At 40.5% G+C, this 57,671-nt stretch carries 54 protein-coding genes, 2 tRNA genes and 1 pseudogene (1 of these 57 only partly in view); 16 read left to right on the top strand and 41 right to left on the bottom strand.

The window, feature by feature from the left end:
- The 16 genes from fliJ to flgK form a co-directional block, all read right to left on the bottom strand.
- Nucleotides 1-87: the 5' end (the start) of a flagellar export protein FliJ gene (gene fliJ, locus SKA34_RS17175; protein WP_006646781.1), read on the bottom strand. 354 nt of this gene lie to the left of the window's left edge; 87 of the gene's 441 nt are visible here — the first part of the coding sequence; the start codon lies at nucleotides 85-87; its stop codon lies off the left edge, out of view.
- 31 nt (nucleotides 88-118) lie between these two features.
- Nucleotides 119-1,441 carry a flagellar protein export ATPase FliI gene (fliI, locus tag SKA34_RS17170; protein WP_006646780.1) on the bottom strand — a complete coding sequence of 441 codons (1,323 nt, stop codon included), beginning with the start codon at nucleotides 1,439-1,441 and terminating at the stop codon, nucleotides 119-121.
- Entirely contained in the window at nucleotides 1,438-2,241 is an 804-nt protein-coding gene (gene fliH, locus SKA34_RS17165) for a flagellar assembly protein FliH (protein ID WP_006646779.1), read from the bottom strand. The genes fliI and fliH overlap by 4 nt, the downstream gene beginning before the upstream one ends.
- Nucleotides 2,242-2,276: 35 nt before the next feature.
- A complete protein-coding gene (gene fliG / locus SKA34_RS17160) occupies nucleotides 2,277-3,320 on the bottom strand; it encodes a flagellar motor switch protein FliG (protein ID WP_006646778.1) in 1,044 nt (347 codons plus the stop codon).
- On the bottom strand, nucleotides 3,313-5,061 hold the full coding sequence (fliF, locus tag SKA34_RS17155; RefSeq protein ID WP_006646777.1) for a flagellar basal-body MS-ring/collar protein FliF: 1,749 nt from the start codon (nucleotides 5,059-5,061) through the stop codon (nucleotides 3,313-3,315). The genes fliG and fliF overlap by 8 nt, the downstream gene beginning before the upstream one ends.
- Nucleotides 5,062-5,122: 61 nt before the next feature.
- Nucleotides 5,123-5,434 carry a flagellar hook-basal body complex protein FliE gene (fliE, locus tag SKA34_RS17150; RefSeq protein WP_006646776.1) on the bottom strand — a complete coding sequence of 104 codons (312 nt, stop codon included), beginning with the start codon at nucleotides 5,432-5,434 and terminating at the stop codon, nucleotides 5,123-5,125.
- A gap of 41 nt (nucleotides 5,435-5,475) precedes the next feature.
- On the bottom strand, nucleotides 5,476-6,855 hold the full coding sequence (locus tag SKA34_RS17145; protein WP_006646775.1) for a sigma-54 dependent transcriptional regulator: 1,380 nt from the start codon (nucleotides 6,853-6,855) through the stop codon (nucleotides 5,476-5,478).
- Between the two features lie 37 nt (nucleotides 6,856-6,892).
- Nucleotides 6,893-7,936, bottom strand: a complete 1,044-nt coding sequence (locus SKA34_RS17140; RefSeq protein WP_006646774.1) for a PAS domain-containing sensor histidine kinase — start codon at nucleotides 7,934-7,936, stop codon at nucleotides 6,893-6,895.
- A gap of 341 nt (nucleotides 7,937-8,277) precedes the next feature.
- Nucleotides 8,278-9,723 (bottom strand): sigma-54 dependent transcriptional regulator, encoded by a 1,446-nt coding sequence (locus tag SKA34_RS17135; RefSeq protein ID WP_006646773.1) that lies wholly within the window; start codon nucleotides 9,721-9,723, stop codon nucleotides 8,278-8,280.
- A 272-nt stretch (nucleotides 9,724-9,995) separates the two neighbouring features.
- On the bottom strand, nucleotides 9,996-10,397 hold the full coding sequence (gene fliS, locus SKA34_RS17130) for a flagellar export chaperone FliS (RefSeq protein ID WP_006646772.1): 402 nt from the start codon (nucleotides 10,395-10,397) through the stop codon (nucleotides 9,996-9,998).
- A 52-nt stretch (nucleotides 10,398-10,449) separates the two neighbouring features.
- Entirely contained in the window at nucleotides 10,450-10,749 is a 300-nt protein-coding gene (locus SKA34_RS17125; protein ID WP_006646771.1) for a hypothetical protein, read from the bottom strand.
- Nucleotides 10,750-10,757: 8 nt separating this feature from the next.
- On the bottom strand, nucleotides 10,758-12,200 hold the full coding sequence (fliD, locus tag SKA34_RS17120; RefSeq protein WP_006646770.1) for a flagellar filament capping protein FliD: 1,443 nt from the start codon (nucleotides 12,198-12,200) through the stop codon (nucleotides 10,758-10,760).
- Between the two features lie 12 nt (nucleotides 12,201-12,212).
- On the bottom strand, nucleotides 12,213-12,644 hold the full coding sequence (locus tag SKA34_RS17115; protein WP_006646769.1) for a flagellar protein FlaG: 432 nt from the start codon (nucleotides 12,642-12,644) through the stop codon (nucleotides 12,213-12,215).
- Between the two features lie 75 nt (nucleotides 12,645-12,719).
- Nucleotides 12,720-14,270, bottom strand: coding sequence for a flagellin (locus SKA34_RS17110; RefSeq protein WP_006646768.1), 1,551 nt, complete (start codon nucleotides 14,268-14,270; stop codon nucleotides 12,720-12,722).
- A 276-nt stretch (nucleotides 14,271-14,546) separates the two neighbouring features.
- A complete protein-coding gene (flgL, locus tag SKA34_RS17105; RefSeq protein ID WP_006646767.1) occupies nucleotides 14,547-15,782 on the bottom strand; it encodes a flagellar hook-associated protein FlgL in 1,236 nt (411 codons plus the stop codon).
- A gap of 13 nt (nucleotides 15,783-15,795) precedes the next feature.
- The gene (gene flgK, locus SKA34_RS17100; protein WP_006646766.1) at nucleotides 15,796-18,132 is read right to left on the bottom strand and encodes a flagellar hook-associated protein FlgK; all 2,337 of its coding nucleotides are present in this window, start codon (nucleotides 18,130-18,132) and stop codon (nucleotides 15,796-15,798) included.
- 234 nt (nucleotides 18,133-18,366) lie between these two features.
- Here flgK and SKA34_RS17095 point away from each other — a divergent pair, with 234 nt between their 5' ends.
- Nucleotides 18,367-18,555 (top strand): hypothetical protein, encoded by a 189-nt coding sequence (locus SKA34_RS17095; RefSeq protein WP_006646765.1) that lies wholly within the window; start codon nucleotides 18,367-18,369, stop codon nucleotides 18,553-18,555.
- A gap of 96 nt (nucleotides 18,556-18,651) precedes the next feature.
- Here the strand turns inward: SKA34_RS17095 and flgJ are convergent, their stop codons facing one another.
- From flgJ to SKA34_RS17040, 11 genes are all read right to left on the bottom strand, one after another.
- Nucleotides 18,652-19,638, bottom strand: a complete 987-nt coding sequence (gene flgJ, locus SKA34_RS17090) for a flagellar assembly peptidoglycan hydrolase FlgJ (RefSeq protein ID WP_006646764.1) — start codon at nucleotides 19,636-19,638, stop codon at nucleotides 18,652-18,654.
- Between the two features lie 42 nt (nucleotides 19,639-19,680).
- On the bottom strand, nucleotides 19,681-20,772 hold the full coding sequence (locus tag SKA34_RS17085; RefSeq protein ID WP_006646763.1) for a flagellar basal body P-ring protein FlgI: 1,092 nt from the start codon (nucleotides 20,770-20,772) through the stop codon (nucleotides 19,681-19,683).
- A gap of 46 nt (nucleotides 20,773-20,818) precedes the next feature.
- Nucleotides 20,819-21,589 (bottom strand): flagellar basal body L-ring protein FlgH, encoded by a 771-nt coding sequence (gene flgH, locus SKA34_RS17080; protein WP_039860872.1) that lies wholly within the window; start codon nucleotides 21,587-21,589, stop codon nucleotides 20,819-20,821.
- A gap of 55 nt (nucleotides 21,590-21,644) precedes the next feature.
- The gene (gene flgG / locus SKA34_RS17075; RefSeq protein WP_006646761.1) at nucleotides 21,645-22,433 is read right to left on the bottom strand and encodes a flagellar basal-body rod protein FlgG; all 789 of its coding nucleotides are present in this window, start codon (nucleotides 22,431-22,433) and stop codon (nucleotides 21,645-21,647) included.
- Between the two features lie 16 nt (nucleotides 22,434-22,449).
- On the bottom strand, nucleotides 22,450-23,199 hold the full coding sequence (gene flgF / locus SKA34_RS17070; RefSeq protein ID WP_006646760.1) for a flagellar basal-body rod protein FlgF: 750 nt from the start codon (nucleotides 23,197-23,199) through the stop codon (nucleotides 22,450-22,452).
- Between the two features lie 175 nt (nucleotides 23,200-23,374).
- Nucleotides 23,375-24,778, bottom strand: a complete 1,404-nt coding sequence (gene flgE / locus SKA34_RS17065) for a flagellar hook protein FlgE (protein ID WP_006646759.1) — start codon at nucleotides 24,776-24,778, stop codon at nucleotides 23,375-23,377.
- Nucleotides 24,779-24,784: 6 nt separating this feature from the next.
- Nucleotides 24,785-25,510 carry a flagellar hook assembly protein FlgD gene (gene flgD / locus SKA34_RS17060; RefSeq protein WP_006646758.1) on the bottom strand — a complete coding sequence of 242 codons (726 nt, stop codon included), beginning with the start codon at nucleotides 25,508-25,510 and terminating at the stop codon, nucleotides 24,785-24,787.
- A 17-nt stretch (nucleotides 25,511-25,527) separates the two neighbouring features.
- The gene (gene flgC / locus SKA34_RS17055) at nucleotides 25,528-25,944 is read right to left on the bottom strand and encodes a flagellar basal body rod protein FlgC (protein WP_006646757.1); all 417 of its coding nucleotides are present in this window, start codon (nucleotides 25,942-25,944) and stop codon (nucleotides 25,528-25,530) included.
- Between the two features lie 2 nt (nucleotides 25,945-25,946).
- Nucleotides 25,947-26,342: a flagellar basal body rod protein FlgB gene (gene flgB / locus SKA34_RS17050; RefSeq protein WP_006646756.1), complete on the bottom strand. Its 396-nt coding sequence runs from the start codon at nucleotides 26,340-26,342 to the stop codon at nucleotides 25,947-25,949.
- Nucleotides 26,343-26,494: 152 nt separating this feature from the next.
- Complete coding sequence (locus tag SKA34_RS17045; protein WP_006646755.1) at nucleotides 26,495-27,322, bottom strand: protein-glutamate O-methyltransferase CheR; 828 nt, start codon at nucleotides 27,320-27,322, stop codon at nucleotides 26,495-26,497.
- Between the two features lie 65 nt (nucleotides 27,323-27,387).
- Nucleotides 27,388-28,323 carry a chemotaxis protein CheV gene (locus SKA34_RS17040; RefSeq protein ID WP_006646754.1) on the bottom strand — a complete coding sequence of 312 codons (936 nt, stop codon included), beginning with the start codon at nucleotides 28,321-28,323 and terminating at the stop codon, nucleotides 27,388-27,390.
- 150 nt (nucleotides 28,324-28,473) lie between these two features.
- On the opposite strand from SKA34_RS17040, the gene flgA reads away from it, so the two are divergent.
- From flgA to SKA34_RS17025, 3 genes are all read left to right on the top strand, one after another.
- On the top strand, nucleotides 28,474-29,181 hold the full coding sequence (gene flgA / locus SKA34_RS17035; protein WP_006646753.1) for a flagellar basal body P-ring formation chaperone FlgA: 708 nt from the start codon (nucleotides 28,474-28,476) through the stop codon (nucleotides 29,179-29,181).
- A gap of 119 nt (nucleotides 29,182-29,300) precedes the next feature.
- The gene (gene flgM, locus SKA34_RS17030) at nucleotides 29,301-29,612 is read left to right on the top strand and encodes a flagellar biosynthesis anti-sigma factor FlgM (RefSeq protein ID WP_006646752.1); all 312 of its coding nucleotides are present in this window, start codon (nucleotides 29,301-29,303) and stop codon (nucleotides 29,610-29,612) included.
- 35 nt (nucleotides 29,613-29,647) lie between these two features.
- On the top strand, nucleotides 29,648-30,076 hold the full coding sequence (locus SKA34_RS17025; RefSeq protein ID WP_006646751.1) for a flagella synthesis protein FlgN: 429 nt from the start codon (nucleotides 29,648-29,650) through the stop codon (nucleotides 30,074-30,076).
- 3 nt (nucleotides 30,077-30,079) lie between these two features.
- On the opposite strand, the gene SKA34_RS17020 is transcribed toward SKA34_RS17025, so the two are convergent.
- Nucleotides 30,080-30,541 (bottom strand): LPP20 family lipoprotein, encoded by a 462-nt coding sequence (locus SKA34_RS17020; RefSeq protein ID WP_006646750.1) that lies wholly within the window; start codon nucleotides 30,539-30,541, stop codon nucleotides 30,080-30,082.
- A gap of 10 nt (nucleotides 30,542-30,551) precedes the next feature.
- Complete coding sequence (locus SKA34_RS17015; protein ID WP_005370226.1) at nucleotides 30,552-31,187, bottom strand: FlgO family outer membrane protein; 636 nt, start codon at nucleotides 31,185-31,187, stop codon at nucleotides 30,552-30,554.
- A gap of 144 nt (nucleotides 31,188-31,331) precedes the next feature.
- Between SKA34_RS17015 and SKA34_RS17010 the strand changes: the two genes are divergently transcribed.
- Complete coding sequence (locus tag SKA34_RS17010) at nucleotides 31,332-32,468, top strand: flagellar assembly protein FlgT (RefSeq protein WP_006646749.1); 1,137 nt, start codon at nucleotides 31,332-31,334, stop codon at nucleotides 32,466-32,468.
- 81 nt (nucleotides 32,469-32,549) lie between these two features.
- Here the strand turns inward: SKA34_RS17010 and SKA34_RS17005 are convergent.
- From SKA34_RS17005 to SKA34_RS16975, 6 genes are all read right to left on the bottom strand, one after another.
- Nucleotides 32,550-33,727 (bottom strand): IS3 family transposase gene (locus tag SKA34_RS17005; RefSeq protein WP_086004105.1). Its coding sequence is split into 2 segments (ribosomal slippage): nucleotides 32,550-33,469 and nucleotides 33,469-33,727, totalling 1,179 coding nucleotides; the frame shifts between segments, so codons are not numbered across the junction.
- Nucleotides 33,728-34,094: 367 nt separating this feature from the next.
- A complete protein-coding gene (locus tag SKA34_RS16995) occupies nucleotides 34,095-35,054 on the bottom strand; it encodes a LacI family DNA-binding transcriptional regulator (RefSeq protein ID WP_006646748.1) in 960 nt (319 codons plus the stop codon).
- Between the two features lie 239 nt (nucleotides 35,055-35,293).
- Complete coding sequence (chbA, locus tag SKA34_RS16990) at nucleotides 35,294-35,620, bottom strand: PTS N,N'-diacetylchitobiose transporter subunit IIA (RefSeq protein WP_006646747.1); 327 nt, start codon at nucleotides 35,618-35,620, stop codon at nucleotides 35,294-35,296.
- An 84-nt stretch (nucleotides 35,621-35,704) separates the two neighbouring features.
- Nucleotides 35,705-37,084 carry a glycoside hydrolase family 1 protein gene (locus tag SKA34_RS16985; protein WP_006646746.1) on the bottom strand — a complete coding sequence of 460 codons (1,380 nt, stop codon included), beginning with the start codon at nucleotides 37,082-37,084 and terminating at the stop codon, nucleotides 35,705-35,707.
- Nucleotides 37,085-37,151: 67 nt separating this feature from the next.
- Nucleotides 37,152-38,480 carry a PTS sugar transporter subunit IIC gene (locus SKA34_RS16980; protein ID WP_006646745.1) on the bottom strand — a complete coding sequence of 443 codons (1,329 nt, stop codon included), beginning with the start codon at nucleotides 38,478-38,480 and terminating at the stop codon, nucleotides 37,152-37,154.
- Nucleotides 38,481-38,603: 123 nt separating this feature from the next.
- A complete protein-coding gene (locus tag SKA34_RS16975; RefSeq protein ID WP_006646744.1) occupies nucleotides 38,604-38,909 on the bottom strand; it encodes a PTS sugar transporter subunit IIB in 306 nt (101 codons plus the stop codon).
- Between the two features lie 363 nt (nucleotides 38,910-39,272).
- Here SKA34_RS16975 and SKA34_RS16970 point away from each other — a divergent pair, with 363 nt between their 5' ends.
- From SKA34_RS16970 to SKA34_RS16945, 6 genes and pseudogenes are all read left to right on the top strand, one after another.
- Complete coding sequence (locus tag SKA34_RS16970) at nucleotides 39,273-40,598, top strand: PTS sugar transporter subunit IIC (RefSeq protein ID WP_039860776.1); 1,326 nt, start codon at nucleotides 39,273-39,275, stop codon at nucleotides 40,596-40,598.
- A gap of 638 nt (nucleotides 40,599-41,236) precedes the next feature.
- Nucleotides 41,237-41,312, top strand: a tRNA-Arg gene (locus SKA34_RS16965).
- A 333-nt stretch (nucleotides 41,313-41,645) separates the two neighbouring features.
- Nucleotides 41,646-41,966 (top strand): hypothetical protein, encoded by a 321-nt coding sequence (locus SKA34_RS16960; protein WP_004998436.1) that lies wholly within the window; start codon nucleotides 41,646-41,648, stop codon nucleotides 41,964-41,966.
- Nucleotides 41,963-42,316 carry an IS66 family insertion sequence element accessory protein TnpB gene (tnpB, locus tag SKA34_RS16955; protein WP_006643801.1) on the top strand — a complete coding sequence of 118 codons (354 nt, stop codon included), beginning with the start codon at nucleotides 41,963-41,965 and terminating at the stop codon, nucleotides 42,314-42,316. Before SKA34_RS16960 ends, tnpB begins: the two co-directional genes overlap by 4 nt.
- Before the next feature lie 59 nt (nucleotides 42,317-42,375).
- Nucleotides 42,376-43,921, top strand: a pseudogene (locus SKA34_RS16950) (IS66 family transposase).
- A 336-nt stretch (nucleotides 43,922-44,257) separates the two neighbouring features.
- Complete coding sequence (locus SKA34_RS16945; RefSeq protein ID WP_006646740.1) at nucleotides 44,258-44,797, top strand: hypothetical protein; 540 nt, start codon at nucleotides 44,258-44,260, stop codon at nucleotides 44,795-44,797.
- A 103-nt stretch (nucleotides 44,798-44,900) separates the two neighbouring features.
- On the opposite strand, the gene SKA34_RS16940 is transcribed toward SKA34_RS16945, so the two are convergent.
- Both SKA34_RS16940 and SKA34_RS16935 read right to left on the bottom strand, forming a co-directional pair.
- Nucleotides 44,901-44,976, bottom strand: a tRNA-Ala gene (locus SKA34_RS16940).
- A 326-nt stretch (nucleotides 44,977-45,302) separates the two neighbouring features.
- A protein-coding gene (locus tag SKA34_RS16935) for an IS3 family transposase (protein ID WP_086004126.1) occupies nucleotides 45,303-46,480 on the bottom strand; the annotation gives its coding sequence in 2 pieces (ribosomal slippage) (nucleotides 45,303-46,222 and nucleotides 46,222-46,480; 1,179 coding nt in all).
- Nucleotides 46,481-46,600: 120 nt separating this feature from the next.
- On the opposite strand from SKA34_RS16935, the gene SKA34_RS16925 reads away from it, so the two are divergent.
- Nucleotides 46,601-46,978 (top strand): LA_2272 family surface repeat-containing protein, encoded by a 378-nt coding sequence (locus SKA34_RS16925; RefSeq protein ID WP_006646738.1) that lies wholly within the window; start codon nucleotides 46,601-46,603, stop codon nucleotides 46,976-46,978.
- 322 nt (nucleotides 46,979-47,300) lie between these two features.
- On the opposite strand, the gene gltX is transcribed toward SKA34_RS16925, so the two are convergent.
- The gene (gene gltX / locus SKA34_RS16920) at nucleotides 47,301-48,725 is read right to left on the bottom strand and encodes a glutamate--tRNA ligase (RefSeq protein WP_006646736.1); all 1,425 of its coding nucleotides are present in this window, start codon (nucleotides 48,723-48,725) and stop codon (nucleotides 47,301-47,303) included.
- A gap of 221 nt (nucleotides 48,726-48,946) precedes the next feature.
- On the opposite strand from gltX, the gene SKA34_RS16915 reads away from it, so the two are divergent.
- Together SKA34_RS16915 and SKA34_RS16910 are read left to right on the top strand one after the other, a co-directional pair.
- On the top strand, nucleotides 48,947-49,132 hold the full coding sequence (locus SKA34_RS16915; RefSeq protein WP_039860773.1) for a hypothetical protein: 186 nt from the start codon (nucleotides 48,947-48,949) through the stop codon (nucleotides 49,130-49,132).
- A 192-nt stretch (nucleotides 49,133-49,324) separates the two neighbouring features.
- Nucleotides 49,325-50,008, top strand: coding sequence for a DUF2057 domain-containing protein (locus SKA34_RS16910; protein WP_006646735.1), 684 nt, complete (start codon nucleotides 49,325-49,327; stop codon nucleotides 50,006-50,008).
- Nucleotides 50,009-50,626: 618 nt separating this feature from the next.
- Here SKA34_RS16910 and SKA34_RS16905 read toward each other — a convergent pair.
- From SKA34_RS16905 to zipA, 3 genes are all read right to left on the bottom strand, one after another.
- Nucleotides 50,627-51,700, bottom strand: coding sequence for a porin (locus SKA34_RS16905; RefSeq protein ID WP_006646734.1), 1,074 nt, complete (start codon nucleotides 51,698-51,700; stop codon nucleotides 50,627-50,629).
- Between the two features lie 528 nt (nucleotides 51,701-52,228).
- The gene (ligA, locus tag SKA34_RS16900; protein WP_006646733.1) at nucleotides 52,229-54,241 is read right to left on the bottom strand and encodes an NAD-dependent DNA ligase LigA; all 2,013 of its coding nucleotides are present in this window, start codon (nucleotides 54,239-54,241) and stop codon (nucleotides 52,229-52,231) included.
- 142 nt (nucleotides 54,242-54,383) lie between these two features.
- Entirely contained in the window at nucleotides 54,384-55,649 is a 1,266-nt protein-coding gene (gene zipA / locus SKA34_RS16895; protein ID WP_006646732.1) for a cell division protein ZipA, read from the bottom strand.
- 356 nt (nucleotides 55,650-56,005) lie between these two features.
- On the opposite strand from zipA, the gene cysZ reads away from it, so the two are divergent.
- Entirely contained in the window at nucleotides 56,006-56,767 is a 762-nt protein-coding gene (cysZ, locus tag SKA34_RS16890) for a sulfate transporter CysZ (protein ID WP_006646731.1), read from the top strand.
- 263 nt (nucleotides 56,768-57,030) lie between these two features.
- The coding region (locus SKA34_RS16885; protein WP_006646730.1) for a pyridoxal-phosphate dependent enzyme at nucleotides 57,031-57,671 on the top strand (641 nt) is incomplete at its 3' end.

Here is a 57,671-nt window from a genome sequence, read left to right as displayed (position 1 = left end):
CTCAATGCGGGCTTGGTTTAACGCTAAACTTGCTTGATGCTCTTGCTCTTTCGCTTGATCGATGATTAAACCTAGCGCGTTAGACATACTTAATTTCCTTATCCATGATCACCTGCAATTAACCACCTAATGTTGAGCGCAACATATTGACGCACATCTCATAGGGCACAGACTCTTTCATTTCTTGTTGCAGATAAGCGTCTAATTTCGGTTTAAAACTAAAAGCTTGATCAATCGTGTTATCCGTTCCGGGCTTATAAGCACCAATGGAGACTAAATCTTGATTTTTACGGCATATAGAAAGAATTTGACGTACCGCTTTTGACATCAACATGTGCTCTTCGCTCACAATCGCAGGCATGACACGGCTCACCGAGCGTTCAACATCAATCGCAGGATAATGTCCCGCGTCTGCCATCTCACGAGATAACACAATATGACCGTCTAAAATCGCACGAGAGGCATCTGCAATAGGATCTTGCAAGTCATCACCTTCACTAAGAACGGTAAAAAAGGCCGTTATAGAGCCTTGATTTTCATTGCCATTACCTGCGCGTTCCACCAGCGCAGGTAACTTTGCAAATACCGAAGGTGGATAACCTTTGGTAGCTGGCGGCTCACCAACCGACAGTGCGATTTCACGTTGTGCCTGTGCAAAACGGGTCAGTGAATCCATCAAGAGTAATACATCAAAACCCTGATCGCGGAAATACTCAGCAATCGTCAATGATGTTTGACAACCTTTTAAACGCATTAATGGTGAAGCATCGGCAGGTGCAGCAACCACCACCGATCGCGCACGACCTTCAGGACCTAAGCTTTCTTCAATAAACTCTTTGACTTCACGACCACGCTCACCAATAAGGCCAACCACAACAATCTGGGCATTGGTGCCACGAGTCATCATGCCTAGTGTCACAGACTTACCAACACCAGAACCTGCAAATAAACCAATACGCTGGCCTTTACCTACCGTCAAACAGCCATTGATCGCTTTAATACCCACATCAAGCGGCTCTTTGATTGGTTTACGGGCGAGAGGATTGATAGGAGTGGCATTAAATGAAGCCCGATGCTCGGTAAAAATAGGCCCTAAGCCATCGAGCGGATTACCAACCCCATCAATAACCCGACCTAATAGTTCTGGACCAACAGGTAGGCCGCTATTGTGCAAAATAGGCGTGACTTTAGCGCCAGGCATCACCCCAAGTAACTGCTCACTCGGCATGAGAAACAAGGTTTCACCTGAAAAGCCAACTACTTCAGCTTCTAGTTCACCATTTAACGTTTCGACTTTGCACAAACTTCCAACAGGGGCGCGACAACCTATAGCTTCAAGTGTTAAACCAACCACACGTACTAAACGTCCAGATGCAACAGGCTTACACCCTGTCCCTTCCGTTTTATATTGGCTTAACCGTTCGGCTAGTGAGGCTGTCATTTAGATTGATCTCGAACGCTACTATTAACCGCTTCAAAGCAGCTTAAAGAGTGACGAATGCGATCATCAATAAAATAGTCAACCGAAGTATCATGGCTACTCAGTTGCAGATCACCACGATTTAAACTTGGTTCAGCAATAAGTTTCCATTTACGTTCTAACAAATCATCATCACTAAAGTTTTGTTTTACTATGGCCACATCTTCAGGATGCAGATTCATCGTAATATCACGATTGGCAACTGGTAACGTCGCCACCACTTCACGAATTGTATTTAAAATCACTTGTGGGTTCGTTTTTACTTCCACCCGGATCAACTCTTTCGCTAAACCTAAAGCCAGTTGCATCACCTGATCTTCAACATCACGATCAACTTGTGCAATTGGCGCTAATAACTTTTCAGCCACTGACGCCAAGTAGTTCACTTGTTCCGTTATTTGTTGTTGGGCTAACTCTAGACCTTGTTGTAACCCTTGTTCTTTGCCGTCAACAAGACCGGATTCAAGCCCTTCTGCATGACCGGTTTTAAACCCTTCACTGCGTCCTGCTTGTCGTCCTTGCTCTATTCCTTCGTCATACGCCGATTGCTGCATCGCTTCTAGATCAGCAGCCGTTAATGGCGGAGGCCCCGCTTCTTCTTCAGGGGCGAATTCTTCAATAACAGGACGAGGCTGGTAATTAAAAGCATTGTCACTGTGATCTTGATGCTCTTCTGAATAATCAGGGTATGCCCAACGTTCTAATTCTTGCGCTTGGTGGTCAGAAACTCGAAAAAAGCCACGACGACGTTCATCACTCATGACGACCACCTGCTAGTTCAACAATTGGGATAATTTTATAGGTATTCATCTGCACCGCCACCGCTGCCACCAAGCATAATTTCACCTGTATCAGAAAGACGACGAGCAATAGTTAGAATTTCTTTTTGCGCCGCTTCTACATCAGCAACACGAATCGGCCCCATCGCTTCTAACTCTTCACGTAGCATTTCAGAAGCACGCTTGGACATATTGGCGAAGAACTTATCACGCAGCATATCATCAGCACCTTTTAGTGCTTTTTGTAAGAGATCTTGTGGCACATCACGGAGCAAGGTTTGAATACCGCGATCATCGACTTCTGTTAAGTTATCAAATACAAACATTAAGTCTTGGATCTGAGTCGCCGTATCTTCATCCGTTTCACGGATCTGATCCATCAACAAGCCTTCAACATTATTATCGAGGTAGTTCATGATCTCAGCCGCTGCTTTCAAGCCGCCAATTTTAGCTGCTTGCGCACCAGCTTGACCGGCAAACTGTTTCTCCATGATATCGTTTAACTCATGTAATGCTGCTGGTTGTACTTCTTCTAAGTTCGCAATACGCATCATCAAATCTAAACGTACACGCTCAGGAAATTGCGCCAATATTTCCGCTGATTGTTCCGGTTCTAAGTATGATAAAACGATGGTTTGGATCTGCGGGTGCTCATTGAGAATAATGCTCGCTACTTGACGAGGATCCATCCATTTCAGCGAATCTAAGCCGCGAGAGCCACTGCCCATCAGGATTTGATCAACAAGGTTATTCGCTTTGTCTTCACCTAATGCAGCAACTAATGTGTTACGCACGAAATCTTCGCTGCCCATGCCAATGCTGGTGTATTTTTGAATATCTTCGAGAAACAATCGGTGTACACCGGAAACTTTCTCTTGGCTAAGATCTGTCATACTTGCCATCGCACCACCCACACGCTGCACCTGTTTAGGTTCAAGGTGACGAATAATACTGGCGGCATCTTGCTCACTAAGACTAAGCAGTAAAATTGCGGCTTTTTCTGTCCCGCTTAGTGTACTTGGATCAAATTTATTTTCACTTATAGCAATATCATTAGCCATCTTCATTCACCCAACTTTTAACCACTTGTGCTGCGAGATCAGGTTCATTATCCACCAATGCTCGGACGGCTTTCAGTAAGTCTTCATCTTTATGTAAATTTGGTAAATCTAAGCTACTAGAGCTTAATTCAAATCCTTCACCACCATCCAATTCTGCGCCAATGAGCCCAACAGAATCTGCTGAGTTTGCCATAACAGGCATACCATTTTCGTCTAATGGCGTACCGTCTGGTGCTTGGTTTGGATACAACAGCTTACGCATTGCTGGGCGTACTAATACCATGATCACCACAATAATAACGAGCGCCGCTGCAATCCAACGTACCCAGCTACTAAAGTTCGGATTTTCCCAGATAGGAAGATCGGCTGCTAATTGAGATTCTGGCAACGCAAAAGGAACGGAAAGCACTTCAAGTAAATCCCCTCGCGCTTCTAAAAAACCAATACCGCCCATTAGTAAACGACGAATTTTAGCAATTTCCGCTTCTGAAACAGGTACTCGAGTTACATCGCCCGTTTTAGGATCAGTGATGGTCTTATAATCCACCGCAACAGATACCGTTTGACGGTCAATAACCCCCGTTTGTGCTCGCTTATGACTAATCGTGGTATCTAATTCATAGTTACGGGTAGATTCTCTATGTACGGAACCATCACTACCGTTCGTACCCGACTGCATATCTTTCACATTTTGAGGAATAGCCGACTCAACAGGCGGCTGATTACTTAATGCACCAGGAATGCCCGCAACTTGGTTACCACCATTAATATCTTCAAGCGTAAATTCGCTGCGCGTTGCCGCTGTTGATGGATCATAGCGCTTACGCGTTTCTTCTAACGCCGAGAAATCCATTGCAACATCAACTTGCGAAGTATAATTACCCAGCCCTAAAACAGGCATTAAGATAGCATCAATTTTTTCGCGTAATGCTTGTTCCTGTTTACGCTCTAATTCGTATTCTTTTCGTTTCGCTGTTGTACTAGGATCTTCAGTACCAGAGCTCAATAATCGACCATGTTGATCGGTTACCGTCACTCGTGTTGGACGAAGCCCAGGCACCGCTGTTGCAACCATATCAACAATGGAGTCAACTTCTTGTTGTCCTAATGAACCACCAGAAGATAAGGTTAAAAATACTGTTGCCGTCGCTTCTTGGTTATGACGAACAAATACACTTTGTTTTGGTGTCGCCAGTAAAACCTGCGCTTTACGTACTTGGCTAATTTGTTCAATGGCACGGGCTAATTGACGTTCACGACTGAGCTTTAAACGCTCACTTTCCATTCGTTGTGATACACCAAAACCCATGTCTTGTAATAAAATATCGTCGCCTTCTACCGTCTGAGCATTTAATCCAGTACGCGTTAAATCTAACTTAATCGCGCTGTATTCATCAGCCGGAACACGAATCGTATTGCCATCTAATTGATATGCAATTTTCTTTTGATCAAAGTGATCGAGGATTGGAATTAATTCTTCGGTTTCATAAGAGCCTAACGGGCGCATCTCAGGCTCTTTGATCCACATTGTTACCAACACTATTAGCGCGACACAAATTGCCACCGATAGCACTAGAATAACTTGACGTAATAAATCCAAGTTCCCCAAAATACTATCAGTTGAAGAGGCTTTCTTCTCTGAAATATCAACGCCTTGATCAGCCCCCATATCATCATGTAATACAGGAGCCGAGCCATTGCCCGATACCGCTAATGGTTGATTAATGTTTTCTTCTGCCACGACTTTTACCCATAAACTGCAAGAATAACGGTGTTACTTTCCATACTTTAAAAAGTCAGGCTTATACCGGCATATTCATTAATTCTTTGTACGCTTGTACCATTTTATTACGCACTTGTACGGTTGCTTCAAACGCCACACTAGACTTATTTCTTGCAATCATGACATCCGCTAATGAAACGCTACGATCGCCTTGATCGAAACGCGTTGCTAACTCACTTGATTGCCCTTGTAGCTGGTTTACTGATTGCAATGCATCATTCAAAAGATTGCCAAAATCAGAGCTCACTTGTTGGGCTGTTGCTGGGGAAGTGGTATTTTGAGCATCCAGTCTCATTGCTTGCATTTCTGCTTGTAATCCGTTTACTTTCATTCCGTGATTCTCTCTATCAATGTATTTATTTTAATGGCTCACTACGCAGGAATTTCAATACCTGCATCACGCATTTTCGCCAATTTATAACGCAAAGTTCGAGGGCTGATCCCTAACTGCTCTGCCACATCTTTACGGCTGCCTTCACAGGCGATTAAAGTATCTAAAATAATGCTAAATTCTTGTTCACGTAACTCACTACCCAGCCCTTCCCCCGTAGCCGTCGGTTTAGGACGAACTGCCACTACGCAAGGTTCGGGCTCTGGCACACTTTGAGGTATTTCAGTATCCAGCCAATCAAAATGTTCTAATAAAATATCGTGCTGCTGAATGTGATTGTTATCGCAAAGAATTAACGCGCGTTGAATAACATTATCTAATTCTCGTACATTCCCAGGCCACGGATAGTGCACTAATTTATCTTGTGCAGTCTGACTTATACTTGGTACCACATTTCCTTGCTTGATACTGTGTCGCTCTGCAAATAATGTCGCTAATGGCAGAATATCTCCCTGTCGTTCAGCTAAAGCAGGCCAAGCAATTGGGAAAACATTAAGTCGGTAGTACAAATCTTCACGAAAATGCCCTTCAGCCACATAAGTTTTAAGTTCACGGTTACTGGTCGCAAGAATACGTACATCTAACTTAATGCTTTTACGACCACCTAAACGTTCAACTTCACGCTCTTGCAATACACGCAACAATTTTGCCTGTAGGCCTAAATCCATTTCACTGATTTCATCAAGCAACAAGGTGCCACCTTGCGCTTGCTCAAATTTACCTGGACAGGCTTGAATCGCCCCCGTGAATGCGCCTTTTTCATAGCCAAATAAGGTTGCTTCAAGCATATTTTCAGGAATAGCAGCGCAGTTAATAGCAATAAAGGGCCCACCTTTACGCTCGGAGTTATCGTGGATATAGCGAGACAGTACTTCTTTTCCTGAGCCACTCGGCCCTAGCACCATCACATTAGCCTCGGTTTTTGCTACTTTATCAGCAAGTGCTAACAACTTAATACTTTTCGGATCAGCAACAACGGTTTTACTGCTTTGTTTTTTGATCGGAGCATAACGCCCAACCATATTTAACAATACTTCGGGCGCAAAAGGCTTTGCCATATAATCAATCGCACCTTCACGCATCGCCGCGACTGCATCTTCAATATTGGCGTAAGCCGTCATTAATAGCACTGGGATTTTAGGCCAATTTAATTTAATACTGCGAAGTAATGCTAATCCATCCATCCCTGCCATTTGTACATCAGAAACAACGATATCAACCGTTTCCGACTTCATGATCACTAGAGCATGTTCAGCACTTTCCGCTTCAATCCATTGATACCCAGCCAACGCTAGCGTATCAACCAATGCTTCGCGTAATCCTTCATCATCTTCGACTACTAGGACTCTCGTTTGATTCATCTCTTCTCTCCATGAGTATGATCTGGCACTTTAATGCTCACGATGCGGCTAACTGCGGTTGCATATTCTGCTGTGAGGAGGCAGTAGGAAGGGTTAAGGTAAAGCATGTCCCTTTACCTAACTCTGATGTTAAAGACAACTTGCCACGATGCGCGAGTGCCACCATGTGAACAACAGCTAATCCCAACCCTGTACCTTGTTTTCGAGTGGTAAAGAAAGGCTCTAAGACTTTGCTTTGGAGCTCTGTCGCAATACCGGGGCCATTATCAGTTACTGATAACAAAATATCGTTACCTACGGCATAGCAAGACACAGCAACAGTACAGCCTTTACCTGACATTTGGATAGCGTTGGTAATTAGGTTACTGATAGCGCTCGCCAGTGCATTTTCATTACCTAAGATAGCCAGTGATTCATCATCGCAGTCAATACTAAAATCAACATTTTGGCTCATCACCAGCGTTTCAACCATGTTTTCCATGCTATTAAGTAAACTTTCTAATGAAAAACAATTCACCACTTTATTATCACCACCTTTGGCAAACAGCAGCATATCATTAACTTGTTTTTCAAGATCTTGTAGGCGATCAACAAGCTTACCTTGGAAACGTTCACGGGTTGTTGCTGGCAAGTTAGGCGCCGATAAATTGGCGGCGTATAGCATCGCACTCGATAATGGCGTTCTGACTTGATGCGCCAAGGATGCAACCATTTTTCCTAAGGATGACAGTCGCTGCATTTCACTTAATCGTGATTGCAATTGGCGCGTTTCTGTCATGTCTGTAATTACAATTAACTGTCCAGCAGAAGATGCTGAAATAGCTAATTTCACCTTAGCTCCAGAGCGGAGTGAAATTTCATGTCCATCATCCTCCTGAGGCTGAAAACAACGCTGGATAACATCTACCCAACGTTCGCCTTCAAGGGGCTCACCCAACAAACGTAATGCTTCATTATTGGTTTCACAAATAATGCCTTTAGGATCGAGTAAAATGACACCAACAGGCATCACTTCCAGCACTTGTTGATAACGTTCAACTTGTTGTTCTAATGCCCCAATCACTATTGCTTTATCATCCATGCATGAAACCTAATAACAAAAAATTTAATGTAATTTATAAAAAAGCAATTTACATGCCATATATTATTCTTTTAAATCATGAGATTACAAATTAATTATGACAAAAAAACAATGTCAAAAAAATGACACTGCATTAGAGTTTTATGGAATTGATTAAAAAAATACAGATTAGTAGCAGTTTTTTGAGAGGTTGTTGCTAAAAATAAATTAAAAGTAATTTAGTATTAGGCACTTCTGTTGAAAATGATGAATTAACAACTCGCTATTTAGATTGCTGTGAGAAATAAAAAAGCCGACGTCAAATTAATGGCATCGGCTTTCTATTAATTCATGGCGCTCTATTAGCCTTCTTTATTCAGACCATATTTGCGCATTTTTTCTACTAACGTGGTTCGTCGCATACCGAGCATATCAGCAGCCCTTGCAACAACACCTGACTGAGCATCTAACGCTTGCTTAATCATGTCGACTTCAAGATCTGCCAGCATTTCTTTTAGATTCAGACCTTCAGGAGGAAGTTCACTATTTACACCTGCTTGCTCATCGTCATACGACGAAAACATACTTGCTAACGCTTCTTGCTCTAACTCCTCAACACTTAACTGAGAATTTTCTGGCGTAAAGTCAGGAAGTTGGCTGTAGCGATACTTAATTGGTAGATGATTAGTATCCACCATTTCTCCTGGATACAAGATACATAAACGCTCAACAAGGTTTGCAAGCTCACGTACGTTACCAGGCCAGCTATGCTCCATTAATGAGTTAATCGCACGCGGTGTAAAGTGAATGCGTTTCGCACCTTCAGCTTCCATTCGAGTTAGTAACTCTTGAAGTAATAAAGGCAAATCTTCGATACGTTCACGCAATGCGGGCATATCAATAGGAAAAACATTAAGGCGATAGTACAAGTCTTCACGGAATAAATTCTCATGAATCATTTTATCTAAATCGCGGTGGGTTGCCGCAACGATGCGTACATTAGTTTTAATGGTTTGACTACCGCCAACACGTTCAAAGCTTCGTTCTTGCAAAACGCGTAGTAGCTTAACTTGCATCGACATCGGCATATCACCGATTTCATCAAGAAATAACGTACCACCTTCTGCTAATTCAAAACGGCCTTTACGTGCAGAAATCGCCCCTGTAAATGCCCCTTTTTCATGACCAAACAATTCACTTTCGAGTAAATCTGGCGGAATAGCACCACAGTTGACTGGAACAAACGGACCTTTACCACGCGAAGAGTGATAATGAACATTACGCGCGACAACTTCTTTACCTGTACCTGACTCACCTAATATCAGCACACTCGCATCACAAGCAGCTACTTGCTCCATAAGATGACGGATCTGACTAATTGCAGCACTACTACCAACCATGCTACGGAATAACGTATTTTTACGTCCTAGCTGAGGAACTTGGTAAGCGCGTTTACCCATGTATTCTTGGCAATGACGGAAAGCATCAACGAGTTGGTTATAATGCAAAGGTAATTCTAGATCGCCAACATAATTCGCTAAACCAGAAAGATGAGCACGGTGATTTCCAAGCGATACAACAGGAATATGGGCATGAATTTTTAATGTATCTACGATATGAGATAAACTTTTATTTATTTCAATATTACCCAGTAAACATGCACCCCATGACTGCTGCCATAATGAAGTATCAATATCTTGTGACGAGATAATTTCACACTGCTCACCGACAAATCCCAGAATTACACTTAGATTATGACGTTGGTGTTGATCGTCTTCAATAACGAGTGTCTTTGCTAAACCTTGCATAGAATGGATATAGCCTGCCTTCATAAAGTGATGTAATTATTGGCTTATTTGATGGAAATGCGAACCACTACCAATATTATTGTTATCTATTGTAATTAAACCATAGGAGAAGGCAATATTTGATAGAGGAAAGGTGTGATACCAATACAAGGATATAAAACAATAGGACGAATATTGCTCATTTACAGCTATTCATCCTATATTCGAAGAATTATTACCATTTTTTATAGTGTTATCCTGCCTATATGCATTTTAACACTTAAGATTACTCATTAACTCGCTTCACTTAGATGATGATACTCAGTTGGGATTTGATCCCACGCTGATTTAATTTCACGTAGCATACCAATCACATCATCAATTGGCTTAGTTTGGTTTTCGGCATTCGCTCGGCTAATTTCACTCGCCATAAACTCATATAACGCATCAAGGTTCTTAGCAATATCGCCACCTTCTTCCATTGATAAGCAGTCACGCAGGCTTAATACGATATCTAATGCTTTGCTTAAACGCTCACATTTAACCGCAATATTGCCTTGATCCATTGCCGCTTTTCCTTGGATTAAACGCTCAATCGCCCCTGCATATAGCATTTGAATAACACGGTGAGGAGAAGCACTGGCTAATTGTGCATTTACTGAAACTTTTTTATATGCCTGAAGAGAGCCACGCATGATGTAATCCCTTATTTAATAAGTGAAATCAAAATCAACAAAACCAAGAAGACTATGAACCGTTTTGTTGAATATTGCTGTACAGTGATAACGATTGTTTGCTCTTTTTAGAACGGACTAATCGATCACCAATAATATCTTTGTGTTTCTGAATTAAGCTTTTTAATGCTTGAGTTCGTGCAACCACATCATCAAACACTACGCGCGTTAAATCAGGTTGCCCCAAAACACGCTCTACTTCTTGATGACGTAATGACACTAAGTTTTCTAACTGCTGCGGAAAGTCATCGTTATATTCATCTGCAGTTAGTAATTGCTCTATTTGCAGCTCTAGATGCGTTAACTGTTCCATATTTATCCTTAATCAAATGAAAGCATTAGGCTCATCATACTGTTGAGCTGATTGTTCATTTGGCCGATAGCTTCATCCATCGCTAAAAACTGTTTGTAAGTGCGATCTTCATAAGCTTTCATGCGTTTATCGAGTTGCGCCATATCATCATCTAATGATTTCTGACGCTCTTTTAATGTGTCTTCTTTTACTGATAAAGCACCGTCGGTTTTATCAGTAAAACTATCTAACAATTTATCAGCTTTAGCTAAAAATCCCGTGTCTTCCTGTCCGAAAAACTGCCCAATAACATTAAAATTTTCACTAATGATGTCATCAAGTTTATCGCTATCATCTTCCAGTTCTAACGTGCCATCACGTTGTACGGAAATACCAAAATCTGACAACTGATACAATTTGCCGTTAACTTCAATCGGCTCATTCATCAAGCCACGCATTTGGCTGAGTACTGAACGGGTTAAGCTATCGCCGTTAAGTGCGCCTGCACGGTTTGGATCATCCGGCTTTTTATCTGGATCAAAACCTGTTAGCTTATCTGTTGTAGTAATTAAACCGTTATAAGCATCAACAAAAGATTTTAGTGAATCTTTGGTACTCTTTTCATTATTTTCGATGGTAATTTTTACAGATTTAACATCAACATCATCAGTTTCAACGTTACCTGAACCTGAAGTTCCCGTCAGCTTTTTCAGATCTAAAGTCACACCTTCAATAACATCTTCAAAGGTATTATTACTGCTGGTCACGGTAGTAAAGTTATCTATCTTAATGCGTGCATCTTGCGCTTCTTGCATTTGATCAACTTTACTGTCTGTCATCCCTTCTTTATAAGCCAGTGATGCCAATTGCCCAGTCATACCAGAAGTATCAATTTCAATTTTATTTTCAACACCGGTATCTTTAGATGAGAAAACGATTCTAGAGCCGCCCTCTTCACCAGTGTTGATCACCGTCGCCGTTAAACCTGGGTTACCTTCTGCGTTGTTAATCGCATCGACAATCGACGATAAATCATCGTTGTCTTCAGTAATATTTAAGGTCATCGACTTATCGCCAACCTTAATGACCATTTCACCACTACCGAGTGAGGCTTCCGGATCGCCGCTAAATAACTCTTGTCCCATTAATTTATGAGACTGCGCCATTTGCTCTACGTTAATGGTATAAGTACCGTTTTTCGCTTTCGCATCCGCTTTAACCGATACGTAATCACTATTATCAGAGGTTGCTTTTTGACTAGAGAAAGCATCGTCTTTAGCAAACTTTTCTAGCATGGTTTGAATACTGCTCATAGACGATTTAACTTGCCCATAAGCACTAAGCGAGACATCAACCTTTTTTTGTTGGTCAGTAATACGATCCGCTTTAGGCTTTCGTTCCGCCGCTACTAATTGTTGCGTCATACCTGCGACATCTAAACCCGATGCCATACCCGCAGCACTTAACCCCATCGTAAATACCTCTTAAACTATTTTGCTCAGCGAGCTCAGGGCATGCTTGGCTAAATTTTTGTTTAACTCTAGCAATTCTTGTGCCGGAACTTGACGAATAACTTCACCACTGGCTTTATCAACAATAGTGGCTATTTGCTCACCGGTTTCTTCATCTTGATAGAAACGTAAGCTGCGGTTAAATTGTTGTAAAACCATCTCGATCTGCTTAATTCTCTCTTGATCGGAACGGCTATTTTGCAAAGATGAATTAAGGGGATCGTCAACGTCTGTTCGGTTTACAGCATTTACTTGTTCTGTGGGCGGCAAATCATTGCCTAGCGATGTTTGAGACTCTGAAGCGGCGTTTGACGTGGTTGCTTGAGTAGTCGACTTTCCACTGTTCTCTTTTACTAATGAATGAGAAAGTGTGTTGTGAGGTATTGAAGTAGGATTGATCGCCATGGTCATTTTCCTTTAGCGATATAGCCAAAATACAATAATGCCCCGCTAAAACTAACGGGGCATCAATAAGACAGATTAACCTAGTAGGCTAAGTGCAGCCTGTGGGATCTGCTTAGCTTGAGCAAGAATTGATGTACCTGCTTGCTGTAGGATCTGACCTTTAGTCATATTAATGGTTTCAGAGGCGAAATCTACATCTTTAATACGGCTGTTAGACGCATTTACGTTTTCGTTGATGTTAGCTAAGTTGCTCATAGTGTGGTTCATACGGTTTTGGAATGCACCAATTTCCGCACGCTTCTCATCCACTTGCTCCATTGCTGAATCTAATACATCAATCGCGTTTTGTGCGCCTTCTGCCGTTGATAGATCAAGGCTTGCTACAGATTCTGTTGTAACTGTGCCAGTATTAACCGCTTCATCACCAGCACCATTTAGATCATAAGTTTCGATACCTACATCAAATTTAGCCTTTGATAAATCGATATCAAATGTACCAGCAACTTCAGCGATAGCAGCAGCACCATTTGTCGTAACTTCCTGACCAGTAATTGCACCTGCCGCACCAACGACTGCTGTACTACCAATAGTAATTGTATCGCCTACAGAAGCAGCAGCAAAATCAGCAGTAATATCTAATTGTGTGCCATCATCTTTACCCGTAACAAGAACGTTGCCATCTTTATCAAGTTCAGCTTTCATTCCTGTTGTAGAACCTGCTGTTGCTGCTTCTGTTGTAGCAATTTCTGCGTTAATAGCATCAGCAATATCTTGGTTTGTAGCATTTTGCGCTACTGTCACTGCGGTATCTAAGCCAGCAATCGTTAAATCCATACCTTTTGTTGCTGTACTAATACCAGATAAGGTTTGCGTCGCTTGAACAGCAGCTTCAGCAGCTTTACCTTCAACATCACCATTTGTTACTTTGATATTACTAATACCATCGATATTGTTCAGTTTATTCTGTAGATCTTCTGCGGTCATATCTTTAGTGACTTCAATCTTATGCTCAGTATCACCAAGCTTAAGGCTAAAGGTTTTATCACCTGTTGATGTACCAGCTTCAAACTCATCTGCAAGCGCTTTTGTTACATCCGCAACACCTGAATATGAACGACCAAGAGAGTGAGAAGACACGTCCATCAACTCTAAACTTTGCGTTTCATTTGAGTTAGCACCAATCTGGAATGACTTCTCACCAAATGAACCATCAAGCAGGTTCTGACCACCGAAGCTTGTGGTATCAGCAATACGGTTCATTTCGCTTTGTAGCTGACCCATTTCTTTCTGCATTGCTTCACGGTCTTTATCTGAGTTTGAACCGTTCGCAGACTGTAGCGCAAGCTCACGCATACGCTCCATGATTGTGGTTGACTCTTGCATTGCACCTTCAGCAGTCTGTGCCATTGAAACACCGTCGTTGGCGTTACGCATTGCAACGTTTAAACCGTTAGTTTGGTTTGTTAGACGGTTAGAGATTTGAAGACCTGCTGCATCATCTTTCGCAGAGTTAATACGAAGACCTGATGATAGTTTTTGCATGCTGTCGGCAACGCTACTGCTAGCACTGTTTAGGTTACGCTGGGCAGTCATTGCTGTTACGTTGGTATTAATTGTAATAGCCATAAGGTGACACTCCTTGGTATGATCTTTCCCAGACGTGTTGCCGGGTTAAAAGAGGTTTTCTAACTTGTGCTAAGGTTAACGGCACGTTTTTTCGAAGCTTTAGAATTTTTTTAAAAAAACTTCAATTAAAAGCAAAAAAAACACAAAATCATTAATTATCAATAAATTAAAAACACTCAACATTAATAACCCATCTCTTTAACCACGTTATTTAGATCACAAAAAAAACGGCAAATAATTGCCGTTTTCAATATCACGCATGTTATTAGCAATCATTTATAAGTAGTTAAATAACGATAATTGCTTAGTTTTGCTGAACGCAGATTGTGATGCTTGCAATGCCATCATTTGTTGGTTCATTTCCATTATCGCTTTACTGTAATCCAAATCTTCTAAACCACTTTGTGCGCTATTTAAGGTCAGTTCAAAATCGAGATGCTGTTCTTGCTGTCTTTCCACTTGCTGCATAATCGTGCCCACTTCTGAACGGCGCTGACTAACGTGCAAGAAACTACCATCAATATCATCAATTACCCGCTGTAACGTCGCTTCTGCCGCCGCTGACGAGGTTGGTTTTTCAGCGTTATCTATCGCATCTTGTAATGAATCAAAAATATTGATTTTCTGCGCAGGGTTAAGGGTTAATTTATCGCCGACTTCAACATCATCAAGGGTAATCGACACGCTACTACCATTCGCTGCCGTGTACTGGATCCCTTTTTCTGGATCGTAATCCTGATCTGCAACCACTTCTTTTCCATCAAGGCTTAATTTGTATTGCATGACTGTTTTTTCACTGCCATCAGGCTGCGTGACTAACGCCTCACTAAAAGCAATGTCAATCGGTTGAGCTTTAGTAAAATCAGAGGTTGTTGCACTGAGTACATGTAATTTTGACCCACTACTTAAATCGCTAAAGTCGGGGCGAAAGTCGCCATACGGATTAGGTATTGATGTAAAGAGTTGATCGCCCGGTAAACTGGTTTTCACTTCAACTGACTTATCTATTTGGGCATAGCGCGATTGGCTATCACCTTGATAATTCATTTTATCGTCAGTGCCTTTTACAAACGGTTGGGTATCCATTTGATTACCCGCAAATACATAGTTTCCTGATTCGTCACGGCTATTGGCGAGCTCTAACAAACCATCACGCAAACTGGTTAATTCATCTTTAAAAGCTGTGCGATCATTTGATGCCATCGCACCGTTGATCATCCGAAGTACTTTTTGCTTGGTGGCATCAAGGTTATCTTCCACGCCAGCAATGGAGCTTTCCATCACCCCTAAGCGATTATTCGCCATGGTGATGGAGCTTTTATATTGATCTATTTGAGTTAACTGTTGGCGATAGTTTTGAATCGTCACCGAAGATACGGGATCATCACCTGCGGTTTCAACCCGTTTACCTGTCGATAATTGGTTATTGCTCTCGTTTACTTCACCTTGCTTACGCATTAGGTTTGAGGTCAAACTTTGATACTGACTGGCAGTAGAAACACGATTAATCATTATTTACTCCTACTTATACTGCGCGCATTAAGGTATCAAAGGTTTCTTTTGCTACCGACATGATGCGTGATGATGCCATGTATGACTGTTGAAACTTCATCAAGTTTGCCGCTTCTTCGTCAAGGTTAACCCCTGATAGATTAGAAACACGCTCAGAGGCGGCATCAAAATCTAATTGATTCACTTCGGCTGTTTTATCCGCATTACTTTTCATCATACCGATGTCGGTTGCCAAGCCTTCGAATAAATCAATCACACTTGATTTACCCTCGTTCATGGTTTTTTCATGCTGAATTTGCTGCATCGCTAAAAAGTTGCTGTTGCCGCCTACCGCACTGCTTCTCCCTAAACTCACTGTAAAATTATCACCGGCCTGACCATTATCGGTGAGTGAGAATGTCGGGGTTGCTTGACCAGCAAAGGTAATTTCTTTATTGGCATTCGTTAGTGGATAAGCTAACGCTTGAACAGGAGTACCGCTGCCATCATCAAGATCAACTAAGGTATTCGTTTGAGTGTTTTTAACCGTTAATTTATCTGAGGTTTTTATCTCTAAAGTGAAAGTATCACCAACCACAGCCCCAGCACCAAGCGTCGCGACACTCACTTGGCTACCATCACTGGCAACCATAGTTAATGTATTGCCTGTTGTTGTTAATGGGTAATCAAGCTCAGTTACAGGCGTTCCCGTTTCATCAATTAAATTGATCGGATTACTTGCAGCATCAACCATGCTGATTTTATCCCCAGTCGCATTTAAGCTAAGGGTATATACGCCTTGGGCAGCTTCCGCAGCAGCACCTTTGATCGCATCAAATTGTGCAGTTCCAGTATTACCCGTACCATTTGTTGCCGTTAAATCAGCACTATTGATAATATCTATTTGATAATTACCCGCGACAGCATCTGGTGTATTATCTGTGACGGTAGTTAATGCCGCTGTTCCTGCATTGTTGGGGTTGGCCTCTATCAATGCGGTTTGACGGTGTCCTGCTAAGCCACGAGGATCTGACATTTCAACACTGATGTTAGCCGCACCGCGACGCATAGGCTGAATAATGACAGTTTCGCTTTGCCCCGTTGCTGGAGGATTGCCCATAACGGTGTTCATGGTTAACGTTAAACCATCGACATTCACTTCAACGGGTAATGTACCTGTTGAAGAAATAAATGCGCTACCATCAGGCTTTTTCATTTCATTGCCAGCAGGATCAAACAATCTAAAGCTGTAATCAGTCCCATCAAATTCTGCGGTTAATTCATAATCACCGGTTTTCAGCGCATTCACATCATCGATTTTTACATCAATGTCTGTTTGACTACCTAGCGGCTTTAATACTCGCTCTTTGACTAAAGTAGGGCTATTAACATCACTAAATAAAGCGCTGCCTATCGCACCTGTTAAATCTGTACCAGATTGCTGTAAATCATTTATTTGCTTTGAAAATCCAATCGCCATCCGCCCCATTTCATCTAGGCTTTTATCTATTACATCATCACGAATAAATAACATGGCACCTAACCCACCACCAATATCATCACTTTTAATTGGCTTAGCTTGGTTACCATTGATGAGGGCTATTTGTTTGTCTTCTAAATCAGGATCGCCATTAACCATTTTTAATTGTGATGATTCAACGCCAGAGACCAAGGTATCACCGCTACCAATAATGACTTTATCAGCAAGGCTGCCTTTATCCGCAAGTACTGTCACTTTGGTATACTTGGCTAATTCATTGATTAGGCCACGCTGTTTATCCAGCAAGTCATGGTTTTGATCGCCATCAGGCATTTCTTGTAAACTGGTGTTGATAGCGGCAATTTCTTGCCCTAATGCGTTTACACGATCAAGTGTCACACCCAATTGCTCATTCACATCACGGCGAATATTGGTCAACATTTCATGCGAGCTATTAAAACTTTTTGCCGCTTGATTGGCATGGTCTAACACGGTTTGACGAGAGCCAAGATCGTTAGGGTGATCTGACAATGAACGTACCGAGTTATAAAAATCATTCATGCTATTAACCGTGTTAACAGCACTTTTTGAGGTAAAATCATCCAACATCATCATATGTTGTTGACGAACATCTGAAGCTTCAAGCTGTGTGGTAGAGAGTGTTAATTCACGGGCTGCAAACTGATCATAAGCACGATTAACGCTATCAATATACGCACCGCTGCCGTAATAGTTACCGCCGCTCCATTGTGCATCGGCCGCTTTTTGATCGACGACCTGACGGCTATAACCTGCGGTATGCACGTTACTAATATTATGGCTGGTTACATCAAGTTGCTTTTGCGATGTACGCAAACCACTGATACCAAGCTGCATTAAATCCGACGCCATATTGATTCCCTAACTCATTAACAACGTGATGTTTTTATATCAATCTTAATGACGCTTATTAATGTAAAGCGCACATTATGATAGCTTCCTTGCAAAAATCGAACCAATTGAAAATAATAACGGTATTTTAAATTAAACGATTATTTTTGAGTATTTAATGATGGTAATAAATCGCTATTTGTTTATAATTTAAAAGCTCAACCTAAATTAAAATAAACATAAAGGATAATGATTATGAACTTATTAGTATCAGGACTAATTGGTTACGCATTAAAAGAAGTTGTTGTACCACTAGTGAGTGAACATTTTGATGACAAAAAAACAGAAGAAAAGCAAGTGCCTGAAAAAGAAGTAGAAAATGCTTTATTTGAAAGTAACGACCTAATTAAAATGGTATCAAATATTATTGATATTGTTATATAACCCTATTTTTCAGTTACTAAAAATCTTCCATCAAATATTATTTGATAGAATATAATTTTTTATTTTAATTCGATTTTATTTATATACCTCTTCTTTTTACATTAATGTTTTCACCTTTTTCATTACTGCTAATACTTTATTACTGTAATTTGGATCGGTGGCATATCCTGCTTTATGTATTTCACGAATAAATTGATTCGGCTCACCACTATGTTTTAACGCGGTTGAATAACGTGGGTTCTGTTGTAAGAACTTCACAAAATCTTGAAAGCTATCTTGATAAGAACCATAAGATCGAAACGCCGCATTTTCTTGTACTGCAACACCGTTATGATATTCCAATGTACGCGTGGCAACCTTTTGCCCACTCCAACGTGGATCGGCTTTGATATTAAATAGGTTGTTACTTGTTCCTGCCGCATTTTTGATCACTTTTTTACCCCAACCTGTTTCTAACGCCGCTTGCGCTATCAACATTGCGGGATCGGTTCCCAAAGCGCGTGCCGCTTTAGTCGCATACGGTGCCATGTGATCAACAAATGCTTCTGGCGTTTCAAAACGATCAGGTTCAGATTGTCGTAATGGTGGCTGAACATCGGCATTTTGTAATCGCTGCTTATATTTTTCTAATACCTGTTGTGCCACAACGCTATTTTGATCTTCTCGTTGCGGTAGTGTTAATGGCTGGGATTTATTCTCGATTGGGCGAATCTGCAGTGGATCCGTATTGTCTTTTTTCGGGAATAAATCTGTCGTTGGAGTATGTGCCTTTTGCTCGTTATCTTCGCCACCCAATTGCTTAACAATCATCTCAGCCAAGCCCAAACTTCCAGTGGTGCTTAGCTGAGATGACATCTGCTCATCATGCATTTGCTGATAAAACTTGCTGTTATTGCTGCTCATTAAATCAGATTCAAACGCTTCGTTCGCTTCGCGCATTGACTTAAATAACATCTGAGTAAAAATAGACTCAAACTGATTAGCCGCCTGACGCAATGATCCCTTTGAATCTTCGCCAATACCTGCACGTAGACGGTCTAGGTTACTAATATCATGGACAAAACCGGGATCAATTTGCTTCATATTACAATCCTTGTTAATTACTTTTTACTTAAATCATCAGTGTTAAATGATGATTAACTGTCCTTCAATGGCACCTGCTTGTTTCAGCGCTTGTAAAATTGCCATTAGATCTGATGGCGCGGCACCTACTTGATTCACCGCTCGAACAAGCTCATCTAACGATACACCCGGCTCAAACTTAAACATGCGTGCATCAGATTGTTGTACGTTGATATTACTGTTTTCAACCACGGTCGTTTCACCACCAGCAAAGGCGTTGGGTTGACTCACCTGTGGGTTTTCTTTAATGGATACTGTCATACCACCATGCGTGATTGCCGCAGGTTTTAACTTCACATGCTGGCCAATAACAATGGTACCAGTGCGCGAGTTAACAATAATTTTGGCTGAGCCTTCTGCAGGATCAAACTCTAAGTTTTCAACCGTTGATAGAAACGCAACTCGCTGACTCACATCGCGTGGTGCTCGCACTTTTATTGATGTTGCATCGACAGCGGATGCCATTTGAGGCCCTAAAAACTGATTAATAGAATCTGCCATACGTTGTGCCGTGGTAAAATCTGAATCATGCAGGTTGAAGGTTAAGTAATCACCGCGTCCAAATGGATTAGGCACTTCTTGTTCAACCATTGCACCGTTAGAGATCCGACCTACCGTTGGCGTATTACCGATCACTTTAGAGCCATCAGCCCCTTCTGCACTAAAACCACCAACGACCAATGTACCTTGAGCTATTGCATAAACCTTGCCATCCAAACCTTTTAAGAAAGTTTGCAATAACGTACCACCTCGTAAACTCTTGGCTGAACCAATTGAAGAGACGGTAACATCAATGCTTTGACCTTGCTTGGTAAAAGGGGGCAAAGTAGCATTAACGGCAACAGCGGCAACGTTTTTGATCTTTGGCTTTGTACCTACCGGCAATTGAATGCCGAAATTCTGTAGCATGGCATTAAAGCTTTGATCGGTGAAAGGCGTTGTCTCGCCAGTGCCAGGTAAACCAACGACTAAACCATAACCGACAAGTTGGTTACTACGAACTCCTGCAACGGAAGCGACATCTTTAATACGTGCCGCATCCACAGTGCCAGATAATAAAATTAAACCCGTAATAATAATTGCGCGAAAATTCAATGGATTCTCCTTTCCCTGACGCTATGTTTTGACAAAAACTGGCTGATTAGAAAGCAACGTTAAAGAAACGTGATAACCAATTTTGCTCTTGAATATCTTGGCGATCACCAGTACCTGAGTATTGGATCCGCGCATTAGAAATACGTGTTGATGCAATGGTGTTATCTTGGCTAATATCGTCAGGTCGAATATGTCCGCTTACCCGAATATATTCTTCGCCAGTGTTAAGCATTAGCCATTTTTCACCACGCACAGCCAAGTTACCGTTATTTAAAACCTCAACCACTTCAACAGAAATAGAACCTTTAATACTGTTACTTTGATCGGCAGAAGTAGAGCCTGCAAATGTGTTATTGTTCGACATGCCATAAGACAAGCTGTAATCACGAATGGTGACGGGTTTACCCCCTAGTTCTATTGGCTTCATATTTAAATCGGTAGATTTATCTAAATCTGAGCTTGCACTCTTTTTCGCTGCGGTTTTTTCTTCGAGTAAAATTGTGACGATATCACCAATACCACGGGGCTTAGTGTCGTCATACAGATCTTGCACTTGTGATTGATTAAATAAAGAGCCTGTTGCTGTTGCGTAATGCTCAGGTTTATCTTGTGGGCGAACAGGATTCCAAGCGGGATCGCCCGCTTCTGGATCTTCGCGTTTACGGATCCGATCAATAAGCCCTTTCGACTCTTTCTCTTTACCTTCTACCGCATCAACATTGGTGGTGGCTTTTTCAATATCACTGCCAGCAACATCAGGTGGTGTAGATACACAGCCTGTTAATGCCAAACTTAATAGAATTAATGATCTTTTCATCCACTGACGATTCATTTTATTTACCTGAGCGCAATTCATTCATTACCACCAATCATTACAATTGCTGGTTAACGTAACTCAACATCTGATCAACAGTTGAAATCACTTTCGAGTTCATCTCATAAACGCGTTGTGCTTCAATCATATTCACAAGCTCTTCCGTCACGTTTACGTTGGATGTTTCAAGCATAGATTGGCGGATAGAGCCATATCCTTCCAAGCCCGGTGTCCCTTCTTGAGGATCGCCGCTAGCACCTGTTGGTAAGAATAAATTCTGACCGATAGGCTCCATACCACCAGGGTTAATAAAGTCGACGGTGGTAATTTGCCCCAAGACTTGGTTTTCTTGCTCACCACGAATACGTGCAGAAACTTCACCATCAGTACCGACGGTAATGCCTACCGCATCTTCAGGTACCACAATCTCAGGCTGTACAGGATAGCCACTACCACTGGTAACTAATTGACCTTCAGAGTTAATCGTAAACTGACCATTACGGGTATAGCCTATATTGCCATCAGGTAATAGCACTTGGAAAAAGCCATCACCTTCGATCATCATGTCCATGGCGTTATTGGTGGTTTGAGTATTACCTTGGGTAAAGACTTTTTGTGTCGCAACCACTTTTGAGCCCGCCCCCAACATCAAACCTGTTGGTAACGTGGTATCTTGAGTTGACTGACCGCCCGGTTGATTAATATTTTGATAGAAGAGATCTTCAAAAACCGCACGACCTTTTTTAAAGCCAACGGTTGAGGCGTTAGCCAAGTTGTTAGAAATAGTCGAGATATTTGTCTGCTGCGCGTCAAGACCGGTTTTACTTACCCATAGTGCTGGATGCATTGTTCTGTCCTTTTAATTAGCCAATACGCATAAGAGAAGAAGAGGCTTTATCCATTTCTTCTGCGGTTTTCATCAGTTTTACTTGCATTTCAAAGTGGCGCTGAAGATCAATCATGCTGGTCATTTCAGAAACCGCATTGACGTTACTGCCTTCTAGCATACCTTTGGCCAGTGTCACACTGGCATCTGCATCAAGCGGAATACGCTCACCGATAGATTTAAATAAACCATCAGTATCTTTAAACAACGCTTGATTATCAGGTTTAACCAATTTAATGCGATCAACAACTGCGATTGCATCAGGCGGCGCACCTTGTGGTAAAACCGACACCGTACCGTCTTTACCAATTTCAATTTTACTGATCGGAAGTGGGATAAAAATAGGACTGTCGTTTTGGCCTAACACCAATTGACCATTACTGTTTTGTAACATGCCTGTTTGATCAATTTTCAAATGTCCAGCACGGGTGTAAGCTTCTTGGCCTTTGACATCCATCACAGCAAGCCAACCGTCGCCTTCTACTGCAACGTCTAAATCCCGTCCTGTATTGATCACTGAGCCTTGTGCAAAATCATTACCTGGGCGTTCAGCCATTGAAAACACACGGCTAGGTAGACCTTCACCATAGGCTTGCATACTACGCGCCTGTTGTAAGTCGGCACGAAAGCCTGTTGTACTGACATTCGCCAAGTTATTGGCATGAACTTGCATACCATACATATCTTGTTTTGCGCCACTCATGGCAAGATACAGAGCACGATCCATTTTTTTGACACTCCTATTATCTAACAGCATCAATAAAGCAAAAACTAAGCCAATTATATTTATTGTTTAATAACAATGTATTGAGAGAAAAAGAGAAGGAAGATAATACTGGAGGGAAAAAAATTGCCGCTTCAACGAAAAGGTAAAACGGCAATAGGACTGTAAAGGATAAACCTTAACGAATTTGTAGAATATTCTGTTGTAGCTGGTTATTCACATCTAGTGCACGAGAGCTAGCTTGGAAGTTACGTTGCGCGGTGATCAAATCCACCAGCTCTTGGGTCATATCAATATTTGATTGTTCAAGCGTTCCGCTTTTAACAGAGCCAAATGAGCCTTGTGATGCATCACCCCAAATCGCCTGACCTGATTCTTGGGTGGTATTCCAAAGCGTACCACCTAACTGTGCTAACCCTTGCTCATTAGAAACGCGCGCTAAAGCAACACGTCCTACAACGATATCTTTACCATTTGAATAAGACGCCAAAATATTGCCTTCAGGATCGATATCAACTTTCGATAAATAGCCTGTTGTCGCGCCGTCTACATCTTGGAATTTACGCACTTCAAACGCTGAAGCATATTGAGTCGGATCATCATAGTTCATGGTTAACGATTGTGTAGGATCAGCACCACCGACATCAATACCAGCAGAAGCGAATGTCTCCATTTGAATATTTAATGGGCTTGCTGGTGTTGGTGGTATTGGAGGTGTTGCCGTTGGATCGCCAAGGTCTCCTGGATAAGGCTGACCATTTTGATCAAATCGCATACGATAACCTGTCACCACTGGAGCAGTAGGATCTGTATTATCAATAACTTGATAAGCTGCTGGGATGCTTGCTGGATCTGGCTTTAATAATCGCTCTTCACCACTGTTATTAGTAACAGTTTGGTGCACTTCCCATGTATTAGCATTGGTTGGAACGGCATTAGGATCATATTTAGCGACATAATAAGTCGTCATTTTATACGGTTTACCTAATGAATCGTAAATCGTTGATGACGTGGATTTATTGAAAGAATCTGGGTCTTTAAAATCAAATGAATTGCTTTTCGGTGCTGTTTCTTTATTGGGTAGATTCAAAGACACTTTAATCGTGCCTGATTTTGTTGGCTGACCAAACACATCATCAATTTTCATCGATTTTGCTTCATAAGAAGCCACGGTATTTGAATCTTTATTGACAGGATAGCCCAGTAAGAACTTACCTTCAGAGTTTACTAACTCATTTTCGTTGTTTAGATGAAACGCACCATTACGGGTAAGGTTATTATTCGCAGGTTCATTCTTATTATCTGCCACAGCAAAAAAGCCCGAACCAGAGACACGTAAATCTAACGGGTTATTGGTGTAAATACTGGAACCTTCGTGGAACTGCTGAGCAACCGTTGAGGTTTGTACGCCCCCACCCGTTGTGGTTTTAGCATTAGAGAAAATCGAATTAGAGTAGACATCACCAAATTCAGCACGTGATTCTTTAAAACCAAAGGTGTTGGCATTGGCTATGTTATTACTGGTGGTATTTAGATCTTTTTGAGCTGCACCTAAACCGCTCAACGCAATGTTCATACTCATATTCGATTATCCTTTTTGTGTTGCTTTGCCAATTTGTAGAACATCAGCCAACTGAACTGGCTTATCGAAGCCAGCAAGATTTAACATCACCTGACCGTCGTTATTCCCTAATAAAACGCTATTCACGTTTGCGTGAGTAAGCACTTCAAAATTCTGGCTTTCGCCTTTTACATTGCCTGACACAGAAAACTTATACATTCCTTGCGGCATAATGTTGCCATCATCATCTTTGCCATCCCATGTAAATGGATGTTCGCCGGCTGATTTAGCACCAAGACTCATGGTTTTGACCAATTCACCTTGTTCATTCTCAACTCGCAGCATGGCGTTATCAACGCTTTGTGTTAAACGCGTCATACCAGACATTTCGCCTTCGCTACTGCGCATTGCGGTTGAATTAGGAATAAGTACATCTTGTCCAACAAGAGAAGATGCTTGTAGTGCTTGATTTGATGTCATTGCACTATTTAATGAGCCAAACTGCTCATTCATTTTGTTAATGCCATCAACGGTGGCGAATGATGCCATTTGCGCGATCATTTGATCATTACTCACAGGTTTAAACGGATCTTGCTGTGCTAATTGTTTGGTTAGCAATGATAAGAAATCATCTTGCTTCAGCTGATTTTTTCCTGTGACTTCTTGCTCTTGTTCGACTTTCTTATCTTGCATGCTTTTTAGCTGGTCAAGGTAAGAAAGATTGCTGTTTCCTGCACCATTAATTGTGCTCATAATGACAACTCCTTACCTTATTTACCCATCTGCAAGGTTTTCATTAGCATCTGCTTACTCGCATCGGCTACCTGAACATTATTTTGATATGAGCGAGATGCTGAAATCATATTCGCCATCTCTTCCATCACATTAACGTTGGGCTTATAAATAAAGCCTTCAGCATTTGCCATCGGATGCTCAGGATTGTATTCAGCTGATAACGGCTTATCACTTTCAATAATGCCTTTAACTTGTACAGGCACGCTGCTACTTTGGTGATAAGACGCAGAATTTAATGCAGCGGCAAAAATAGGATGGCGGGCTTTATAAGTTTCTTCTGCTGAGCTACTGACACTATTGGCGTTAGCAAGGTTACTTGATGTGGTATTTAAACGTACGGATTCAGCACTCATTGCCGATCCCGTTACATTAAAAACATTAAATAAACTCATTATTATTCCCCTTTCAATGCCTTGCTCAGGTTCTTAAATTTCGAACCTAAAAAGTCCAGCGATGCTTGATATTCAATACTATTTTGCATAAACAAGTTTTGCTCTAGTTGTCCATCCACCGTGTTGCCATCCCCTGTATCCGGCTGTGTTGGCACGCGATATTTTTGTTCGCCACTGACTTGTGTAGAGGCATTAATGTGCCGCCCATTTGTTCGGCTTAGGCCAATATCTGCCCCAGATGTTGCCGCTTTAAGCGCTCGACTGAAGTCTAAATCTTTTGCTTTATAGCCCGGAGTATTGGCATTAGAGATATTACTCGCTAGGGTTTCTGCACGTTTTTCACGTACACCAACAGTATACTGATGAACCCCTAATGCTTTATCGAACGAAATGGACATATCTTGCCTCCACAATTACTTAGCAGTAATAAAGCAAAGACAGTGCCAATTTTAAGAATTGAGAAATTAAGAAGATGGTTGGTTACTAGAGAGGATAATAATTAACTAAAAAGCGCTACACGCAATATTAACAAGCGGTAGCGCTTCTTCAATTAACGAAGTTTATAAATGATGCCTGGGTTACAACGGATCATTTCAAATTTTTCCGTTAACCCTGTTAGCGACTCTGATGCCCCTAAGAACAAATAGCCGCCAGGGTTTAAGCTTGCCGCTAATTGATTTAATACTTTCGATTTCATTTCTGGTGAGAAATAAATCAAGACATTACGACAGAAAATAATGTCAAACTTCCCCAGCAATGCATAACTATCTTTCAGGTTTTGCGGCCTAAAATTAACCATTTGTTTAACTTTATTGTTAACCCGCATACGACCATCACCATTGTCTTCAAAAAACATACGGCGACGCTCCGGCGATAGCCCTCGACTTAAAGCAAGATTGTCATACACACCCGCTCGGCATGTTTCCAACATCGTCTGTGAGATATCAGTGGCTGTAATTTGAATAGATGGCAGTAAACCAGGGCGCTTAGCTTGGGTTTCTAAAACAGTCATCGCCATTGAATACGGTTCTTGACCTGATGAACTCGCCGCAGACCAAATTTTGATCGGTTTTTTATTTGGTGCAAGTTCAGGCAAAATTTTGTCTGATAAAACGGTGAAAGGATAACCATCACGAAACCACAATGTTTCATTGGTTGTCATCGCATCAACGGCAGCAATACGTAGTTCACGATTACGACCTGATAATACATTCTGCAACAAGTCTGAAAGCGATGATAAAGAAAAACGATTCACTAACGGGCTTAAACGACTACGCACTAAATATTGCTTGCTGTCGCCTAATACGATGCCACATTGTGACTCAAGAAATCGGCAAAACTCACGATATTCTTGGTCATTTACAGTTACTGCTGTCATTTACAACTCTTCTTTGTCAGTACGTTCAGCATTAAATGCTCAATAATTTATTATAATTTTAACTGTTACGCCGATTCGATTGATCTATCAGGCATTGCCCCTTTTACAGCTCGACCCAATTCGTCTGGGTTAAATTTAGGAATAAAGGCATTCGCTCCTACACGTTCAACCATTGCTTGGTTAAACACACCACTTAATGATGTATGTAAAATAACATGTAAGTCTTTTAATTTAGGATCATTTCGTATTTCAGCGGTTAATGTGTAGCCGTCCATCTCTGGCATTTCAATATCAGAAATAATCAAAGACAGTTGATCATAAATAGAGCCTTCTTCAGCCATTTCACGCAACTTAATAATGGCTTCTTTACCATCTTTTACGAGTACACATTCACAACCAATCGCTTCTATCGCTCGTTGAACCTGCTTACGTGCCACTGTTGAATCATCGGCAACAAGAACGCGACGAACTGCAGGGCCATTTTCAACCAATTCTTCAAGCACGGTTCCTGTGATGTTGGTATTAGCCGGTGATATTTCATCGAGAATTTTTTCAACATCTAAAATTTCAACTAATTCACCGTCTATTTCCGTCACAGCAGTCAAATAGTTACTTCGACCAGCACCTTGAGGAGGCGGAAGAATCGATTCCCAATTCATGTTAATAATGCGTTCAACAGAAGACACAAGGAAGCCTTGAATAGAGCGATTAAATTCCGAAATAATAATAAAGCAATTCGTTAAATCGGTTATCGGACGACCACCGGTAGCTAAACTCATATCAATAACAGAAATGGTTTGTCCTCGAATATGAGCAACACCTTTAATTAATGGATGCAGATTCGGCATTGATGTTAAATGAGGACATTGCAGAACTTCTTTAACTTTAAAGACGTTAATACCATAACGTTGACGTCGATTAAGACGAAATGTCAGCAGCTCTAATCGGTTTTGCCCAACTAATTGTGTCCGCTGGTTAACTGAATCTAAAATACCTGTCATTGGATAAACTCCCTGTCGTGTTATAAATCGCGCTCGCGAACACACTTTATCCACTCACGATCACATCTGATAAATAATCAAGATTTTAAAATATCTACCTATAACTGCGAATGTTATAGTAATTCTAACCATGACCAAAGAGCATTTACCGTGACAATCCACAGAGATCAAAAACTCTTGCCAATTTTTATCGGCCTTTTGCTATTTTTCTTTAGTACAAATATCTTTGCTTCCGATTATAACGTGCTAGATTCCGTGGAAAAAGCCGCTGAAAACTTAATAAAACAGCAAGTTACCTTACCAAAAAAAGGGGAGTTAAAAGTTACAGCAGCAGAACTTGATAGCCGTCTTCGCTTTTCTACTTGTTCATCTCCACTTGAAGCGACTCTGCCCGGCAAACAAAATTTAAGTGGTAATGTTACTGTGCTTGTTAAATGCCCTACCGAAAGCTGGCAGCTCTATGTCCCTGTAAACGTGCAATTAACACTGCCTAAAGTTGTTGCTAGTGTTGCTCTTGGTCGAGGCATGGTGATTACTCGGGATAAACTTTCCGTTCAAATGGTTGAAAGTCGTTTTCAACGAGGCAATAGCTTTGAAGATCCTAATGAAATCATAGGCTCAAAAGTTAAACGTTCAGTAAAGTTAGGAGAAATGATCCAAGCCCGTGATATTTGTTTAGTATGCCGTAACGACACTGTTATTATTCGTGCAGGAACAGGCGGGCTAAATATAGTAACAGAAGGTAAAGCACTGTCTGATGGGGCTATCGGTGAAGAAATCCGAGTTCAGAATAGAACATCAAGACGCATGATTGATGCTATTATTACCGCAGTTGGTGAAGTAACCGTAAAGTATTAGTCAGAAAACAGATTTAGCATGACGATAAATAAATCATTCTATCTGACTAATATTTACTAAAGTCTGCTCACACTTTGCCGATAGCTAGGTATCACAGTTAATTATCAAGGTAAAACATTATGGCAAGTATTGATCACCTACGTGGTGGGCAACCTGTAAATACCACACGTGTTGGCCAACAAAAAGCAACCGCAACGGAAGAGCAAACTACCACGTCAAACGTTGCTAAAGAGCAACATGACGAAGTATCTTTAAGCTCTCAAGGTAAAGCTGTGGGACAAATTCATCAACAATTAGCAACAGAGCCAAGCTTTGATGCTGGAAAAGTGGCAGAGATCAAACAAGCAATTGCAAATGGCTCATATACTATTGATGCCGATAAACTTGCGTCAAATATGTTAAAGTTCGAAGACGAGCTTAATGGGCTTTAAGATAACATTTGCATACTAAAATTGAGATCAGCGTAATGAAACAGACACTTGGTCAACTGCTTGAAGTTCAACAAACTACCTTATTGTCTTTAATCGATCTTCTCAAACAAGAAAGAGTGGCAATTACTCGCCGCAAGGCATTAGAAATTGAACAAATTGCCAAAGAGAAGTTAGATCTGATCTACAAAGTTCAACAACACGATTATTTATTGTCTTCCCATGAAGAGCGTGACCAGTTAACACAGATCGACGAATACCAGACACAAGTGAGTACAATTCAAGATCTAGTTAAAGAATGCCAACAGTATAATGATATCAATGGCGAAGTATTACAGCGCGCTCACCTCAGCTTTCATAAGCTAAATAATTTATTCCAGCAAAGTCGTGGGCGGCACCAAATGACCTACAATTGTGGTGGTATCGCACAAAATGTTCGTTCATTAGGTACCAACCTAAAAGCGTAATCGTTAAAACATGACTTCTTGTTTATTCGGCACATGAAGTACTTCACCGTGTTGCTTCATTCGTTCCATCAAACCAATATTTAACTCCATTTCAGTAACATAACTGTCACCGACAGGATAACTGCGAATAATTTTTGCCCCACGAATAACACCATCTACTGCGCCATCCGTACTTTCATACCCTAATTGCTGATCATCAAGCGATGTGGTTGCACTGATGCGTAATCCATAAATTTGCTCTGATAATTCGCGGTAAGCATCTAACTTAGAAGCGCGCATTGCACGAATACTTTTTTCTTCTTTTGTACGCCCTTTTTGCTCACTAATTGAGGCATATCCTACCGCTTGGATCACATCTTTACTTTTGGTTAAGTCAGGGCCCGGAACCGATGTACTGCTTGACGTTGTATTAGTACAACCTGACAGTAATAACATCGCAGCAGCTAAAGCCACATAATATTTCATTGTTACTTCCTTAAGGCTTTAAAATTACATTATTATCAGGACGATTACGCACATCTGTACGCATAATGACCCCATTTCGTAACTGAATTTTATTCATAAAATCTAAATCTCGACCAATACGCTCAGCGGGAAGAAAACCTTGTGCTGTTGCAATAACGACATTTGAACGCATGCCGATAATTCGTGCATTAATGAGTACCCCACCACTTTGACGCAGCATTGTACCTGTTAGTACATAATCAACAGGTTGCTGCGACGCTAATTCTTTCCAGTTGCGACTAATACTAAAATCGCCACTACGGGTCACTTTAATTACTCCTGTTGACTTATAATCAACCACTGTAAAACCACGCTGCTGCATTTGGTACATGAAGTTTTCACTCACTACATTACCTAGCCAGTTAGTTTCTGTCATATCTTGTAAATCAACAAACGAGGTGACTGCTAATGGCGTACTCGCCGTTAAATATTGGTTCGACGTTACCAATTGATTAGCTAATCCTTCAATAAAATAATCAACGGTATGTCTTGGTGTGTCTGATAAAGAATAGGCGCCTGATGAATATTTCTCTTTACCGTTATAAACCGGAGGTGCGGCACAAGCAGTCATCGCTAACGACAACACAATTACAATCCACTTATTCATTACTTACCCGCCCTCAAATATTATTTTCTTTATATCGTATGAACATTTAAATTCTTTAATACAAGAGTCTAATTGGGAACACTCTTTGCATTCAATTTTTCATCGAACTATTAAAAAGCAAAAAACATACCTAAATGGGCTTTTATGAATAAAAAAATTTTACGCAGCTTAAGTGCACTTTGTTTGTTTTTTTCATGCAATAGCTCAGCCCAATGGGTTGAAGTAACAGGTGAAGCTGTCATTTTAGAAAGTGAAGAAACAGCACGTGTTAATGCACTAGAAGATGCGGTATATCAAGCGATGAAGCATGCGGGTGGTGAAATAGCGACACTTCCGTCATTAAAACCTTATTTCTCAGAGCCTAAACAGCAATACCGTTTTAGTGGTAATGAGATACGCAATGTAACGGTTCTTGAACAAAAAAAAGCAGGCGGCAAAATGTATGTCACTAGCCGTGTCGATATTTACCCATCGGCAAAAAGTTGCCACAAGACCCAGTATAAAAAAGGCATTCTTTTAGGCAGTTTTTCAATTACTGAGCCACAACAAGCAGCCATGGGTAGCGTTTATAAAATAGGCACTGATTTCGCTTCAATACTCGGAAAGCAAATTCAAAAACGTTCACAAAGCTTTATTGTTACTGGTAAAACAACCGTCCCTTTTAGTGCAACCCAAGCATCAGCAATGACGATGCTGGCTGAAGATCACGATGCGCAATATTTAATTGGTGGTGAAATAACAGATTTGACCGCCACCCTTGATGAAAAATTTATTAAAAAAGATCAAGTCAATCGCCAGTTTGCGGTTTCTCTGGAAATAATGGACGGTAAAACAGGCGAGATCATCTACCAAAATAGCTACCGTGAAATTGGGTTATGGCCGTTTTCTCGTTCAAGCCATGTAGATACCAAATCAGCACGTTTTTGGGTTTCACCTTATGGACAGAGCATTCAACGGATCAGCCAAAATATGATGCTCGATATTGAAAGTGCGCTCTCTTGCCGAGCAAGCCTCCCTGAAATCATCAACATCCATAATAATGTCGCACAAATGAACGTTGGTCGTGTTCATGGTGTAAAACAAGGTGATAAATTAAAACTTTGGCATAGTGCAGGGTTTATTGACCAAAAAGGTATACCACGGAATCGTATGGTTGATACAAAAATTAGCTTAACCGTTGATCGCGTTTATGAAAAGTCAGCAGAACTTATTGTTAATCAAACAGAATTAGCAGCAAGCATTCAACCTGGAGATTTACTAACCAAGCAAACGCGACGTTAAGAGTATTCTCTTATATTTTTAAAAATATACCTTATAATTCTCAAATGCTTCCTTAGCTCAGATGAATAGGCAGTGTAGTGGTCAACTAAAATTGGCCACGGTTTTAGAGTTTTCCCAATATAATCGTTCTGATTCGTTGGGAGTTAGGCCGCCATTATATTGATGCGGCCTGAGTTGACAGTAATACCCGATAATGTAGCGGATGATCTCTTGTTGAGCTTCAGCAAAACTACGATAACCCACTGTTGGCACCCATTCGGTCTTTAAGCTTCTAAAGAAACGCTCCATTGGTGCATTATCCCAGCAATTTCCTCGGCGAGATAAACTCTGTTTTATCTTAAAACGCCACAGTAATTGACGGTACTTTCGACTTGTATAGTGGCTACCTTGATCGCTGTGGAACATGACGCCTTTCGGCTTACCACGCGACTCATAAGCCATTGAAAGAGCTTTGCCTGTCAGACTGGAATCAGGTGATAAAGACATCGACCAACCAATCACTTTGCGGGCAAAAAGATCAATAACAACCGCTAAATACATCCAGCGATTTCCTGTCCAAATATACGTAACATCACCAACCCAAACTTCATTTGGGGCGGTAACAGCAAACTGTCGGCCCAAGTGATTTGGAACCTCAACATGTTCTTGAGAAGCCTTTCTGTATCGATGCTTTGGCTGTTGGCAACTGACTAAACCAAGCTCTCTCATGAGTTTTGTTGCTCGGTATCGGCTCAGTTTTAAACCCTGATTTGTGACTATATCTGCAATAGTCCTCGCTCCCGCAGAGGCGTTGCTTGCTGCGTGGGCCTCACTAACTAAGCTGCGAAGTTTGACTGTTTCCGCCCTAATCGCTGTTGGACGCTTTAGCCAATAGTTATAACTACTTCGATGAACATTGAAGACTTCGCATAATGTTTTTACGCTATAGCTCTGCTTGAGTTTCTTGATCATCAAGAATTGTTCAGTGAGTCCGACATCAACAGAGCCGTGGCTTTTTTTAATATTTCATTATGCTCTTCAAGACGAGCTAACTTCTTTTTTAATTCCCGAATTTCTATTTGCTCAGGGGTCATAGGCGAAGCTTTTGGCGTTTTGCCTTGTCGTTCTTGTTTAAGCTGACGAACCCATTTATCCATCGTGGATTTACCCACATTCATGGCTTGGGCGGCTTCTGCCACTGAGTAATTTTGATCAATCACTAACTGTGAAGCCTCGAGCTTGAATTCTGCGCTGAATAGTCGTCTTGTACGATTTGTCATAGTGTCACCTGTTAACGTATGAAGTGATGATATCACCTCTAACTAAGTGACCAAATTCACTATGCCACTACACAGAGACTAGCCCCTCCTAAGGAAGCAACTAGTATTTTCCCTGCTAATAAAAATAATGACACCAGCTTCCCCAATACTTCATTTGTAAAAGCTGATCCAGAACTACTGCCTCTCGAAATAGCTTTTCTTTATCTGAAAGATTATTAACTATACGAACTGCCAGATTTAAAAAATCAGCTTAATCCATGTTGTTTAGCAATAGATATTATGATTCGTAAATGTGTGTGCTTTTATCAAACGATTAAATGTTCTTATATGTAAAAGCTCAGTTGAATAAAACGGTATTTGAATATGGCTAACTTCGGTTCGCTACTGACTCACGAGTGATCAATCTTCCACTGACCAATGGTTTACTCACCATGACTCTATCTTGTAAACAAGAGTCAAGTTGCTCCATTGCAATATCAACGAGCTGCTTTGATGGATAGTTTATGCAAGTTAAAGGTGGGTTAAGCTGACTTGCAAGTTGAGAACCCTCCAGCGATACAATTGAAACTTCACTTGGTGTCGCTAGATTAAAGTTACGAAATAGATTCATAGCGACAGCGGCTTGGCTATCGCGCATAACTACGATAGCAGTAAAAGGGTGATAGCTATTAAGTAAAGCCATAATAGCTTGCTCGCTATTTCCGTTTGCACTGACGATTAATTGTCGATTAACAGGAATTGCAGAGTTTTGTAGACAAGTTTTGTAGCCTTCAAGCACCTGCTTAGATGCTATATTTTCGTCGTCAACAACGATAGCAATACTTGTATGCCCTTTACTCGACAAAAATCGGCAAGCGCTCTCTGCTGCAAATCGATAATCATAACCAATAAACTGTTCATCAGAAGCAGTCTTGCCGTCAATCGAAATTATTTTATCACTGTTAATATGTGAAAGGTTACAACCTATAGCTATAATCGCATCACAATGACGTTGATTTAGATCTTCGATTACTCTAGCTTGCTCTTCTTGCGTTTCAGCAAATTGAACCAGCATATGTTTACCCTTTGCTTTAAGTGATTTAGCCAATAGAGGTAAATAAGTTGAAACCTGCCCAGCATCGCTCGAAAAGAGGATGACACCAATGTAATCGGAACGTTGATTAGCAAGAGTTTGTGCCGCTGCATTTGGTCGGTAATTTAACTCTTCAGCAGCGCGTAGCACTGCTTCACGACTTTCAGATTTTACTCCTCGACTACCACTCATCACGCGTGAAACTGTCGCTTTGGACACATTGGCTAATAGAGAGACATCTGTAATCGTTGCCATGAAATCTAACCTTATTACACTTAAACTTTCTAAATGGGAAAACGGTTCCCAACATTTTCATAATTCTACTATTTAATGATGTTATCACTCAAGTTATCAAAAGTATTAATGGAAGTATCTTTATGGATTAAGGTCTTTGAAAAAATAAGGCGCCATCTACATTTACCAAATTTCGATGGCGTTATCGTACAGCAATAATGAAAGCGTAGACTTGAAAGGAATAAGAAAAACTGTGCCTTTTAAGCCGCTTGTTTTGCCACTTTTTTGTGAAGTTCAATCATCTCAGTGACCAGTTCTTTTGCTAGCATTGATGTCATCAAGTGATCTTGTGCGTGAACCATTATTAAGGTCATTTTTGTTTTGCCAGTTCCTTCATCGGCTTCAATAAGCTTTGTCTGAACAAGATGTGCTTGATTGGCAAATTCTTGAGCCTCTTTTAATAAACTATCCACCTCTGAGAAGTTGCCACTTTTTGCATGACGAAGTGCTTCGTAACAAAGACTGCGTGATTGCCCTGCATTGATAATAATACCCATCACCTGTTCTTCTAAGTCAATGTTTTCCATTTATATTCCTTATAAGTTGAGCCCACAAGTAGAGTAACTCAACTTTTAGTTAGATTAATTTGGTTAATTCAATTCTATGAGTAATTAGAAACCGTTATTTTTTGATACTTCTGCAAACCATTCACCACTCTTTTTCACTGAGCGTTGTTGAGTTTTTAAGTCAAGTTGATAGAAACCGTAGCGGTTTTTGTAAGCATTAGCCCAAGACCAGTTGTCGATAAAAGTCCATAAGTGATAACCAAAGCATGCAGAGCCTTCTTCAATCCCTTTGTGCAACCATTTGAGATGTTCGCGAATGAAATCGATGCGATAGTCATCTTGAATCTGACCGTCGATGAGGAACTTTTCTTCCCCTTCAACGCCCATGCCATTCTCTGAAATGTAACAAGGCAAATTACCGTAGTTTTCACGAATGTTGGTCAATATGTCATAAATGCCTTTTTCATAGATTTCCCAGCCACGATGTGGGTTCATTTTGCGCCCAGGCATTTCATAATAATCAAAGAAGTGTTCAGGCATGAATGGTGCTTCTGGGTGAACAGCGTTCTCCCTGGCTTTTACTCGTCGAGGTTGGTAGTAATTTACGCCTAGAACATCGATTTTTCCTTGTGCGATTAACTCGCAATCACCCTCTTCAATTACTGGGATTTGACCATGCTCTTTAAGTATCTCGACAAGTTCTTGTGGGTACTCACCTTTAACCGCAGGATCTAAAAAACTACGATTAAACATTAAGTCGCAGATGTGAGCTGCTTTTAAATCCGCAGGATTTTGCGAGCGAGGGTAAGAAGGCGTTAGATTGAGAATAATTCCAATACTTCCATTCTTTCCAAGCGCACGGAATTTTACAACGGCTTTTGCGTGAGCCAGAATCGTATGATAAGCGACGGTGGCTGCACGTTTAAAATCAACCACATTTGGATAATGAAAGTCATATAAATACCCCCCCTCAACCGGAACAATTGGCTCGTTAAAAGTAAACCAATTCTTCACTCGATCACCGAATAGCTTGAAGCACACTTCAGCAAAATTTTCATACGCATCAAGTACCTTACGGTTTTCAAAACCACCAATTTCTTGCATCGCCATCGGCATGTCAAAGTGGTATAAGCAGATAAATGGCTCTATATCTTGTGCGATAAGCTCATCGATGACTTTATTATAAAAATCGACGGCTTCTTGGTTTACTTCTCCAGTTCCTTTAGGAATTAAACGCGCCCACGAGATCGACGTACGGAAGCTGTTATGGCCGATTTCTTTCATTAACTGAATATCAGACTTGAAATTCTTATAAAACGTTGAAGCTATCGTTGACGATAAACCGTTGTGAAAACGGTTTGGTTGTTCTTTGTACCAGTGATCCCAAATACTTTCACCTTTTCCCCCTTCAAATGAAGCCCCTTCTGTCTGAGTTGAAGACGCGGCGCTACCCCAGCGGAAGTTTTTTGGAAATTGATAATTCATAACGGTTACCTTTAATTGAGGGCAAGTAACTACCCTCGATAAATTAATTTAATTTGATAGGCTTTGATTAGGCAGTAACAGACTGACCTTCAGTTTCTTTTTGCTTAACGTTTTCAAGGGCTTCTTGATCTAACAAGGTTTTTTCATAAGCTTTTAAGAATGGGAAGTACATAATTGCTGACACCACCATACAGATGCAGCACATGATGACAGGGCTAAATGCCCAGTTAGCTGCCCATGATGCTCCAATAGGTGCTGGCGTTGTCCAAGGCGTGACAGATACCACTCGCTCTACTAAGCCTAAATCTAAGGCAAACCAAGCTAATGTTGCATTGATCATTGGGATCAATATGAATGGTAGGAAGAACACCGGGTTCATGATGATTGGTGCGCCAAATAGGATCGGTTCATTAATATTAAAGATTGCAGGGACACCACCCAGTTTACCAATAGTTCTTAGGTGCACTGCTTTACTTCTCATCAATAAGAATGCAAGTGGTAGCGTAGACCCAACACCACCAATCAGAAGATAGTGATCCCAAAAACCTTGAAGAAAAATATGAGGTACCGCTTCACCAGCAGCCATAGCAGCTTGATTTACCGATAGATTAGCCATCCAAAACGGGTTCATAATACCTGTTACGATTAATGCACCGTGAATACCAGCAAACCATAAAATCTGACAAACAAATACAGCGAGAAGAATCGCTGGTAATGAATCTGATGCAGCGACAAGAGGCTGTACTAGAGCCATGATCGCTTGAGGTAGAATCATGCCTGTCTGCGATTCAAGAAAAATATTCAAAGGGTGAAGCGTAAGAATAATCGCTAGTACTGGGATCAGAATTTCAAATGAACGAGCAACACCAGTCGGAACTTCAGGTGGAAGTTTAATTGTGATGTTATTCCGCTTGAGGAATGCATAAACTTCGGTTGCGTAGATGGCCGTGATGATCGAAGTAAAAATCCCCTGCCCTGAGAAGTACTGCATAGATATTGTGCCGTCTTTAAGTGGGGCAGCAACGAGTAAGAATGCCATTAACGCTAATAAGCCAGTAGTGACTGGGTCAAGGTTATGGTGCCTGGCGAGACTCGAACCTATACCAACGGATATGAAGATCGTCATAATCCCCATACTAAGGTTAAATGGCAGCATCAATTGGTCACGGTATGCTTCAGAAAACCCAAGCCAAGCTTGAGCGAAACCCCAAGTTGAATCAGGTGAAAAAGGAGGAAATATGAATACCAACATGAATGAACCAACAATCATAAAAGGTAATGCAGCGATGAAACCATCACGTATTGATGTGACGTACTTTTGTTGGCCAATCTTACCTGCAATAGGGGTCACCTTTTGCTCAATAACATTAACCATTTTGTCGTAGAAAACGCTCATTATTTTATTTCTCGTATTAGAAAAGTGAAAGAGTTCCGGTACTATATTTATCTTTATATATTTATAATAATCATGTAGATACTACACAACCTGTACCGAACCAGGTGCAAAAACGCAAATCGATTAGCCAATAATATCAAGTGCAAAGTCCAGTACTTTGTCACCTTTTTGCATGCCATAATCCATCATGTTAATCGGCTCAACTTTGATGCCAAATTGGTCTGCAACTTTTTGTAGATCTGTCTGCATATATTTAATTTGTGGGCCAAGTAAAACGACTTCATAGCTACCGACCTGCTCATTAAACTCGCTTGCACCAAACGCTTTAATAGTGACCTCGATTCCACGCTCTTGAGCAGATGCTTCCATTTTTTTAACAAGCATTGATGTAGACATTCCAGCTGAGCAGCAAAGCATAATTTTTTTCATTTTTGTTTCTCCAGATTCTTGAGTTCCTAATTAATATGCCCTCATGAAAACCATTTGGAAACCGGTTTCCGATTGGTTTCCGCGCACTCGTGAATTTGATCACTAAGAAAAGCTCAGAGGCTGAAAAATTCGTGATGAAGATAACGTTATTGAAGTGAGTTTTATCTCTTAACCGATGCTTTATGACTTTATTTAAGCACATACAGGACGATTAAATTCACTAGATAGATGGCGAGATAAATAAGAAATGATTGCCCAAATTGCTTAATAATGTGTGCAACTCATCAATTTTGGATAAGCGGTTTCCGTAACAGATCATTATTACGGTATTCTCTGCCGTGTTACGATTACCGGTATTAAATAATGAACCATTCAATTATAAGAATATTTGCTTCTCAAGTTGAGCAGGTCATGAATCCCGTCGCCAAGTTACTGACCCGTAGTCAGCATTTAATGGCGCTTAGGGATGGCTTTCAGTTAGCGATGCCGTTTATTTTTGTTGGTTGTATCTTTGTACCTATCATCTTCCCTCCATTTGCAAATGCTGATTCAAATCTTTCGATTTGGTGGTTCAATATTGCTAATGCGTTGAAACCAATATTATTGCCAACCTATCAGCTTTCTTTAGGAGTGGTTGGGTTAATTGTGTCTTTTGGCATTTCTGCTAGTTTGGCGAAACATTATCAACTTCCCGTGCGGTTATCAGGGTTAACAGGATGCATGGCATTTTTAATGTTGATCGGCTTCCATAACCTTGGACCTGAAGATATTCGATATCTTGGTGGTGCAGGGCTATTTTCAGCGATTATTGCAAGTATGTACTCTATCGAAGTCGTTCGTTTTTTTATCAGTAAAGGCTGGTATGTGAAGATGCCTGATGATGTGCCTATTTTGACGCTTCAAGGTTTTAAATTGATGGTACCAATCTTTGTTGTTCTGACTTCTCTTTCAATTTTTAATACCTGGATGGAGTCTGATTTTGGGGTGCATTTTCCACAATTAATTGAAGCAATATTCCAACCTCTTGTACTTGCTTCAGATAGCTTAGCTGCTGTATTGATCTCAATTTTAGTGTGCCAATTACTGTGGTTCATGGGCATTCATGGTGCGTTAATTATTACAGGTATTATGAACCCATTTTGGATGTCGAATTTATTAGAAAATCAGGCGGCACTTAAAGTTAGTGGCGAAGTTCCTCCTCATATCTATTTGCCAGCTTTTTGGGATTTTTTTGTTTTGATTGGTGGTGTCGGCTCTACGCTTCCATTAGTTTATTTAGCAATAAAAAGTTGCTCTAATCATCTAAAATCAGTGGGTAAAGTTGGACTTATTCCTTCATTATTTAACATTAATGAACCCATTCTTTTTGGTTTCCCAATAATCATGAACCCTTTATTTCTAGTTCCATTTGTAATGGTTCCACTCATAAATGCCACCATTGCATGGTTTTTAACTTCGGCTCAAATATTAGACCGGATAGTTACCATGATTCCTTGGTCTGTTCCAGCTCCAATTGGCGCTACGTGGGCAGCAAATGGAAGTTTGATTAATGCATGTATGGTGCTTTTTGCTATGGTTAATGCCTATTTCTTATATCTTCCTTTTTTTAAAGCTCATGAAAAGATATTGACAGAACAAGAAGCAGAACGAGCAGAAGCCATGCTTCGTCGCAGTCAAGATATGACTTAGTACCGCTGTGATTACTCGTTAGTTATATAAGAAAGGCACTCAGTATTATGAATAAATATTGAAATTATAATCAGTATATTATAAATAAAGTTGGCTAAATCAAACACAAAATGTAACATCTAATCACATTAAGTTAGCTGATATTGCTAACTCACATTTGGACATTACCTTTTTAGACAGCCAACTCAATTTGGATTGGTAGGTATTAGGGAAAAGTATCTTGAAGCGATAGTCTTTTATTATATGCTCGTTTGCCGAAGCCTGATATTAGACCAATTCAAAAACTGGGCATGGAGTCCCTTGATGAAACTTCAGTTGCCAATGAGAGCCGTAAAAGCCTTGAATTTGTGACTTGAAAAGTTGAGTTTATATTTCCTATTATTCAATCTACCAAAGATAAAAATATGTAGTAATAGTTTCTAAGATAAATCGAACTCTTTACTCTTATTTTTATTAGATATTCATTATTAAAGCGTAATAAATAATGGTTTAATTACTATTTTGTTAGCAAAGCCCTTCTATTTAGCACTTCAAAAAACACAGTAACAAAAGAATAAAAATGCTTTGTTTTTTCTGATACTTACATGAAAATAAAGATGATTTTATCAATTTGATGTGTTAATATTTTAGCCTCCAAAGTCCCCTTAGTTCAGCTGGATAGAACAAGGACCTCCTAAGTCTTAGACACAGGTTCGAATCCTGTAGGGGACACCATTTTCTACACAAAAAAACACTGTTAGTAAGCACTAATACACACGTAAGAAAAATCGTGCTGCATAAAAAATAATAAAACTATAACTTATTATTTAATAATGTTTTTTCGCATCTCTGTCTTGTAACTTATCTCCTCCTAAGGGAAGGCCATTGGTTTGACCTAAGCAGATAAAGCCATATTTTACAATTTCTTAGCGATTTTTTATTGCTAAGCCTTTTTTCATTTCAACACGATTTAGTGTCGTAACATTATGTAAGCGTGCCATAAACACCGCATTCTAATCACTTTACTCGAAGAATAAGATCAAATCTCCAATCCAAAGGAGATTTAAAATGGCAACACGACGTACCAATCAAGAATGGCAGACTTTGTTTGAGTGCTATGAATCCAGCCAACTCACTCAACGTGCTTTTTGTGAACATCACGGATTAAGTCTTTCCACGTTTCATGCCAAACGCCAACAGTTAACACACCTTCAAACACCACAGACTAACGGCTTCGTCAAAGCAAACGTTGTAGAGCAGACAACACGTTACCATATGACGCAAATACCTACCGCGAATATGACACTTTTTGTCAACGACGTTGAGCTGAGTATTCCTCAAGGCACGCCCGCTGCCTACCTGGCAGAACTCATTGGAGCCTTGTCATGAAACATATGCTAAGTGCACCAGATATTTATCTGTATCGTGAGAGTGTCGATTTTAGAAAGTCCATCAATGGCCTCGCGGCGATTATCGAAAGTGACACCGATTTACCCTTGGGAAGCGGCGCACTATTCCTGTTTACCAATAAACAGCGCGACAAAATCAAAGTGTTGTACTGGGATAAAACAGGCTTTGCACTTTGGTATAAACGCCTTGAAAAAGCCAAGTATAAATGGCCGTCAAAAGAGAAAAATGACGTGTTTACCCTGACTCAATGCGAGCTTGATAGACTGCTTTCTGGCTTCACGATTATCGGCCATAAACCCGTTCAAATAAACGATTTTACAATGACTTAATCGATAATAAAGCTATATCCACCAAGCGTTAACGGCATGACTTTAGTATAATAAATGCCATGAAAAAGACGCCAAATATCAACCCAGAAAGCCAAGATGTTGCCGAGCTACAAGCGATGGTGAAAGAGTTGTTGGCGTTGCAAAAACACAGCGAATCTCAGTGGAAACAAGAGCGTCAATCTCTGCTTGAGCAACTCAAACTGGCTTTCGACCGCCAGTTCGCAAAACGCTCGGAGGCGTTAAAGCCCTACGATGAATCTCAAGGTGACCTCTTCAACGAAGCGGAATGTGAAGCCGCTAAGGAAGAAGAGGTTGAGGTTACGACGACCACCACAACCACAACGAAGAAACGCGGTAAGCGTAAGCCTCTTCCAAAGACCTTACCTCGTGAAGTTATCGAACTTGATTTAGACGACCATGAAAAGCAGTGTGCATGCTGCAATCATGACCTGCATAAAATCGGTGAAGACAGCAGTGAAAAGCTGGAGTTTTCGCCAGCCGTACTCAAAGTGCTGGAATATGTTCGCCCTAAATATGCTTGCCGCCAGTGCGAGCAAACTGAAGACAGCAATCACATCGTTCAAAAGCCAGCACCGCAAAGCATTATCCCGAAGAGCTTTGCCACAGAAAGCTTGCTTGCCAACATCATTCTTGGCAAATACCAGTACGCGATGCCACTTTACCGCCAAGAGTCGCTGTTTACCCAGTCGGGATCGAGCTATCACGAACCACTATGCCAGATGGGTTATCCAAGTTAGTGAGAAGTTCAAACCACTCTATGCCGCTCTAAAAGAGCACCTACTTCAACAAGTGGTGTTCCAGGCGGATGAAACGCCACTCAATGTTCTCAAGGAAGAAAAACAGTGTTACATGTGGCTCTACTGCTCGGGCGCAGACTCGCCAGAAGCCGCACTCCCCAATGTGAAGAATATTGCCTTGTACGACTATCAAAACAGTCGCGCGAGGGCATGCCCTGTTGCCTTCTTGGGGGATTACAGTGGTTATCTACAAACCGATGGCTATGGTGCCTATGATGGTCTTTATCACGTCACCAATGTTGGCTGCATGGCACATGCACGGCGAAAGTTCATGGAGGCTAAGAAGCTTCAAGGTAAAGGTAAGTCAGGCAAAGCAGATAAAGCGCTGGCCAAAATCCAGAAGCTCTATGGGATAGAATCGCGCTTAAAAGGTGCGACTGTCGAAACACGAAAAGCAGAACGTCAACTGCATAGCAAACCGATACTGGACGAGTTGTACGAGTGGATGACATCTCAACAAGTGATAGCGTCTAGCCCGCTGGGTAAAGCGATAAAATACACGCTCGGCCAATGGCCGAAGGTGATCCGCTATATCGATGACGGTCACTTATCGATAGACAATAACCGCGCTGAACGCGCAATTAAACCGCTGGTCATTGGCAGAAAGAACTGGTTGTTCTCGAACACGCCAAATGGTGCTGATGCGAGTGCGATGCTTTACAGCATCGTCGAGACTGCGAAAGCCAACGGCCTTATCCTCTACGACTACATGGTCAAGTGCATGAAAGAGCTCGCGAAAGCTGAGCCCGATATCGATGCACTCCTACCTTGGAACCTCAAACACTAACAAATATCGCCCCGTGGGTTCATGGGGCGTTTACAACATTACAATATAGATTCTGTATTGATAATCTCATATTCAGCATAATTTTATATCACTATAAATTGCTCTTATTTAGTGAATCTATTTATAAGTTGCCATCCCCCTCAGTAAGGCAAAGAAGGTAATTAAACCATTATCATTCCAAAATAACATTTACTTTTTAAATCAATAAAATGGATTTATGTAACGTATTATTTGAAACATAACGTTACAATATTTGAACGTTGTTCTTTTAAGTTTTGTATCTATACTGCCAACACTTCATAACTCTCATGTTATGCGTTTGTTTAGGATATTATTATGAAAATGAAATTAGCATCTCTTATTGTATCTGCAGCTCTTCTTGCTCCTGCTGCAGCTATGGCTAACACACCGGTTCAGCTTTCAGTACCTGGCGTAAACCTACCAGCAGGTAACGTTACAGGTGTTCGCTTAAATGCTTTATATGGGCATACCGCTTCTGTAACAGGTGTAAACTTCTCGCTATTAGGTCTTTCAGATGTTGATACATTCAAAGGTCTAAACTTTGGTCTAGCATTTGGTGTGAACCGTACTCGTTCGATGATGACTGGTGTTGAATTTGGTCTTGCAAACTGGAATGACGGTAATGCGAAAGGTGCTGATTTTGGTGCCGTAAACTACACAGCAGGCAACTTTACAGGTGCGCAGTTCGGTACGTTTAACTACGCAGGAACACTAAATGGTCTACAGTTTGGTTTAGTGAACGCAACCGATCATATTAATAAAGGTATTCAGATCGGTCTGATTAACTATGATAAGTCTGGTACTTTCGTCAGTAAGAGCCTACCTGTATTTCCTATTGTAAATGCGCGATTCTAAGATTTCGCTATAACAATAAAGAGCCTCGACACTGAGCGGGGCTTTCTTTTTAATAGATAAATTTAAATATAAAAAAACCTCGCACATGGCGAGGTTTAAAATTTGGTGGAGCTAAGCGGGATCGAACCGCTGACCTCTTCGCTGCCAGCGAAGCGCTCTCCCAGCTGAGCTATAGCCCCAAAACAAGATTACAATAAAATCTCACTGCATCAGTGTCAACATAACTACAAAGATATAACTATATTTGTGAATTAACGCAAAATATAACCTTCACATACATAAAAATATTTACGACCTATATCATTTACTTACCATTGACACCTCTAGTAATAAAGTGCGGTTAAATATCTTTAATGGTGACGACTAACCTTAAGGACTATTTCATGAAGCTTCAACTAACCTCTTTTTTACTAGCAACAGCAATTTGTGCTCCATCCGTTTACGCTGATACTCCAGTACAACTTTCTGTTCCAACAATTAACTTACCAGCAGGTGATTGTAGTGGTCAACTAAAATTGGCCACGGTTTTAGAGTTTTCCCAATATAATCGTTCTGATTCGTTGGGAGTTAGGCCGCCATTATATTGATGCGGCCTGAGTTGACAGTAATACCCGATAATGTAGCGGATGATCTCTTGTTGAGCTTCAGCAAAACTACGATAACCCACTGTTGGCACCCATTCGGTCTTTAAGCTTCTAAATAAACGCTCCATTGGTGCATTATCCCAGCAATTTCCTCGGCGAGATAAACTCTGTTTTATCTTAAAACGCCACAGTAATTGACGGTACTTTCGACTTGTATAGTGGCTACCTTGATCGCTGTGGAACATGACGCCTTTCGGCTTACCACGCGACTCATAAGCCATTGAAAGAGCTTTGCCTGTCAGACTGGAATCAGGTGATAAAGACATCGACCAACCAATCACTTTGCGGGCAAAAAGATCAATAACAACGGCTAAATACATCCAGCGATTTCCTGTCCAAATATACGTAACATCACCAACCCAAACTTCATTTGGGGCGGTAACAGCAAACTGTCGGCCCAAGTGATTTGGAACCTCAACATGTTCTTGAGAAGCCTTTCTGTATCGATGCTTTGGCTGTTGGCAACTGACTAAACCAAGCTCTCTCATGAGTTTTGTTGCTCGGTATCGGCTCAGTTTTAAACCCTGATTTGTGACTATATCTGCAATAGTCCTCGCTCCCGCAGAGGCGTTGCTTGCTGCGTGGGCCTCACTAACTAAGCTGCGAAGTTTGACTGTTTCCGCCCTAATCGCTGTTGGACGCTTTAGCCAATAGTTATAACTACTTCGATGAACATTGAAGACTTCGCATAATGTTTTTACGCTATAGCTCTGCTTGAGTTTCTTGATCATCAAGAATTGTTCAGTGAGTCCGACATCAACAGAGCCGTGGCTTTTTTTAATATTTCATTATGCTCTTCAAGACGAGCTAACTTCTTTTTTAATTCCCGAATTTCTATTTGCTCAGGGGTCATAGGCGAAGCTTTTGGCGTTTTGCCTTGTCGTTCTTGTTTAAGCTGACGAACCCATTTATCCATCGTGGATTTACCCACATTCATGGCTTGGGCGGCTTCTGCCACTGAGTAATTTTGATCAATCACTAACTGTGAAGCCTCGAGCTTGAATTCTGCGCTGAATAGTCGTCTTGTACGATTTGTCATAGTGTCACCTGTTAACGTATGAAGTGATGATATCACCTCTAACTAAGTGACCAAATTCACTATGCCACTACAGATGTATCAGGTGTTCGATTAAGTGCACTTTATGGTCGAAGCCATAACGTGAAAGGGTTAAATTTTTCAGTTCTTGGTCTTTCTGATATTGATAACTTTACAGGTCTTAACCTTGGTTTGTTTTATGGTGCAAACCGAACCCGTACAAGTATGAAAGGGTTTGAATTAGGTTTAGCAAACTTTAATGGAGGAACAGCAAAAGGTGCTGATGTAGGTCTAGTAAACTACACAGAAGGTAATTTCACAGGTGCGCAATTAGGACTATTTAATTATGCAGGTAGTTTAAATGGACTTCAATTTGGCTTTATGAATGCAACAAATCATATCAATAAAGGTATTCAAATCGGTTTAATCAACTTCGACCGTTCTGGTACTTTCGTTAGCAAAGATCTTCCTGTCTTCCCTATTGTGAATGCAAGATTCTAATTATCACTCTTGCCCATTATTTGAAATCCCCACAGGAAGTGTGATCTTGTTCTAAAATAAAAAAGATTCTTTCAATAAATAAAGGGGGTTATTGTGATTAGGGTATTTCTTTTGTTTCTAGTTTTGATGTTCTCTTCAAGCTTCGTAGTAAATGCAAACACTGATGAAGAACGGGCCAAAGAGCTACCATTAAAAGTAATGCAACAATGTGCAACAGCTCAAAACTTTTGGGTATGCGTAGAAAATAAGAAATAAATCTAAAATTTCAACTATATAAAACGGAGCATTAATGCTCCGTTTTTTTATTTAACGTTTAACAAGCTTATGCGTTAGCTTCACGCTCTGCAATAAATGCTAATGCCATTTTAATTCGAGCTATAATACGCTCTTTACCAATTAGCTGCATAACAGCATCTACAGAAGGTGACTGACCTTGGCCTGTAACAGCTACACGAAGAGGCATACCTACTTTACCCATACCTAGTTCAAGTTCTTCACACACTTGTGCAATAACAGCATGAAGGTTTTCTGTTGTCCATTCATCAAGTGCTTCAACTTTAGCAAGTGCAAGTGCTAACGCTTCTTTAGCAACAGGACGTAAGTGTTTTTTCGCCGCGCCAGCTTCAAATTCGCTAAAATCTTGGTAGAAGTAACGAGATTGTTCAGCAAGTTCGATTAATGTATTACAACGCTCACCTACAAGCGTGATCACATCTGTAATAGCTGGACCATTTTCAATAGAAATTTCTTTCTGATCTAAGTGCCATTTTAGGTACTTAGCAACGTATTCTGGTTCTGCTGTTTTGATGTAATGATTGTTAAGCCATAATAGCTTGTCAGTATTAAATGCAGATGCAGACTTACTGACTGACTCTAGGCTAAATAGATCGATCATCTCTTGTAGTGAGAAAATCTCTTGATCGCCATGAGACCAACCTAGACGTACTAAGTAGTTCAGTAGTGCTTGTGGCAGGTAACCATCATCACGGTACTGCATTACACCCACAGCGCCATGACGCTTAGATAATTTCGCGCCATCATCACCTAAAATCATTGCACAGTGTGCAAACTCAGGTACTGGTGCACCTAGCGCTTTATAGATATTAATTTGACGTGGCGTATTGTTGATATGATCTTCACCACGAACAACTTGAGTAATACCCATATCCCAGTCATCGATAACCACACAGAAATTGTACGTTGGGCTACCATCTGTACGACGAATGATCAGATCATCAAGCTCACTGTTAGCAATTTCGATGTGGCCACGGATCTTATCATCAAAAACGACCGTTCCTTCTTTAGGGTTACGGAAGCGGATACAAAATGGAGAATCTTCTGTTGCAGCGGCATTAGCTGCAACAATTTTAGGGTGGTTTGCATCATAACGAGGTTTAACGCCTGCTGCCATTTGCTCTTCACGAATTTCGTCAAGAAGCTCTTTTGGACAGTAACATTTGTACGCTTTATCTTCTGCTAGTAGTTGATCAACCACTTCGTTATAACGATCAAAACGCTTAGTTTGGTAGTAAGGACCTTCATCCCAGTTAAGCTCTAACCACTCCATACCTTCCATAATCGCATCGATAGCTTCTTGTGTTGAACGCTCTAGATCCGTATCTTCAATACGAAGTACAAACTCGCCGCCCATATGTTTAGCGTATAACCATGAGTAAAGTGCAGTACGAGCACCGCCTACGTGCAAAAAGCCAGTTGGACTTGGTGCAAAACGAGTTTTAACCGTCATTGAAATTACCTTATGAATGAAGGACCACACAGTAAGGGCTACTGTGTCTTATCTAATGAGGAGTATTTTAGCACTGTGAGGTAAATCTACAATCCTTCGGATAAGTTCTTATAAAAGTAACCATATAACCAGTTATAAGAACTCCACAGCAAAAAGCATCATTACAAATAGAATCCCATCATACTTTAGAGAAAGTCATCAATATGAAGAAGGTATAGCGTATGAAAAATAATATGTGTAATCGTAACGCTAATTTTGCCAGCTTATTTAGCTATGGATGTGACTCAACTTCAACAATCAACTCATCATATGGTGCTGAAAACAGCGCTAAAGAGTGTTATTTAGAGAAAAATGAAATAAGATACTTACCCGCACCAATATGTAATCATTATAAGTCAGAACATTAGAGCTAATGTAGATAGATAATCTTTTACTATCTGTATGCTCAACCTTTATCAAATAAATTATTAGAGCTGTGATAAGCTTCTGATTACTGCTTCATTAATACTAAATTTCCTTAGAAACATTTTCCTTATATGCGTAAAATCGATAAGTAGAAATTATTAATTTGCTTTAGATGTAACTGACAAGGAAAGAATATGAAAATTAATAAGCTGGCCTTCGCAACACTGCTTATGCCTTTATCATTTAATGTATTTGCAGATGTTAAGTTAGAATTACCTAAAAATATTAAATTGCTTGTCATTAATGAAAATGAAGTTGATAAAGGAATTAGTAGTTATTTTACGTCAACACCAGACTCTATCACTTTAAAAAATGGCCAAAATCAAATTGTCTACCGGATAGATCAATACTTTTATAAAGGAGAAACACAAAGTGAACGCTTTAAATCCCCTGCTTACGTAATGACTTTCAAGGCTTCAAATGATTCGCTAAAGTTATCTGTACCTAACTTTTCAGATTCACTAACAGCTAAAGCATTTATTAAAAACCCTCAACCAGATCTTATTGATATCTCTAGTAATAAAAATTATCCATTTAAATTTGATACGCTAAAAGGAAGAAGCGGATTTGCAATTACTCAAGATTACGCTCGCTTGGTAGAGCAGTATAATAAATCAGGAAATATTGCAGCCATAACTACTACAGCAATCACAGCTACTACAGCTACTACAGCTACTACAGCTACTACAGCTACTACAGCTACTACAGCTACTCAAATAGATAACGATAATGTAACCTTACAACTTAAAGAATTATTCAAAAAATCTGATTTAAAGACTAGAAAAGAATTCATAAGTTGGGCTGTTCAAAATCTATAACAAATAAAAGACGGAGTCCTCTTGTTATGCAACAGGAGGATTTATCTTAAATATCGTAAATTATTTTTTACATATTCATTTTTTTAAACTCATAAAAATATTATCCATAGTAGCCCTTCAACTTAATAAATTTTTATTTCATCGATAAATATTTTATATAACATTTAGTCTCTACATTATATTCCTATTTATCACTCAGCGGCTTTTAGCCTTCATGATACTACTTATTATTGACCACTTTCCTGATAACTTAATCTTTAGCTGAAATATACTCCATCTCTTATAATGTCTATTCTCCTGTATTTAACTCATAATATTTAGTGTAAACCAGATTCCCCTTCTCACTAAGAGAGTAGTTCTTAATTAAAACTCATTTTTATTCATTTGAACTACAACGTAAGCCTTTGAACATAACCTTATGCACATTATCGTACCGACAATACAGTGTAAAAACGGTGGCAACATCAAACTAATTTACATACAACTCTAATCTAACTACTCTTGTTATCAGTCAAAGGAATTTAGTTTCCAATCTAATGATTGATTGCCTGATCCACTAACCAAAAAAGGAGCCATTAGGCTCCTTTTTAAAATTTATTACATACACGTTATATTGGATTAGAAACCGTATTCTAGACCAACACGTGCAAAGTATGATTTATCATCTGAGTTATAAGCATCATGTTGACCGATACGTACGTATGGTACAAAGCCGTTAATAAGATACATTAACTGACCAGAAACAACTGAATCTGCATCATCTTGTTTAACACCAGCTTTCTTAGAGTCTAAGTTAGCTGCGTAACCAACTTTAATACCCATTGGGCCATTCCAATACTGTGCGATTACAGAGTAAGATGCCTGCTCTGATTTAACGCCACCAATAACATCACTTTCACCAGCTTTATATGCACCAGCAAGACCAAAGCCAGCAGGTAGTGAAGCTTCAAAACCGACGATATAACCAAATGTATCAGCGTTCTCACCAGCTACAGCAGCAGTTTCTTTAACTGTACCTGCAGCATCAATTACTTCAAAAGTAGCAGCTTTAGCAGCAGTAAGCTCACGATTGTTTTCACTTTCTAAACCTGCATGTAATGTAAGAACTTCAGCAACTTTTAAATGAGCACTTGCACCATACCAGTAGTTATCTTTAACGCTTGTATCACCAACACCTGTAGCAACACTAAAGCTAAAGTTACCAAGTTGTGCTGAGTCATAACGCATAGTGTTACCATGACGGTCTCGGTTGTATTTAACGTCACCACCCCAGTCAAACACACGACCTAAACCTGGGTTAGAGTATGGCCAGTCAATGATTTCATACATAGGTGTAAGCATACGACCAAAACGTACAGAACCCCAATCGCCACGAAGACCTAAGAATGTATCACGCACACCTAGTGCCCCGTTTTTACCTTCATCACCAACATAACCAGATTCAATTTGCATGAAACCTTCAATGTTATCAGTCATTGCTTTAGAAGCTCGGAAACCGATACGTGATTCATTTTCCCAATCGTATGTATTACCATCTTCTTGATAAAAAGCAGAGATTGCAGCAACACCGTAAACATCAACGTTAAAGTCAGAGTTAATGCCTACTTGATAGGCATCACCTGCAGCGATAGCTGAAGATGAAATTAAAGCAATTGATGCGCCTAATAGCGTACGTTTGAACATATTTTCCATGGAATAAACTCCTAAAGATATAAGCTGTTTACCTGTAACCTGAATGGTTGGCCGCCGAAGGCTACAAGTAAATCTCCCATATGTTAGTCGAATCAATTCGACCAATTCATATTTTTTCGTTCGAAATTGAACTTTATTAAACTTCGTTATTAAGACTACTTTCGCAGCGCAAAACATCAATAAGAACTTACTTTCTTGTGTTAAAAATTTGATTCAGTGCAAAGTTTCTGGCCTATAGTGATCCAGTTCAAATGTTTTCATAATTACAAATTAATCATTTACAAACAATTACTTATGAGCATGGAAGCGTATATGTGTGACCCTGATCGTGTTTTCTTTATTATTGAAAAACTTGTGTTTTTTTAGAAACAAATAATTAACATTATTATCTTTTGTTAATAAAAAAACAGCTATTTCCCGTATTGATCACACTGTTATATACACTGTTTCATTTAATTCATAAAAAAAAGCCGCCCCAAATGGAGCGACTTTTTTTGTAACAAGGTTTATCAACCCTATAAAAAGGTATTAAGCCATCAGATCGACGAGCTTTTGTTCGTCCCAGATCTCAATGCCTAGCTCTTGCGCTTTCGTTAATTTAGAGCCCGCCGCTTCACCTGCTACTAATAAATCTGTTTTCTTCGACACACTACCTGTAACTTTTGCACCTAATTTTTGTAATGCAGCTTTCGCATCAGAGCGAGTTAATTGAGATAAAGATCCTGTTAGTACGACTACTTTACCATCAAGCGGTAATTCGACATCTTCATCAATTTTTTCAATTTCAGGCCAATGTATCCCAACTTCTTGTAACTCGTTCACAACGACCATGTTGTGCTCTTCACGAAAGAAATTAAAGATATGTGCAGCAACAATACCCCCCACATCCGGCACTTCAATTAACTGATCTTTCGTTGCTTGGCTAATTGATTCTAATGTCTCAAAGTAATTTGCTAGGTTCGCGGCAGTAGCTTCACCTACTTCACGGATACCTAGTGAATAAATAAAACGAGGTAATGTTGTCAGTTTTGAAGCATTCAGCGCATCAACCAGTTTTTGCGCTGATTTAGGCCCCATTCGCTCAAGTACTGTCACTTCTCCAGCACTGAATTTAAACAAATCAGCAGGCGTTGTTACCATTTCACGATCAACAAGTTGCTCAATCACCTTTTCGCCACAACCATCAACGTCTAATGCTTTACGCGATACAAAATGTTTTAAGGCTTCTTTTCGCTGTGCTTGACAGAAGAGGCCACCGGTACAACGTGCGACGGCTTCGCCTTCAATACGTTCAACCTTTGACTGACAAACAGGACACTCTGTTGGAAATACAATCGCTTGTGCATTTGCAGGTCGACGAGACTCAACCACTGAAGCGATTTGTGGAATAACATCACCTGCACGACGAATAATAACGGTATCGCCAATCATTACGCCTAAACGCGCCACTTCATCGGCATTATGTAGTGTTGCATTACTAACTGTTACACCGCCCACAAACACAGGTTCAAGCTTAGCAACGGGTGTAATTGCACCTGTACGCCCAACCTGAAACTCTACATTGTTTAGGGTTGTCATCTCTTCTTGGGCTGGGAATTTATAAGCAATGGCCCAACGAGGTGCTCTAGCAACAAAGCCAAGCTGTTGTTGTGTATCAACATCATCAACCTTAATCACCACACCATCAATTTCATAACCTAGTGATTGGCGTTTTTCACCAATATTCTGATGATAAGCAATGACCTCTTCAATACTGTCCACTTTGCGAATTTCTGGGCACATTGGAAGTCCCCATGCTTTTAACTGACACAAGCGTTCATATTGCGTATTGGCAAGTTCGCGTCCATCGACAACACCGACAGCATAAGCATAAAAGCTTAATGGGCGCGTCGCGGTAATTTTAGGATCTAACTGACGTAAGCTACCAGCAGCTGCGTTTCGTGGGTTTGCAAATGCCTTATCACCTTTTTTAAGCGCTTTGGCATTTAACTCTTCAAACCCTTTTTTAGGCATAAAGACTTCACCGCGAACTTCTAATCGCTCAGGCCAATCGTCACCTTGAAGCTTTAAGGGAATAGCACGAATAGTACGTACATTATGCGTAATATTTTCACCTGTAGCGCCATCACCACGGGTTGCTGCTTGAACTAACACACCCTTTTCATACATCAGACTCACAGCGAGACCGTCTAATTTGGGCTCACAGCAGTAACTGAACGTAGCTCCTGAACGTAAGCGATCTTGTAAACGTTTTTGAAATGCACGTAAATCATCATCATTAAACGCATTGTCTAATGAAAGCATCGCGATCTCATGTTTAACTTGCGTAAATCCCTCTAACGCAGCACCGCCAACACGTTGGCTTGGAGAATCAACCGTTACCCATTCTGGATGCTCAGCTTCGATCTTTAATAGTTGCTGCATCATTCGATCATATTCAGCATCAGGAATTTCTGGATTATCTTCAACGTAATAACGATGACCGTGGTAATCGAGTTGCTGTCGTAGCGTTAATAATTGTTGCTGAAGGTCAATACTCATTTTTTCTACCTGACAAATCTAAATAGTTTCTGCCAAAACAACGTCCTATCGATATAGAAGATTAAGACTGTTGCCTAAATTTAAATAAAAAAACAGGCCCCTTAAAGGAGCCTGCTCATTAATGACTAAATCTTTTTAAAGATTAAGCATTATTATATTTCACTGATTTTTCTCGATATTGCGTAATACGATTTGGCGTGATCATTACACGATCTTGATCGAGAACATCTGCATTTAACTCATCAGCAATTTGCTGTGCTGTTTGTAGCATTAAGTTAAAGTTACTTGCAGCTTTACCGTAACAAGGCAACATTAAGAAAAAGCCGATACCAGGCGTTTCAAAATGTTGGTAGTTAGTTTCAGGGAAAGAGCCTGGGTTTAATAAGTTAGTTACTGAGAAAATAACAGGCTCTGTACCTGCTAAATCAGCATGACGATGGAATACTGAATTATCACCAAAAATTAAACCATGACGCTCTAAACATGCAAACAGTGACGGCCCACGTAAAATCTTACCACTGCGCGCATGAACACATAGCGATATATAAGTTGGTGGTAATGGCTCTGGCTCTGGCTCTGGCTCTGGCTCTGGCTCTGGCTCTGGCTCTGGCTCTGGCTCTGGCTCTGGCTCTGGCTCTGGCATGAAAGTAAAACTTGGTTCTTGTGTTGTTTGAACAGAAGGCTCAGTAACTTGCACAACGTCTTCTTCAACAACAGGCGCAGCTACTTCAACTTGCGCTGGTTCTTCAGCAGGGACAAATTGTGCTTGAGGCTCAATAGCAGAAGTTTCGACGACCACTTGTTGTGCTTGCTGAACGACAGGCTCTGAAGCAACAGGTTGCTGAATGATTTCAGGCTGTACTATCGATTCAGTCACTGGCGTTTGCGCTTCCACAACAGGTGCTACACTCGCTGAGTTAGTCGTTGTCGCAACCTGAGGCTGTATAGCAGGTTCAACAGGAGTGCTATTAGGTTGCGCAGGTGTTTGTGGTGATACTTGCTGAGGTTGCTCAACTGTCGAAGCTTGTGGTTGAGCTGTTGTCACTTTAGCAGGTACATCATCATTATCTGTTGCTGACATTTTAGGGAGATCATCACCCTCATCAACCGTAGCATTACCTAATAATGGATCTTGCTGTGGACGTTCCCCAAAACTAAAACCTGGCTCTTTGCGCTTTGTTGGTTTTGTCTTTTCAACCACTTCCTGTGGCTTACTTACAACACGCGCCTCACTTACACTCTCTTCAACGTCACCTTGAACATCAAGTGCCGTTTCATCGATTTTACCTACTGGCTTTTCACCAAACTTGGCCGGTTTTTCTTTTCGACTTGTCCATAGACCATGAAAAAGAAGCGCTGTAATCGCAAGCGCACCAACAATAATTAGAACTAGACGCAATTCCTGCATACGAATACTCTGAAATTAACTCGTTATCCCTAGACGGGGTTAATAATAGTAAAAAATCAACTAGGCAGACAAAATCTCTAGCTAGAATTTCTTGCCGATGACTTACTGTACCAAAACTCAAATGATAATGAGAAGTTGAATATCGCTATTCAGTCAAGATAGTCTTTACAACGTGAGTTTTGTACACTTTTACACCATTTTTTATTATGAATCATGAGATTTATTGGTTTGTCAAAACTGTGACAACCATATTTTCATTTGATTCCTTCCTATATAGCCCGTTAACATACTCTTTGTATAGTCTCTCTATCATCCCTCATCAAAATAAATTTGAGAGATCCGATTAAGGAAACCAAATGTCGCAACAGCATGCCATCAAATCAACAACCAGCGGTGCTGGATACTTTTTAAAAGGATTACAACTGGTTACTCAACCAGGAACGCGTCGTTTTGTAATCATTCCATTGCTCATCAATATCTTATTATTAGGTGGTGCATTTGCAACTTTACTTACTCAGTTGAATGGTTGGATTGATGGTTGGTTAAGTTACCTACCTAGCTGGCTTGAATGGCTATCTTATGTCTTGTGGCCGTTACTTGCCATTGCTGCATTAGTTACGTTTTCTTATTTCTTCAGTACCATTGCTAACTGGATTGCAGCACCATTTAACGGGCTATTAGCTGAATATTTAGAAGCTAAACTCACAGGTAAAGCTCCTCCCGATGATAGTTTTAAAACATTAATGAAAGATCTGCCTCGCACCATGGGCAGAGAGTGGACCAAATTAAAATATTACTTACCCAAAGCAATCGGCTTATTGATCCTAATGTGGATCCCTGCCATCGGGCAAACGCTTGGCCCTATTTTATGGTTTTTATTCAGCGCTTGGATGATGACAATTCAATATGTTGATTACCCTTTTGATAACCACAAAGTGCCATTTATTGATATGCGAAATGCGCTTAAGGAACATCGTGGTCAAGCGTTAAGTTTTGGTGCTGTTGTCATGTTTTTCACTATGACCCCAATTATTAACTTACTCGTCATGCCTGTTGCTGTTTGTGGCGCGACAGCAATGTGGGTTGATCATTACCGCGAGCAATTTAAACGCTATTAAGATCAACGATAAATATTCACCAAAGAGCACTTATTCTAGTGCTCTTTTCTTTTCCACTAAACTTGCTTCAAACACTATTGTTATTGGAGTAAAACATATTTGTAAATTAGTCACTTGACGCTTTTCATCCCTCTATATATCTTTAGTTCAATATAATTCACACATTGATAACAATAAGATATAACCATTAATTACTTTGCAAATAACTTATCCAGTATATTCTTAATTTATATTACTTTTAACGTGTCACGAAGGAACGAAGCATGAGCAAGATTTATGAAGATAACTCACTAACTATTGGTAATACTCCACTAGTACGTCTTAACCGCGTAAGTAACGGTAAAGTGTTAGCTAAAGTAGAAGCTCGTAACCCAAGCTTTAGTGTTAAATGCCGTATTGGCGCTAACATGATTTGGGATGCTGAGAAAAAAGGCACTTTAAAAGAAGGTGTTGAACTTGTAGAGCCAACTAGTGGTAATACAGGTGTTGCACTTGCTTTTGTTGCTGCTGCACGTGGTTATAAGCTAACATTAACCATGCCTGAGAGCATGAGCCTTGAGCGTCGTAAGCTATTAAAAGCCTTGGGTGCAAATCTTGTACTAACTGAAGCCCCGAAAGGCATGAAGGGCGCGATTGATAAAGCAGAAGAAATTGTAAATTCAGATCCAAGTAAATACCTACTGCTACAGCAATTTAATAACCCAGCAAACCCAGAGATCCACGAAAAAACCACAGGCCCTGAAATTTGGGATGCAACAGATGGTGAAATTGATGTGTTTGTCTCAGGTGTAGGTACAGGCGGTACACTTACAGGTGTTAGCCGTTTTATTAAACAGCAAAAAGGCAAAGCAATTACTACCATCGCCGTTGAGCCACTAGAATCACCTGTTATTACCCAAACATA

The sequence above is a fragment of the Photobacterium sp. SKA34 genome (genome assembly GCF_000153325.1).
In the GTDB taxonomy this organism is placed as follows: Bacteria; Pseudomonadota; Gammaproteobacteria; order Enterobacterales; family Vibrionaceae; genus Photobacterium.
The sequence above is the reverse complement of the archived record's forward strand: the minus strand, read 5'-3'. Positions and strand labels throughout refer to the sequence as shown.

What these genes read in the sequence shown, in the direction of transcription:
- fliI (WP_006646780.1), bottom strand. Translation starts at nt 1,441, where the DNA reads ATGACAGCCTCACTAGCCGAACGGTTAAGCCAATATAAAACGGAAGGG.
- fliH (WP_006646779.1), bottom strand. Translation starts at nt 2,241, where the DNA reads ATGAGTGATGAACGTCGTCGTGGCTTTTTTCGAGTTTCTGACCACCAA.
- fliG (WP_006646778.1), bottom strand. Translation starts at nt 3,320, where the DNA reads ATGGCTAATGATATTGCTATAAGTGAAAATAAATTTGATCCAAGTACA.
- fliE (WP_006646776.1), bottom strand. Translation starts at nt 5,434, where the DNA reads ATGAAAGTAAACGGATTACAAGCAGAAATGCAAGCAATGAGACTGGAT.
- SKA34_RS17145 (WP_006646775.1), bottom strand. Translation starts at nt 6,855, where the DNA reads ATGAATCAAACGAGAGTCCTAGTAGTCGAAGATGATGAAGGATTACGC.
- SKA34_RS17140 (WP_006646774.1), bottom strand. Translation starts at nt 7,936, where the DNA reads ATGGATGATAAAGCAATAGTGATTGGGGCATTAGAACAACAAGTTGAA.
- SKA34_RS17135 (WP_006646773.1), bottom strand. Translation starts at nt 9,723, where the DNA reads ATGCAAGGTTTAGCAAAGACACTCGTTATTGAAGACGATCAACACCAA.
- fliS (WP_006646772.1), bottom strand. Translation starts at nt 10,397, where the DNA reads ATGCGTGGCTCTCTTCAGGCATATAAAAAAGTTTCAGTAAATGCACAA.
- SKA34_RS17125 (WP_006646771.1), bottom strand. Translation starts at nt 10,749, where the DNA reads ATGGAACAGTTAACGCATCTAGAGCTGCAAATAGAGCAATTACTAACT.
- fliD (WP_006646770.1), bottom strand. Translation starts at nt 12,200, where the DNA reads ATGGGGTTAAGTGCTGCGGGTATGGCATCGGGTTTAGATGTCGCAGGT.
- SKA34_RS17115 (WP_006646769.1), bottom strand. Translation starts at nt 12,644, where the DNA reads ATGGCGATCAATCCTACTTCAATACCTCACAACACACTTTCTCATTCA.
- SKA34_RS17110 (WP_006646768.1), bottom strand. Translation starts at nt 14,270, where the DNA reads ATGGCTATTACAATTAATACCAACGTAACAGCAATGACTGCCCAGCGT.
- flgL (WP_006646767.1), bottom strand. Translation starts at nt 15,782, where the DNA reads ATGATTAATCGTGTTTCTACTGCCAGTCAGTATCAAAGTTTGACCTCA.
- flgK (WP_006646766.1), bottom strand. Translation starts at nt 18,132, where the DNA reads ATGGCGTCGGATTTAATGCAGCTTGGTATCAGTGGTTTGCGTACATCG.
- SKA34_RS17095 (WP_006646765.1), top strand. Translation starts at nt 18,367, where the DNA reads ATGAACTTATTAGTATCAGGACTAATTGGTTACGCATTAAAAGAAGTT.
- flgJ (WP_006646764.1), bottom strand. Translation starts at nt 19,638, where the DNA reads ATGAAGCAAATTGATCCCGGTTTTGTCCATGATATTAGTAACCTAGAC.
- flgH (WP_039860872.1), bottom strand. Translation starts at nt 21,589, where the DNA reads ATGAAAAGATCATTAATTCTATTAAGTTTGGCATTAACAGGCTGTGTA.
- flgG (WP_006646761.1), bottom strand. Translation starts at nt 22,433, where the DNA reads ATGCATCCAGCACTATGGGTAAGTAAAACCGGTCTTGACGCGCAGCAG.
- flgF (WP_006646760.1), bottom strand. Translation starts at nt 23,199, where the DNA reads ATGGATCGTGCTCTGTATCTTGCCATGAGTGGCGCAAAACAAGATATG.
- flgE (WP_006646759.1), bottom strand. Translation starts at nt 24,778, where the DNA reads ATGAGTATGAACATTGCGTTGAGCGGTTTAGGTGCAGCTCAAAAAGAT.
- flgD (WP_006646758.1), bottom strand. Translation starts at nt 25,510, where the DNA reads ATGAGCACAATTAATGGTGCAGGAAACAGCAATCTTTCTTACCTTGAC.
- flgC (WP_006646757.1), bottom strand. Translation starts at nt 25,944, where the DNA reads ATGAGTTTATTTAATGTTTTTAATGTAACGGGATCGGCAATGAGTGCT.
- flgB (WP_006646756.1), bottom strand. Translation starts at nt 26,342, where the DNA reads ATGTCCATTTCGTTCGATAAAGCATTAGGGGTTCATCAGTATACTGTT.
- SKA34_RS17045 (WP_006646755.1), bottom strand. Translation starts at nt 27,322, where the DNA reads ATGACAGCAGTAACTGTAAATGACCAAGAATATCGTGAGTTTTGCCGA.
- SKA34_RS17040 (WP_006646754.1), bottom strand. Translation starts at nt 28,323, where the DNA reads ATGACAGGTATTTTAGATTCAGTTAACCAGCGGACACAATTAGTTGGG.
- flgM (WP_006646752.1), top strand. Translation starts at nt 29,301, where the DNA reads ATGGCAAGTATTGATCACCTACGTGGTGGGCAACCTGTAAATACCACA.
- SKA34_RS17025 (WP_006646751.1), top strand. Translation starts at nt 29,648, where the DNA reads ATGAAACAGACACTTGGTCAACTGCTTGAAGTTCAACAAACTACCTTA.
- SKA34_RS17020 (WP_006646750.1), bottom strand. Translation starts at nt 30,541, where the DNA reads ATGAAATATTATGTGGCTTTAGCTGCTGCGATGTTATTACTGTCAGGT.
- SKA34_RS17015 (WP_005370226.1), bottom strand. Translation starts at nt 31,187, where the DNA reads ATGAATAAGTGGATTGTAATTGTGTTGTCGTTAGCGATGACTGCTTGT.
- SKA34_RS17010 (WP_006646749.1), top strand. Translation starts at nt 31,332, where the DNA reads ATGAATAAAAAAATTTTACGCAGCTTAAGTGCACTTTGTTTGTTTTTT.
- SKA34_RS16995 (WP_006646748.1), bottom strand. Translation starts at nt 35,054, where the DNA reads ATGGCAACGATTACAGATGTCTCTCTATTAGCCAATGTGTCCAAAGCG.
- chbA (WP_006646747.1), bottom strand. Translation starts at nt 35,620, where the DNA reads ATGGAAAACATTGACTTAGAAGAACAGGTGATGGGTATTATTATCAAT.
- SKA34_RS16985 (WP_006646746.1), bottom strand. Translation starts at nt 37,084, where the DNA reads ATGAATTATCAATTTCCAAAAAACTTCCGCTGGGGTAGCGCCGCGTCT.
- SKA34_RS16980 (WP_006646745.1), bottom strand. Translation starts at nt 38,480, where the DNA reads ATGAGCGTTTTCTACGACAAAATGGTTAATGTTATTGAGCAAAAGGTG.
- SKA34_RS16975 (WP_006646744.1), bottom strand. Translation starts at nt 38,909, where the DNA reads ATGAAAAAAATTATGCTTTGCTGCTCAGCTGGAATGTCTACATCAATG.
- SKA34_RS16970 (WP_039860776.1), top strand. Translation starts at nt 39,273, where the DNA reads ATGAACCATTCAATTATAAGAATATTTGCTTCTCAAGTTGAGCAGGTC.
- SKA34_RS16960 (WP_004998436.1), top strand. Translation starts at nt 41,646, where the DNA reads ATGGCAACACGACGTACCAATCAAGAATGGCAGACTTTGTTTGAGTGC.
- tnpB (WP_006643801.1), top strand. Translation starts at nt 41,963, where the DNA reads ATGAAACATATGCTAAGTGCACCAGATATTTATCTGTATCGTGAGAGT.
- SKA34_RS16945 (WP_006646740.1), top strand. Translation starts at nt 44,258, where the DNA reads ATGAAAATGAAATTAGCATCTCTTATTGTATCTGCAGCTCTTCTTGCT.
- gltX (WP_006646736.1), bottom strand. Translation starts at nt 48,725, where the DNA reads ATGACGGTTAAAACTCGTTTTGCACCAAGTCCAACTGGCTTTTTGCAC.
- SKA34_RS16915 (WP_039860773.1), top strand. Translation starts at nt 48,947, where the DNA reads ATGAAAAATAATATGTGTAATCGTAACGCTAATTTTGCCAGCTTATTT.
- SKA34_RS16910 (WP_006646735.1), top strand. Translation starts at nt 49,325, where the DNA reads ATGAAAATTAATAAGCTGGCCTTCGCAACACTGCTTATGCCTTTATCA.
- SKA34_RS16905 (WP_006646734.1), bottom strand. Translation starts at nt 51,700, where the DNA reads ATGGAAAATATGTTCAAACGTACGCTATTAGGCGCATCAATTGCTTTA.
- ligA (WP_006646733.1), bottom strand. Translation starts at nt 54,241, where the DNA reads ATGAGTATTGACCTTCAGCAACAATTATTAACGCTACGACAGCAACTC.
- zipA (WP_006646732.1), bottom strand. Translation starts at nt 55,649, where the DNA reads ATGCAGGAATTGCGTCTAGTTCTAATTATTGTTGGTGCGCTTGCGATT.
- cysZ (WP_006646731.1), top strand. Translation starts at nt 56,006, where the DNA reads ATGTCGCAACAGCATGCCATCAAATCAACAACCAGCGGTGCTGGATAC.